Annotated in this window: 52 protein-coding genes (1 of these 52 cut by a window edge); 28 read left to right on the forward strand and 24 right to left on the reverse strand. The window is 71.0% G+C overall.

Annotated features, from left to right (window positions below; genetic code table 11):
• Positions 1–216: 216 nt before the first annotated feature.
• Positions 217–714, forward strand: a complete 498-nt coding sequence (greA, locus tag AB0O07_RS16235; RefSeq protein ID WP_365632808.1) for a transcription elongation factor GreA — start codon at positions 217–219, stop codon at positions 712–714.
• Positions 715–882: 168 nt separating this feature from the next.
• Here the strand turns inward: greA and AB0O07_RS16240 are convergent, their stop codons facing one another.
• On the reverse strand, positions 883–2,469 hold the full coding sequence (locus tag AB0O07_RS16240) for a substrate-binding domain-containing protein (RefSeq protein WP_365632811.1): 1,587 nt from the start codon (positions 2,467–2,469) through the stop codon (positions 883–885).
• Between the two features lie 242 nt (positions 2,470–2,711).
• Positions 2,712–3,905, reverse strand: a complete 1,194-nt coding sequence (ilvA, locus tag AB0O07_RS16245) for a threonine ammonia-lyase (RefSeq protein WP_365633120.1) — start codon at positions 3,903–3,905, stop codon at positions 2,712–2,714.
• A 336-nt stretch (positions 3,906–4,241) separates the two neighbouring features.
• Between ilvA and AB0O07_RS16250 the strand changes: the two genes are divergently transcribed.
• From AB0O07_RS16250 to AB0O07_RS16260, 3 genes are read left to right on the forward strand one after another with little or no spacing between them, the layout of a single operon-like run.
• A complete protein-coding gene (locus AB0O07_RS16250) occupies positions 4,242–4,841 on the forward strand; it encodes a MarR family transcriptional regulator (RefSeq protein ID WP_365632814.1) in 600 nt (199 codons plus the stop codon).
• 32 nt (positions 4,842–4,873) lie between these two features.
• Positions 4,874–5,419, forward strand: coding sequence for a sigma factor-like helix-turn-helix DNA-binding protein (locus tag AB0O07_RS16255; RefSeq protein ID WP_365632817.1), 546 nt, complete (start codon positions 4,874–4,876; stop codon positions 5,417–5,419).
• Positions 5,416–5,670, forward strand: a complete 255-nt coding sequence (locus AB0O07_RS16260) for a hypothetical protein (RefSeq protein WP_365632820.1) — start codon at positions 5,416–5,418, stop codon at positions 5,668–5,670. The genes AB0O07_RS16255 and AB0O07_RS16260 overlap by 4 nt, the downstream gene beginning before the upstream one ends.
• 60 nt (positions 5,671–5,730) lie before the next feature.
• On the opposite strand, the gene AB0O07_RS16265 is transcribed toward AB0O07_RS16260, so the two are convergent.
• Positions 5,731–6,900: a cystathionine gamma-synthase gene (locus AB0O07_RS16265; protein WP_365632823.1), complete on the reverse strand. Its 1,170-nt coding sequence runs from the start codon at positions 6,898–6,900 to the stop codon at positions 5,731–5,733.
• A gap of 170 nt (positions 6,901–7,070) precedes the next feature.
• On the reverse strand, positions 7,071–8,039 hold the full coding sequence (locus tag AB0O07_RS16270; protein WP_365632826.1) for a LysR family transcriptional regulator: 969 nt from the start codon (positions 8,037–8,039) through the stop codon (positions 7,071–7,073).
• A 270-nt stretch (positions 8,040–8,309) separates the two neighbouring features.
• Here AB0O07_RS16270 and AB0O07_RS16275 point away from each other — a divergent pair, with 270 nt between their 5' ends.
• The 8 genes from AB0O07_RS16275 to AB0O07_RS16310 all read left to right on the forward strand — a co-directional run bounded on the left by AB0O07_RS16275 (position 8,310) and on the right by AB0O07_RS16310 (position 18,246).
• Positions 8,310–9,059 (forward strand): SDR family NAD(P)-dependent oxidoreductase, encoded by a 750-nt coding sequence (locus tag AB0O07_RS16275; protein ID WP_365632829.1) that lies wholly within the window; start codon positions 8,310–8,312, stop codon positions 9,057–9,059.
• A 66-nt stretch (positions 9,060–9,125) separates the two neighbouring features.
• Entirely contained in the window at positions 9,126–10,445 is a 1,320-nt protein-coding gene (locus AB0O07_RS16280; RefSeq protein WP_365632832.1) for an NAD(P)-binding domain-containing protein, read from the forward strand.
• 177 nt (positions 10,446–10,622) lie between these two features.
• Positions 10,623–11,993, forward strand: a complete 1,371-nt coding sequence (locus AB0O07_RS16285; protein WP_365632836.1) for an MFS transporter — start codon at positions 10,623–10,625, stop codon at positions 11,991–11,993.
• Between the two features lie 74 nt (positions 11,994–12,067).
• The gene (locus AB0O07_RS16290; protein ID WP_365632839.1) at positions 12,068–13,171 is read left to right on the forward strand and encodes a hypothetical protein; all 1,104 of its coding nucleotides are present in this window, start codon (positions 12,068–12,070) and stop codon (positions 13,169–13,171) included.
• A gap of 87 nt (positions 13,172–13,258) precedes the next feature.
• Positions 13,259–14,314 (forward strand): hypothetical protein, encoded by a 1,056-nt coding sequence (locus AB0O07_RS16295; protein WP_365632842.1) that lies wholly within the window; start codon positions 13,259–13,261, stop codon positions 14,312–14,314.
• 153 nt (positions 14,315–14,467) lie between these two features.
• Positions 14,468–15,136, forward strand: a complete 669-nt coding sequence (gene msrA, locus AB0O07_RS16300) for a peptide-methionine (S)-S-oxide reductase MsrA (RefSeq protein ID WP_365632845.1) — start codon at positions 14,468–14,470, stop codon at positions 15,134–15,136.
• 487 nt (positions 15,137–15,623) lie between these two features.
• The gene (locus AB0O07_RS16305; protein ID WP_365632848.1) at positions 15,624–16,064 is read left to right on the forward strand and encodes a hypothetical protein; all 441 of its coding nucleotides are present in this window, start codon (positions 15,624–15,626) and stop codon (positions 16,062–16,064) included.
• A 16-nt stretch (positions 16,065–16,080) separates the two neighbouring features.
• On the forward strand, positions 16,081–18,246 hold the full coding sequence (locus AB0O07_RS16310; protein ID WP_365632851.1) for a hypothetical protein: 2,166 nt from the start codon (positions 16,081–16,083) through the stop codon (positions 18,244–18,246).
• Between the two features lie 1,225 nt (positions 18,247–19,471).
• On the opposite strand, the gene AB0O07_RS16315 is transcribed toward AB0O07_RS16310, so the two are convergent.
• Complete coding sequence (locus AB0O07_RS16315) at positions 19,472–19,702, reverse strand: DUF397 domain-containing protein (RefSeq protein WP_365632854.1); 231 nt, start codon at positions 19,700–19,702, stop codon at positions 19,472–19,474.
• 22 nt (positions 19,703–19,724) lie between these two features.
• Complete coding sequence (locus AB0O07_RS16320; protein WP_365632858.1) at positions 19,725–20,597, reverse strand: helix-turn-helix transcriptional regulator; 873 nt, start codon at positions 20,595–20,597, stop codon at positions 19,725–19,727.
• A 162-nt stretch (positions 20,598–20,759) separates the two neighbouring features.
• Between AB0O07_RS16320 and AB0O07_RS16325 the strand changes: the two genes are divergently transcribed.
• From AB0O07_RS16325 to AB0O07_RS16365, 9 genes are all read left to right on the forward strand, one after another.
• Positions 20,760–21,107: a hypothetical protein gene (locus AB0O07_RS16325; RefSeq protein ID WP_365632861.1), complete on the forward strand. Its 348-nt coding sequence runs from the start codon at positions 20,760–20,762 to the stop codon at positions 21,105–21,107.
• Between the two features lie 481 nt (positions 21,108–21,588).
• A complete protein-coding gene (locus tag AB0O07_RS16330) occupies positions 21,589–22,296 on the forward strand; it encodes an alpha/beta hydrolase (protein WP_365632864.1) in 708 nt (235 codons plus the stop codon).
• A 211-nt stretch (positions 22,297–22,507) separates the two neighbouring features.
• Entirely contained in the window at positions 22,508–23,857 is a 1,350-nt protein-coding gene (locus AB0O07_RS16335) for an SAF domain-containing protein (protein ID WP_365632867.1), read from the forward strand.
• A gap of 252 nt (positions 23,858–24,109) precedes the next feature.
• Entirely contained in the window at positions 24,110–24,880 is a 771-nt protein-coding gene (locus tag AB0O07_RS16340) for a FadR/GntR family transcriptional regulator (protein ID WP_365632870.1), read from the forward strand.
• Between the two features lie 106 nt (positions 24,881–24,986).
• Positions 24,987–26,483, forward strand: a complete 1,497-nt coding sequence (locus tag AB0O07_RS16345) for an MFS transporter (protein WP_365632873.1) — start codon at positions 24,987–24,989, stop codon at positions 26,481–26,483.
• A gap of 236 nt (positions 26,484–26,719) precedes the next feature.
• On the forward strand, positions 26,720–27,673 hold the full coding sequence (locus tag AB0O07_RS16350) for a class II fructose-bisphosphate aldolase (protein ID WP_365632876.1): 954 nt from the start codon (positions 26,720–26,722) through the stop codon (positions 27,671–27,673).
• Positions 27,674–27,788: 115 nt separating this feature from the next.
• Positions 27,789–29,195 (forward strand): four-carbon acid sugar kinase family protein, encoded by a 1,407-nt coding sequence (locus AB0O07_RS16355; protein WP_365632879.1) that lies wholly within the window; start codon positions 27,789–27,791, stop codon positions 29,193–29,195.
• Positions 29,196–29,289: 94 nt separating this feature from the next.
• Positions 29,290–30,036, forward strand: a complete 747-nt coding sequence (locus AB0O07_RS16360) for a WHG domain-containing protein (protein WP_365632882.1) — start codon at positions 29,290–29,292, stop codon at positions 30,034–30,036.
• Positions 30,037–30,222: 186 nt separating this feature from the next.
• Complete coding sequence (locus tag AB0O07_RS16365) at positions 30,223–31,485, forward strand: ParB/Srx family N-terminal domain-containing protein (protein ID WP_365632885.1); 1,263 nt, start codon at positions 30,223–30,225, stop codon at positions 31,483–31,485.
• A gap of 223 nt (positions 31,486–31,708) precedes the next feature.
• On the opposite strand, the gene AB0O07_RS16370 is transcribed toward AB0O07_RS16365, so the two are convergent.
• From AB0O07_RS16370 to AB0O07_RS16385, 4 genes are all read right to left on the reverse strand, one after another.
• Positions 31,709–32,893: an ABC transporter permease gene (locus AB0O07_RS16370; RefSeq protein ID WP_365633124.1), complete on the reverse strand. Its 1,185-nt coding sequence runs from the start codon at positions 32,891–32,893 to the stop codon at positions 31,709–31,711.
• A gap of 74 nt (positions 32,894–32,967) precedes the next feature.
• Positions 32,968–33,744, reverse strand: coding sequence for an ABC transporter ATP-binding protein (locus AB0O07_RS16375; RefSeq protein WP_365633127.1), 777 nt, complete (start codon positions 33,742–33,744; stop codon positions 32,968–32,970).
• Positions 33,745–33,806: 62 nt separating this feature from the next.
• Entirely contained in the window at positions 33,807–35,039 is a 1,233-nt protein-coding gene (locus AB0O07_RS16380) for a peptidoglycan-binding protein (RefSeq protein WP_365632888.1), read from the reverse strand.
• The gene (locus AB0O07_RS16385; protein WP_365632891.1) at positions 35,018–35,590 is read right to left on the reverse strand and encodes a hypothetical protein; all 573 of its coding nucleotides are present in this window, start codon (positions 35,588–35,590) and stop codon (positions 35,018–35,020) included. Before AB0O07_RS16385 ends, AB0O07_RS16380 begins: the two co-directional genes overlap by 22 nt.
• An 89-nt stretch (positions 35,591–35,679) precedes the next feature.
• On the opposite strand from AB0O07_RS16385, the gene AB0O07_RS16390 reads away from it, so the two are divergent.
• From AB0O07_RS16390 to AB0O07_RS16400, 3 genes are all read left to right on the forward strand, one after another.
• Positions 35,680–36,339, forward strand: coding sequence for a response regulator transcription factor (locus AB0O07_RS16390; RefSeq protein WP_365632894.1), 660 nt, complete (start codon positions 35,680–35,682; stop codon positions 36,337–36,339).
• A 188-nt stretch (positions 36,340–36,527) separates the two neighbouring features.
• Positions 36,528–38,024: an ATP-binding protein gene (locus AB0O07_RS16395; RefSeq protein ID WP_365633130.1), complete on the forward strand. Its 1,497-nt coding sequence runs from the start codon at positions 36,528–36,530 to the stop codon at positions 38,022–38,024.
• A gap of 10 nt (positions 38,025–38,034) precedes the next feature.
• Positions 38,035–40,050, forward strand: coding sequence for a hypothetical protein (locus AB0O07_RS16400; RefSeq protein ID WP_365632897.1), 2,016 nt, complete (start codon positions 38,035–38,037; stop codon positions 40,048–40,050).
• A 100-nt stretch (positions 40,051–40,150) separates the two neighbouring features.
• Here the strand turns inward: AB0O07_RS16400 and AB0O07_RS16405 are convergent, their stop codons facing one another.
• The 8 genes from AB0O07_RS16405 to AB0O07_RS16440 form a co-directional block, all read right to left on the reverse strand.
• Positions 40,151–40,801 carry a hypothetical protein gene (locus AB0O07_RS16405; protein WP_365632900.1) on the reverse strand — a complete coding sequence of 217 codons (651 nt, stop codon included), beginning with the start codon at positions 40,799–40,801 and terminating at the stop codon, positions 40,151–40,153.
• Positions 40,794–42,056, reverse strand: coding sequence for an ABC transporter permease (locus tag AB0O07_RS16410; protein ID WP_365632903.1), 1,263 nt, complete (start codon positions 42,054–42,056; stop codon positions 40,794–40,796). Before AB0O07_RS16410 ends, AB0O07_RS16405 begins: the two co-directional genes overlap by 8 nt.
• Positions 42,056–42,808, reverse strand: a complete 753-nt coding sequence (locus AB0O07_RS16415; protein WP_365632906.1) for an ATP-binding cassette domain-containing protein — start codon at positions 42,806–42,808, stop codon at positions 42,056–42,058. The genes AB0O07_RS16410 and AB0O07_RS16415 overlap by 1 nt, the downstream gene beginning before the upstream one ends.
• Before the next feature lie 67 nt (positions 42,809–42,875).
• Positions 42,876–43,079 carry a hypothetical protein gene (locus tag AB0O07_RS16420; RefSeq protein WP_365632909.1) on the reverse strand — a complete coding sequence of 68 codons (204 nt, stop codon included), beginning with the start codon at positions 43,077–43,079 and terminating at the stop codon, positions 42,876–42,878.
• 136 nt (positions 43,080–43,215) lie between these two features.
• Positions 43,216–43,338 (reverse strand): hypothetical protein, encoded by a 123-nt coding sequence (locus AB0O07_RS16425; RefSeq protein ID WP_365632912.1) that lies wholly within the window; start codon positions 43,336–43,338, stop codon positions 43,216–43,218.
• Positions 43,328–43,945 (reverse strand): hypothetical protein, encoded by a 618-nt coding sequence (locus AB0O07_RS16430; protein ID WP_365632915.1) that lies wholly within the window; start codon positions 43,943–43,945, stop codon positions 43,328–43,330. Before AB0O07_RS16430 ends, AB0O07_RS16425 begins: the two co-directional genes overlap by 11 nt.
• Entirely contained in the window at positions 43,942–44,298 is a 357-nt protein-coding gene (locus AB0O07_RS16435; RefSeq protein ID WP_365632918.1) for a hypothetical protein, read from the reverse strand. The genes AB0O07_RS16430 and AB0O07_RS16435 overlap by 4 nt, the downstream gene beginning before the upstream one ends.
• Positions 44,295–44,564: a hypothetical protein gene (locus AB0O07_RS16440; RefSeq protein WP_365632921.1), complete on the reverse strand. Its 270-nt coding sequence runs from the start codon at positions 44,562–44,564 to the stop codon at positions 44,295–44,297. The genes AB0O07_RS16435 and AB0O07_RS16440 overlap by 4 nt, the downstream gene beginning before the upstream one ends.
• Positions 44,565–44,658: 94 nt before the next feature.
• Here AB0O07_RS16440 and AB0O07_RS16445 point away from each other — a divergent pair, with 94 nt between their 5' ends.
• From AB0O07_RS16445 to AB0O07_RS16455, 3 genes are all read left to right on the forward strand, one after another.
• Positions 44,659–45,498, forward strand: a complete 840-nt coding sequence (locus AB0O07_RS16445) for a helix-turn-helix transcriptional regulator (protein ID WP_365632924.1) — start codon at positions 44,659–44,661, stop codon at positions 45,496–45,498.
• Positions 45,495–45,707, forward strand: coding sequence for a DUF397 domain-containing protein (locus AB0O07_RS16450; protein WP_365632927.1), 213 nt, complete (start codon positions 45,495–45,497; stop codon positions 45,705–45,707). Before AB0O07_RS16445 ends, AB0O07_RS16450 begins: the two co-directional genes overlap by 4 nt.
• A 72-nt stretch (positions 45,708–45,779) precedes the next feature.
• Positions 45,780–45,992, forward strand: a complete 213-nt coding sequence (locus AB0O07_RS16455) for a DUF397 domain-containing protein (RefSeq protein WP_365632930.1) — start codon at positions 45,780–45,782, stop codon at positions 45,990–45,992.
• Positions 45,993–47,636: 1,644 nt separating this feature from the next.
• Here AB0O07_RS16455 and AB0O07_RS16460 read toward each other — a convergent pair.
• The 6 genes from AB0O07_RS16460 to AB0O07_RS16485 form a co-directional block, all read right to left on the reverse strand.
• Positions 47,637–49,397, reverse strand: coding sequence for a VWA domain-containing protein (locus AB0O07_RS16460; RefSeq protein ID WP_365632933.1), 1,761 nt, complete (start codon positions 49,395–49,397; stop codon positions 47,637–47,639).
• Positions 49,398–49,446: 49 nt separating this feature from the next.
• A complete protein-coding gene (locus tag AB0O07_RS16465; protein ID WP_365632936.1) occupies positions 49,447–50,862 on the reverse strand; it encodes an AAA family ATPase in 1,416 nt (471 codons plus the stop codon).
• A gap of 102 nt (positions 50,863–50,964) precedes the next feature.
• Positions 50,965–51,987 carry a GNAT family N-acetyltransferase gene (locus AB0O07_RS16470; protein ID WP_365632939.1) on the reverse strand — a complete coding sequence of 341 codons (1,023 nt, stop codon included), beginning with the start codon at positions 51,985–51,987 and terminating at the stop codon, positions 50,965–50,967.
• A gap of 236 nt (positions 51,988–52,223) precedes the next feature.
• Complete coding sequence (locus AB0O07_RS16475) at positions 52,224–52,907, reverse strand: ABC transporter ATP-binding protein (protein ID WP_365632942.1); 684 nt, start codon at positions 52,905–52,907, stop codon at positions 52,224–52,226.
• 77 nt (positions 52,908–52,984) lie between these two features.
• Positions 52,985–54,487: an ABC transporter permease gene (locus tag AB0O07_RS16480; RefSeq protein WP_365632946.1), complete on the reverse strand. Its 1,503-nt coding sequence runs from the start codon at positions 54,485–54,487 to the stop codon at positions 52,985–52,987.
• 224 nt (positions 54,488–54,711) lie between these two features.
• The gene (locus AB0O07_RS16485) at positions 54,712–55,980 is read right to left on the reverse strand and encodes an Ig-like domain-containing protein (RefSeq protein WP_365633133.1); all 1,269 of its coding nucleotides are present in this window, start codon (positions 55,978–55,980) and stop codon (positions 54,712–54,714) included.
• A 303-nt stretch (positions 55,981–56,283) separates the two neighbouring features.
• Here AB0O07_RS16485 and AB0O07_RS16490 point away from each other — a divergent pair, with 303 nt between their 5' ends.
• Positions 56,284–56,506: the 5' end (the start) of a hypothetical protein gene (locus tag AB0O07_RS16490; protein WP_365632949.1), read on the forward strand. It continues 248 nt past the right edge of the window; 223 of the gene's 471 nt are visible here — the first part of the coding sequence; its start codon is at positions 56,284–56,286; its stop codon lies off the right edge, out of view.

A 56,506-nucleotide genomic window follows, 5' to 3' on the forward strand; every position in this document is an offset into this window, starting at 1 on the left:
GCCCCGCGGGAGTCACGGTGTGTGACGGCTCGCGCGGGAGCGCACCGCTCGGCTCCGTGGCCTCACGCCGCTGACCTGCGCCGACGCAGGTCCGCCGCTAATTGTCCTCCCCCTTGCGCCACGAAATTGTTAGGCTCGTGGTTTCGCCCACCCGAGACGGCACATGCTTCTGGGTAGGGCGTTGATTTGTATCCCCAGCACCTACGAGGAGCACCAGTGACCCAGACCAGCGACAACGTCACCTGGCTCACCCAGGAGGCGTACAACCAGCTCAAGGCCGAGCTGGAGTACCTGTCTGGTCCCGCGCGCACGGAGATCTCCACCAAGATCGCCGCTGCCCGCGAGGAGGGCGACCTGCGGGAGAACGGCGGGTACCACGCGGCCAAGGAGGAGCAGGGCAAGCAGGAGCTGCGGGTACGCCAGCTCACCCAGCTTCTGGAGAACGCGAAGGTCGGCGAGGCCCCCACGGCCAGCGGTGTGGTCGCCCCCGGCATGGTCGTGACGATCGCCTTCGACGGCGACCCGGACGACACCCTCGACTTCCTGCTCGCCTCGCGCGAGTACGCCAGCTCCGAGATCGAGACCTACTCGCCGCAGTCCCCGCTGGGCAGCGGGGTGAACGGCAAGAAGATCGGCGAGGACGCGGAGTACGAGCTTCCGAACGGCAACAAGGCCCGGGTGAAGATCCTTGAGGCCACGCCGTACCAGGGCTGAGCCCGCCGCGGGTACGTCTACGCGGGTACGTGTACGCGGGGACGAGCGCAGGTACGTACGGACGAGCGAGTACGTGGAGGGCCGGTCCGCACCCGACGGGTGCGGACCGGCCCTCGGCCGTCGGTGCGGCCCGGCGGTCCGGCGGCCGGCCCGGCGGTCCGGCTCGGCTCAGCTCGGCCGGCAGAGCAGCGGCTTGGCGAGCTCCGCGCACGGCCGGTCGCCGTGGGAACGGATGAAGTCCTTGCCGACCTCGTTGGCCAGATAGCGCAGGAACCCGGCGGCGAGGGAGTCCGCGGGCGGCTCGCCGTAGGTGTACGCGAACTCGGTCTGCCAGTACGGGTACGCGCCCTCGTCCGCGCCCGCCAGGGTCGCCGGGTACCCGTCGATCCGTACCTGCTGGACGTCGTCGCGGGCGGTGACGGCGCCCACCTCGCTGTGGCCCAGCGCGCCGGTGGTGGCGGCCACGGTGTCGAGCAGGGTCGTCGTGCTGTCGACCTCGCACCGCCCCGGCTTTCCGGCGTCCAGGCCCGCGCAGTCGTTCGCCGTGACGCCCAGGAGCTGCTTTCCCGCCAGGACCTGGTGTACGAGCGTGGTGCGGGTGCCGGAGCCCGGGTTGCGGCTGATCAGATGGATCGGGACATCGTTCCCCTTCACCTGCTTCCAGTTGGTGATCTCCCCCGCGTAGATGGCCCGCACCTCCTTCAGCGACAGGTCCTGGACGCCCGCGTCCTCGGCCACCACGAGGGTGAAGAGGGAGAGCGCGATGGGCCGGGGCAGCAGTTGCGGGCGACCGTCGCTCTTGGGCCCGTCGCTGAAGGCGAGCCGGTCGCCGAGGCCCTGGCTGCCGGTGAGTTCGGCCTTCGCGCCCGCTTCGGCGAGGGTGTTCAGCCCTGACACACTGCCCTTGAACGAGTCGGCGGTGACGGGGATGTGCGCCCCGGGGCAGGTCCGCTCGTACTGCTTCGCCGCCTCCTTCAGCACCGGCGCGAACGCGGTGGAGCCGGAGAGCGTGAGCGTGCCCTGCGCACAGTCGAGCGGGGCCGCGTGGGCGTCGTCGCGGGTGAAGGTGAGCAGCGACTGTACGGCGCCGACCAGGACCAGGACGGCGAGGAGCACCTGGACCGGGCGGGAGGCGAAGGGGTAGTACTCGGTCCGCTTGATCGTCCCGCCGCGCACCCCGCCGACGATGCTCGCGTCGACCTCCGGGTCGGGGAACGCCTCGTCGATGTGGGTCTCGTCGCGCTCCAGGATGGCGAGGACCTTGTAGTGGTCGCGGCGGTTGAGCTTCACCTTGGGGAGTTCGATGAGCCCGTCGGTGACCCCGAGCCCCGGCACCACCACCGGGTTCCCCGCGTCCCGGCTCTCGCCCCGCTGGGTGAAGAATCCGCGCAGCTCGCGGCGGCTGAGCTCGGTGACGACCATGCCGACGACGCGGCGCCCCCGGCACCGTATCCGGATCCCCACGGGGCCGCCGGCCGGGGCCAGGTAGTCGTCCTCCACGATCGGCGCCCAGCCGCTGTTCTCGATGCGGAGCAGGATGAACGACGGGTCGCGCAGCGGGGCGCGGTCGGCGCTCTGCATCTGCTGGAGGACCCCGGCGTACGGGGAGGCCTCGGCGTCCCGGGCGGTGGTGTCCATCTGGACGCGGTAGCCGAGCCGCTTCCGTCCGGCGAGCAGGAACTCCCAGAAAGCCGCGGCGATGGGGACGGCCAGGCCGAGCACGGCGACGGCGGACTCCCAGGAAAAGCCGTTCACGGCCAACTCCCCGTACGTGTCGGGCGGATGGGAACGCCATGGTGACGAGAGACACGGCCGAAGTGCCAGGAAAAACGCGATTCTCCTGGCCTTGTTCACCTATGTGTCACTTGGCACACCGGGAATTTCCCCGGGGGATGAGGAGTGGATCCCTCCGCCTTCCCTCCGCCTTCCCGCCGCTTTCCCGCAGCCTTCCGTCGGTGGCCCGCCGCGTTCCGCCGGCCGCCCCGGCGCCCTCCGGGTCACTCCAGGATCGTGTACCCGGCCGCCCGCAGCGCCGCCGCGACCTCCTCGCAGTGTTCGGGCCCCTTGGTCTCCAGGTGGACCTCCACATCCGCCTCGGAGAGCCCGAGTCTCGGGTCCGTCCGCAGATGGCTGACGTCCAGGACGTTCGCGTCGGCCACCGAGAGCACCCCGAGCATGGTGGCGAGCGCCCCCGGCCGGTCCGTGACGCGCAGCCGCAGGCTCAGATAGCGGCCGGCCGCCGCCATGCCGTGCCGCAGGATGCGCTCCATCAGCACCGGGTCCACATTCCCGCCGGACAGCACGGCGACGACCGGCCCCCGGAACGCCCCCGGGTCCGCGAGCAGCGCGGCCACCGGGGCGGCGCCGGCCGGTTCGACCACCAGCTTCGCCCGTTCCAGGCAGAGCAGCAGGGCGCTGGAGAGTTCGTCCTCGGAGACCGTACGGACCTCGTCCACCAGCTCCTGGACGATACGGAAGGGGATGTCGCCCGGCCGGCCCACCTTGATGCCGTCGGCCATGGTCGGGAGCGGGTCGACCGAGACCGGGTGGCCGGCGCGGAGCGAGGGCGGGTACGCGGCGGCCCCCGCGGCCTGGACGCCGACCACCCGGACATCGGGGCGGAGCGCCTTCACCGCGACCGCGATGCCCGCCGCGAGCCCGCCGCCGCCGACCCCGACGACGATGGTCCGCACCTCGGGGCACTGCTCCAGGATCTCCAGGCCCACCGTGCCCTGCCCCGCGATGATGTCGGGGTGGTCGAAGGGGTGGATGAAGACGGCCCCGGTGGTGCGCGCGTACTCCTCGGCGGCGGCCAGCGTCTCGTCCACGACCTGGCCGTGGAGGCGTACGTCAGCGCCGTAGTCACGGGTGGCCGCCACCTTGGGCAGCGGCGCCCCGACCGGCATGAAGACCGTCGAGCGGACACCGAGCAGCGTGGAGGCGAGCGCGACGCCCTGCGCGTGGTTCCCGGCGCTGGCCGCGACGACGCCCGCCGCGCGCTCCTCCGGGGAGAGCCCGGCGATCCGTACGTACGCGCCGCGGAGTTTGAAGGAGCCGGTGCGCTGGAGGTTCTCGCATTTGAGGAGGACCGGGGAGCCGACGAGCGCGGTGAGGTGCCGGCTGCCTTCCAGGGCGGTGGCCCGGGCGACACCGGCGAGCATCTTCTGGGCCCCTCGGATGTCGTCGAGCATCAGGGGGTGCGGGGAGCGCCCGGAGTGCCCGGGGTGACGGAAGGAGGGGGAGGGGCGGGACGTACCGAAGTGCATACGGCAAGTCTCGCAGCAGGCGGGGGGTGCGCGGGCGGCCTGTGGACAACGGTGCCGGGTGACGGGGTGACGGGGACGTTGCGCGGTTCTTGCCCGTGACCACCTGGCAGGTTGCACGCAGGGTGTCCGGCCGCTGTCCGCCCGCGCACGCCTCGCGCACTTCTCCTCCACCTGGTTTCCACAGGGCAGGTACGGTGCGGGCCCCGGCCGCGTACTCTTGTCCCCCACACCACCCGGCCCCGTATGAAAGAGCCTCCAGCCATGCCCCCCATTCAGGACATGACTTCCGCTGCGTCGGCCGCCGGGGAGGAGCCCGCCGAGCCGTCCGGCGGCGGCTCCGGCTCCGCTCTCCTCGATGCCCTCCAGCATCAGGTGGCCCTCTTCGCGCGGCGGGCCGAGCAGACCCGGATGGGCGGCGTCGGCCAGGTCCGCAACTCGATGGACCGCGCCGCGTATCTGCTGCTCAACCGGCTCGACCAGGAGGGCCCGATGGGCGTCAAAGCGCTGGCGGCGGGGATGGGAATCGACTCGTCGACCGTGACGCGGCAGGTCGCGCCCCTGGTCGACACCGGCCTCGTCAAGCGCACCTCGCACCCGGAGGACGGCCGTGCGGTGGTGCTCCAGCTCTCGGCGCGCGGGCTGGCCAGGCTGGACGAGGTGCGGGTCTCGCGGCGGGCGCTGATGGCGCAGGTCACGGCGGACTGGACGGAGGAGGAGCGGGACTCCTTCACCACCCTGCTCACCCGCCTCAACGGAGCGTTCTCGGCGCGGGCGGCCCGGCTGCCGGCGGGAGACGTGGAGCCGGGCGGCGAGGCGGGGGAAGGGCCCGCGGCGGAGGAAGGGCGTGGCACGCCCTCTTGACCCGGATGGGCCGGTCGGCCTGATATGAGGTGGTGCGAGAGCGGCGGTCGGCCTCGGATCTCCGCCGTGCCCGGGAGTTCGATGCCTTCGCCGCGGGCGCGGCAGGCCGGCTGCTGCGCACCGCCGCGCTGCTGACCGCCGAGCCGCCCGGCGCCACCCCGCGCGCCCAGCGGCTGCTGGTCGCCTCGTTGGCCCGTACATACGCGGAGTGGGGCCGGCTCCGCGACGCGGACCCGTACGACCACACCCGCCGTGACCTGGCCCTGCGCTTCGCCCACGGGGCGTGGCGGGCCCGCTGGACGGAGCGGGACGGTGCGGGCGGTACGGCCGCTCGGAGCCAGGAGAACCGACCCCCGTATCCGAGGAGCCCCCTCGGCTCCCTCACCCCTCAGGAGCGGCTGGTCCTCGTGCTCCGCCTCCATGAGGGGCTCGCGGAGGAGCAGACGGCGTCCCTGCTCGGCCTCCCCGAGGACCGGATCCGCGCCCTCTGCGCCCGTGCGATGGCCGCCCTGCGCGAGGGGGCGCGCCCGCCCCGCGTACCCCGCTCCGGTACCGGCTCGCGGGAGGCGGGACGGTGAGCGGGTCGAGCCGCAAGGAGGCGGAGATACGGCGGCTGCTCGACGCGCCGCCGTACCCCGCCGTCCCCGCCGGCCTCGTCGCGCGGGCGGCCCGGCGCGGCGCCCGGCTGGAACGCCGCCGCCGGGCGGCGCGCCGGGTGGTGTGGGCGGTGGTGGCGGCGGGGGTGATCGTCTTCGCCGTATGGGCGTGGCAGGCGCACCCGTGGTCCCCGCCGCCCGCGAAGACGACCCCGCCGCTGGAGGGCTGGTGACGAGGCCGCCGAGGCCCGCCCCCCGTCCCCGCCCCGCCCCCTCCCCCGTATGAACGCCCCTTACCCCAGGGCCTGCTGGAGATCGGCGAGCAGGTCGTCGGCGGACTCGATGCCGACGGAGAGCCGTACCAGATCGGCGGGGACCTCCAGCGGGGAGCCGGCCGCCGAGGCGTGGGTCATCCGGCCCGGGTGCTCGATCAGCGACTCGACGCCGCCCAGCGACTCGCCCAGGGTGAAGATGCGGGTGCGGTCGCAGACGGCGACCGCCGCCTCCTCGCCGTCCGCGACACGGAACGAGACCATCCCGCCGTACGCCTTCATCTGCTTGGCGGCGGTCTCGTGCCCCGGGTGGCCGGGCAGCCCCGGGTAGAGGACCTGGGAGACGCGCGGGTGGCGGGAGAGCAGTTCCGCGACGCGGGTGGCGTTCTCGCTGTGCCGGTCCATGCGGACGGCGAGCGTCTTGATGCCGCGCAGCACCAGCCAGGCGTCGAAGGGCCCGGCGACCGCGCCCATGGCGTTCTGGTGGTACGCCAGTTCCTCGCCCAGCGCCTCGTCGGCGACGACCAGGGCGCCGCCGACGACGTCCGAGTGGCCGCCCATGTACTTGGTGGTGGAGTGGACGACGACGTCGGCGCCGAGCGCGAGGGGCTGCTGGAGGTAGGGGCTCGCGAAGGTGTTGTCGACGACGAGCTTCACCCCGGCCGTGCGCGCGATGCCCGCGAGGGCGGCGATGTCGGTGATGCCGAGCAGCGGGTTGGAGGGGGTCTCGACCCAGATGACCTTGGTGCGGAGGGTGAGCGCGGCCTGGACGGCGGCGGGGTCGGAGGTGTCGGCGACCGAGAAGTCCACGCCCCAGCGGGAGACGACCTTGGCGAAGAGCCGGAAGGTGCCGCCGTAGGCGTCGTCGGGGATGACGACATGGTCGCCGGGGGCCAGCACCGTACGGAGGAGGGTGTCCTCGGCGGCGAGCCCGGAGGCGAACGCGAGTCCGCGCCGCCCGCCTTCGAGGGCGGCGAGGTTCTCCTCCAGGGCGGTACGGGTGGGGTTGGCGCTGCGGCTGTACTCGTAACCGCCGCGCAGCCCGCCCACGCCGTCCTGCTTGTAGGTGGATACCTGGTAGATGGGCGGGACGACGGCGCCGGTGAGCGGGTCGGGGGTGTTGCCCGCGTGGATGGCGCGGGTCTCGAAGTGGTGGTGGGGCTGGTGGCCGTGAGGGTGCTGGTCGGTCATGGGGCGAGCGTAACGCCGTCCGGCGGCGGGCGGCCGGGATGGCTGGCGCCGGCCGGGTGGTGGCCGGGGCGGTGGCCGGTCGGTGGCCGGGGCGGTGGCCGGTCGGTGGCCGGGGCGGTGGCCGGTCGGTGGCCGGGGTGGTGGCCGGTCGGTGGCCGGTCGGGTCGGTGTCAGCCTTCCCGTCGCTTGGCGGGGTTTCCGGTGCGGCGGGTCCCCTGTGCCGTCTGCGCCTGGAGGCCCTTGATGTGCCGGCGGGCGAGCGACATGAAGCGGCGGGTCGCCGGGGAGAGCCCGCCGCTCGCCCGGGTGATGAACGCGAACTGCTCCTTGTACGGCGGGTCGAGGGGCGCCACGGAGATCCGGTTCGACTTCTCGTAGGGGCGCGCGACGAAGTAGGAGACCAGCGTGTCGCCCACCCCGTTGAGCGCGAGTTCGAGCGCCGCCGTCTGGAACTCCACCTCGATCTCGGGCCTGATCTCGACGCCGAGCGCGGCGGCCCGCTCGGAGAGACCCCGCCGGAGCGGGTCCTCGGTCCGCCAGTGGGCCTCGGAGAGGATCAGCCGCGCCTGGGCGAGGTCGAGGATGGTGACCGGCTTGGCCGTGTGCAGCGGGTCGGCGCTGGCGTAGACGACCTCGTCGACCAGTACGGCTTCGCCGACCTGGAGTTTGTGCTCGTCGATCGGCAACTGCACCAGACCGGCTTCGAGGTCGCCGCGCCGCACGCTCTCCGCGACCTCCGACGAGTTCAGCCCCACGATCCGGACCCGGACCTGCGGGTGGAGGGTACGGAATTCGGAGAGCAGCGGCACGAGCAGATACAGGTGGGCGCTGCTGAACGTACCGAACAGCACCTCGCCCCGGGAGAGGGCGCCCGCTTCCCGGGCGGTGGCGGTGAGGTCGTCGGCGCTGCGGACGGTCTGTTCCGCGAGCGGGATCATGAGCCGGCCGAAGTCGGTCAGTTGCAGTTTCCGGGTCGTACGGCTGAACAACTGGGCGCCGAGGGTCCGTTCGAGCCGCCGGATCTGGTCGGAGAGGCTCGGCTGGGCCACGAACTCGACGGCCGCGGCGGCGGAGAAGGAGCCCGTCTCGACCGCGCGCAGGAAGTAGCGCAACTGGCGGAGGGTGGGGCCTTCAGCCATGGCCGCCGCCGTGCCCGTGGGTCTCGTGGGTCTCGTGGGTCTCGTGGGTCTCGTGAGCAGCATGGGCCCTGTGAGCCGCCGGAATCGAGCCGGTCATCGGGGTGTGATCCAACGTAAACACAGCCTCTCGATTCATAGGCTGAACCTTGAACTGTTGGCGACGGTATCACCGTAGACGAGCCCATTGAGACGCCACAGACTGAAAACCGGCAGCTCCGAGGTGACCTGCCTCACTCCACAGAGGTTCACGCAAAGGATTTGTCTATGCCCATGGGTTCAGAAGCGAGGACCGCGATCGTGACCGGCGCGGCGAGCGGCATGGGCCGCTCCACCGCGGAGGCGCTCGTCGAGGAGGGCTGGGACGTGCTGGCCCTCGACCGCGTGGAGACCCGGTTCGAGGTCGCGGGGGTGAGCGTCCGTACGGTCGCGGTCGATGTGACGCGCCGGGACGAGGTACGCGACGCCATCGCCGCCCACCTCGCGGGGGCGCCGTCGGGCACAACGTCGGGCCCGGCCTCGGGCCCGGCGAAGTCGCTGGGGCTGGTCGCGAACATCGCCGGGATCTACCCGCCGAGCACGCTCGGGGACTTCACGGAGGACCTCTACCGCCGGGTGTTCGACGTGAACGTGCTCGGTGTCCTCAACGTCACCGCCGAGGCCGTGCCGCACATGGCGGAGGGCGGGGCCGTCGTCAACTTCGCCTCGGTGGACGCCTTCACGGTCTCGCCGGGCCAACTCCTCTACGGGGCGTCCAAGGCGGCCGTGGTCATGCTGACCAAAGAGCTGGCCCTGGAGCTGGCACCGCGGCGGATCCGGGTGAACGCGATCGCCCCCGGCTGGGTCAGCACGCCCGGCAACGCGGCGACCGGACGGATGGATGCCGCGGCGGCCTCGATCCCGCTGGGCCGGGTGGCCCGGCCCGAGGAGATCGCCCGTTGGGTGTCGATCCTCGCGGGCCCGGACGCGGCCTTCATGACGGGCGAGACGGTCGTCCTCTCCGGCGGCGACGTCATCCGCTGACCGCCGGACCTCGCCCCCGCCACAACTCGCCTGCCACAACTTGCCGGAAGGAACAGAAGAGACCCCATGAGCAGCTACTGCGTCATCGGCGCCGGGGCGGCCGGCCTGTCCGCCCTCGATGTCCTCACCGCAGCCGGCCACGAGGTGGACTGCTACGAGAAGAGCGACCGCGTGGGCGGGCACTGGAACACCGACTACGACGCCCTGCACCTGATCACCGCGCGCGACCAGACCGTCTTCGAGGGCTACCCCATGCCCGAGGACTACCCCCACTTCCCCCGGCGGGACCAGGTCCGCGACTACATCGCCGGGTATGCCGGCGCCCGTGGCCACGACCGGCGGATCACGTTCAACACCGAGGTCCTGTCGGTCACCCCGGCCACCCCGGCCGCTCCCTCCGGGACGGACGGGGACGACGGGAGCGCGGGACCGGTGGGATCCTCCGGCTGGACCGTCACCACCACCGCCGGAACCCGTACGTACGACGGCGTCCTGGTCGCCAACGGACACCTGTGGGACCCGAAGATCCCCGCCGTCCCCGGCACGTTCACGGGCAAGCAGATCCATTCGAGCGGCTATCAGAACGTCGGTGACATCGAGGGCACCCGGGTGCTGGTGGTCGGCGCGGGCAACTCCGGGTGCGATCTCGCCGTCGACGTCGCCCAGCACCGGCTGGAGGCGGACATCGTCGTACGGCACGCCCCGTACTTCCAGCCGAAGACGTACTTCGGCCGCCCGCGCCAGCAGTTGGACTTCCTGGCCGAGTTCTCCGCCTCGGAGCAGGACCTCATCGCGCGGCTGCTCGCCCGCGTCTCCATCGGCCGGAACTCCGACTACCCGGGCCTGCCGGTGCCCCGGCACCAGGCGCTGGCCGACGGCCCCGCCGTCGTCAACGACCTGCTGCTGTACTGGATCCACCACGGGCGGGTCCGTGCCGTCGGGCACGGCGTCGAACGCTTCGACGGGCGCACCGTGCACTTCGCGGACGGCTCCAGCAGGGAGTACGACACCATCCTGTGGGCCACCGGCTTCCACCCGACGCTGCCGTTCCTCGAAGACCGGCTCGTCCCGAAGCGCGCGGGCCGTCCGCTGCGTCACGGCGGCGGCATCGTCCCCCAGGGGCTGGAGAAGCTGTACTTCATCGGGCTGGCCGCGCCGCGCGGCCCGCAGATCCCGGTCTACGGCGTCCAGGCGAAGCTCGTCGCCCGGATGGCCGCCCTGCATGAGCGCGCCGGTGCCGGTGGCGCGGGGATCGCCGCCTATCTGGGACGGCTCCAGGAGGCTGACGACCGTATCGACATCCCCCGCGACATCTGGAACGCCCAGATCGCCGACACCGAGCGGCTGCTGGACGCGTACGAGGCCGGCCCGGTCCCGACCCCCTGACCCCAGGCGTCTCGCCCTCCTCATAGCCCCCCTCCCTCGACCCCCACCCCTCAACCTCTCCCCCTCACTCCCTCCCCCCCTCCCCCCACGGAATCACCCGAGCACCCGCCGCTCCAGAAGAACAGACGACCCACCAGTGCCAGCACCATAAGAACCAAGAAACATGAGGAACCCCCGATGACCGCTCACCTCCTCGACGACAGTCCCCTCACCGGACACCACAAACGCCTGATCACGGCGTGTTCCGGCGGCCCCTTCCTGGACGGCTTCCTCCTGACCATCATCGGCGTCGCCCTGACCGGGGCCGGCGAGGATCTCGCGCTCAGCGCGAGCATGGTCGGCGTCGTCGGTGCCGTCTCCCTCATCGGGCTCTTCGTCGGAAGCCTGGTCTTCGGCCCGGTCACCGACCGGATCGGCCGGCGGGTGATGTACACGGCGGACCTGGTGGCCCTGATCGTGGGCTCCGTGCTCTGTCTCTGGGTCGACGCCGGGTGGCAGCTCATCGTCCTGCGGTTCGTCATCGGCGCGGCGGTGGGGGCGGACTATCCGATCGCGACGGCGCTGCTGACCGAGTGGATGCCCAGGAAGTACCGGGGCGCCATGATCGGCCTGCTCTCGGCGGTCTGGCTGATCGGCGCCGTCGTCGCGTACCTCGTCGGGTACGTCCTCACCAGCGTGTACGGCAACGGTTCGTGGCGGTGGATGCTCGCCAGCGGTGCGGTGTTCGGCGTGATCATCCTCTTGTTGCGGCTCGGTACGCATGAATCGCCCCGGTGGCTGATCGCCAAGGGCCGGGTGGAGGAGGCGCGTACGGCGGTCTCCCAGGTCCTGGGCCGCGAGGTCACCACGGCGGAGATCAGCGCCCTGGCCGTGGCCGAGGAGCCGAAGCGGAAGGCCGGGTTCACGACCCTCCTGCGCGGGGTGTACCTGCGGCGGGTGCTGTTCTGCGGCCTGTTCTGGATGTGCTTCGCGATCCCGCAGTTCGCCCTGTTCACGTACGGTCCGATCATCCTCTCCCACCTCGGTTTCGGCGACGACACCGCCGGGGCGACGCTCGGCCAGATCATCCTCAATCTGGGCTTCCTCATCGGGTCCTTCCCCGGTATGCGGTGGGTCGAGTCGCGTGGCCGCAGGCCGCTGATCCTCGGCAGCTTCTTCCTGGGGGCGCTCGCCCTGATCCCGCTGGGCGTGTGGCCGCACGCGCCCGCCCTCTTCATCATGGTGTTCTTCATGCTCTTCGCCATGATCAACGGCGCGGGGAACATCCTGGTGTTCATCTACCCGAACGAGCTGTTCCCGACCCAACTGCGGGCGAGCGCCGTGGGCCTCGCCACCGCTGTCAGCCGGATCGGCGCGGTCATCGGCGTCTACCTCGTCCCGGTGGCGCTCGACGGGATCGGCACCGGGCCGACGATGCTCATCGGCGCCGGGATCACCGCGCTGGGCTTCGTGATCAGCTTCTTCTGGGCGGAGGAGACCCGCGACCGCCCGCTGGCCGGCGTGTCCGCCAGCCGGCCCGCCGCGCCGGCCACGCTCACCGGCTCCTAGGACGTCCGCCTCCGGAGGGAGCCGGGGTTTTCCACAGGGGTGGAACAAGAACCCGGGTCCGGGACAATGGACACATGGAGATTCTCTGGTTCCTGCTCGCGATGGGTCTGCTGGCCGCGGTCATCGCTCCGTACGTACGGCGCCGCCGGGGCGGTATCCGTCTCGCCGCGCCCGGCTCGCCCGACGCCGCCGACCCGGCCGCGTACGGCTTCGTACGCCAGGAGGAGCTGGACATCCGGATGCCGGGCCCGGACCAGGATCTCCTGGATGTGCTCGATGTGGTGCAGCGCACGCAGGACTGGCGGGCGGCGTCGCAGTTGCTCGCGGGGACGGACAAGGAGGGCGAGGTGCGCTGGCAGCGGGTGCAGGCGTTCGCGGGCGCGGCCTCGCTGGAGTTGCGGGAGAAGCCCGGTGTCGGAGGGGCGTGGCTCCGGGCCTGGCGCTCGGAGGCCCCGAAGGACGCGGGCGGGGCCGCGGTGCACGCGGAGTTCCTGGTGCAGCAGGCGTGGCGGTCGTCGGCGGCCGGTTCGGACGACTTCAGGATCATCCTGGAGGAGGCGTGGACGGTCTGCGGGACGGCGGCGCTGCTGGCGCCGGGCGACCCGGTGCCGTACATCGTGGAGCTGGCGGTGGCGCGCGGACTCGGGTATCCGCGTGAGCAGTTCGACCAGGTGTGGGCGAAGGTGATCGACCGCGCTCCCGCGCATATGGGGGCGCACTTGGCGGCGCTGCACTACACGTGCGAGAAGTGGCACGGCTCGCGCAAGGACGCCGACGAGTTCGCCACGGCCGCCGCGGCGCGCGCCCCGCAGGGTTCGCTGCTGGCGGCGCTGCCGCTGTTCGCGGTGTACGAGCATCTGCCCGAGGTCAACATGGTGCAGAGCTTCTACCAGAGCGCCGTGGTGACCAAGGCGGTGGAGGGCGCCCTCTTCGCCGCCCACGCGGCCCACCCGGCCGACCCGATGCTGCCGCACGTCCAGCACCTGCTGGTCCTCTTCCTCGTACGGTGCGAACGCTGGGCGGAGGCGATGAACCAGCTCGTACGCGTGGACGGCCACGTGGGCGCGCTCCCCTGGACCCTTGAACAGGACCCGGCGGCCCAGTACACGGTCTACCGCGCACTGGCGGTAGCCGGCTACGAGGCGAACGGCGGCAGCCCGGCAACCCTGCCCCGCTGACCGGGTCGCCCGTCGGCGGTGCCTCCCGCCTCGTCCTCCCGCCTCTTCGCCCTCCACCTGCACCGGCAGGAATACACAGGAATCAGGATGGCCATGACCAACCTCCTCCCCATGATCGCCGTCGCGGTCCTCACCTTTTTATGGTCCAGACACCGGACCATCCGTGCCCGCGTCAGACAGTCGGCCCGCTCCATAGAGCTGGGGCTGCTGCCCATGAAGCGACTTGACGCCGACTACTCCGCGCCTCCTCCACCCGAGTTGACGGACGCCCTCGCGGCGGCGCGGTCCGGCGAGTGGGAGGCGGCGGCCAGTCTGCTAGCCGGGACCGGCACGGAGTGGGAGCGACGTTCCTGGTATGCGAACGCACTGGGGAGTGCCGCGGCCAAGAGCGACGGCTGGCTGGTCGCCTGGGAGACGGCACGCCCTGATGACCCCGACGCGGCTGTCGTCCGTGCCCAGAGCACGGTGGCTCTCGCCTGGGAGCGGCGGGGCAGCGGATGGGCCCGCCGAACGAGCCCGCAGCAGTTCGAGGACTTCCACCGGACGCTGGCCCGCTCCCGGCAGGAGATCGCACGGGCGGCGGAACTCAATCCGCAGGATCCAACGCCGTACCTGATCGAGATCTGGGCGGCTCTCGGCCTGGGCTATCCGCACGAGGAGATGCACCGCATCTGGGCGGAGGTGAAGGACCGCGCCCCGGACCACTACCAGGCTCACTACAGCGCCCTCCAGTACTGGTGCGCGAAGTGGCGGGGCTCCCACGAGCTGGCCCGTTCGTTCGCGATACGCGCGGCGGCGGACGCGCCGCTCGGCAGCCTGCTGTCGGCCCTTCCCCTGCTCGCGTGGTTCGAGGCCGACATCGACGACTCGATGGACGCGTCGGCGTACCGGAGCCCCGCGCTGACGGCCCTGGTCGACGCCGCGCTGGCCGACACGGCAGCCGCCGCCAAGGACCATCCGCACCTCGCCGAGGTGCGGCACCTGCTGGCCCACTTCCTGGCCAAACAGGGCAGGCACGAGGCGGCGCTGGAACAGTTCCGGCTGGTGGACGGCTATGTGGCCGCAGTGCCGTGGGTTTACTTCGAAGACGTCAGGCGCGCCTACACGGAGGCACGCGAGAAGACGGTCCGCGCAACGGCGTGAGCGGCGGGTCAGGGGCCGGCACGGACGGACCGTCCCCCTCCGCCCGGAATGCACCGCAAGATCCACACGTTGTCCGTGGAGGTGGTATCGCGACTCCGTTGTGGTATCGCCACTCCGTTAGGGACAGTCCCCCCATCCGAGGAGAGCAGCCTCATGTTCCTGTCATCCCGCCGCACCCCCGAGCTGCCCACAGCCGAGCAGGCCCTGCGGGGAAGGCCGGAGCCCGTGTTCGCGGTGCCCGCGCGTCATACGGTGCTCGGCAATCCGCTGGTGGGGCCGTATCCCGAGGGGCTGGAGGTCGCGGACTTCGGCCTGGGGTGCTTCTGGGGGGCCGAGCGGAAGTTCTGGCAGACGGAGGGTGTCTGGACGACTCTCGTCGGCTACCAGGGCGGCTTCACCCCGAACCCGACGTACGACGAGGTCTGCTCGGGCCTGACGGGACACACGGAGGCGGTACGCGTCGTCTTCGACCCGAAGGTGGTGTCGTACGCGGAACTGCTGAAGCTCTTCTGGGAGTCGCACAACCCGACCCAGGGTTTCCGCCAGGGCAATGACGTGGGCACGCAGTACCGCTCGGCGGTCTACACCCACTCCCCCGCCCAGGCGGAGGCGGCGGAGGCCTCCCGCGCCTCGTACCAGCAGGTCCTGACGGGCAGCGGCTACAAGACGATCACCACGGAGATCCTCCCGTCGGAGGGCCGCCCCTTCTACCCGGCGGAGGAGTACCACCAGCAGTACCTGGACAAGAACCCGGCGGGCTACTGCGGCCTCGGCGGCACCGGCGTCTCCTGCCCGATCGGGGTGGCACCTGCTGGGGCGTGAGGCCCCACCGGCCCTCTCGGGGAGCTACGGTTCCACTTGGGCTCGGACGCGATTCCCACCCCGTCGTCGCGACCGAGTACCACCGGATGTCCGAGGAGCAAGCGTGAGCACGGGATACACGACCTCCTGGACGATCCCCGAGGAGCACCGGGCCGACCCCGCGTACATCGAGGCCGGGGCCGCCATCGCCCTGGGCCAGGCCGTCCACGACCGCCGCACGGCGCTGGGCATCTCCCAGGCCGAGCGAACAGGCCTTCACAACTCTGAACTTCCGACGAGGTCACCCGTCACGACCCGTGTGACGTGCTCAACCGGTGCGCATGTGCCACGCATTACGCGCGTAACCCGGTGAAAGGACTGAGCCGCTCCCTCAAGAATGATTAAAATCATCTCCCAAGGCCGGGGCACTGTGTCATGCAGTGCCCCGGACCCAGTTGGGTGCCCGGGACCCCTTGCGTCCCGCCGGATCCGCGGCCGTGGGAGAGCGATGTCGTTCGAGGAAGAGTGGGTCCAGCAGAAGCGGGCGGTGGCGGACGGCCAGTCGTCCGACACACGGCTCAACCAACTCCCGGCGGAATCCGGCGGTTCCGCACCGCCAGGAGTGGGCGATCCGGACCTGGCCACCGCCCCCGCCGCGAAGAAGAAGGCGGCCAACACCATCGAGAACCAGCTCGAACCGGGCACCAAGAAGGCCGCGGACACCGCCGACGAGCCCACAAGTGTCGCCGTGGCGGAGTTCAAGGGCTGGGACACCGGCACCGGCCTGAAGAAGGCCCACGAGCACTGGGACACCCAGGTGAAGCGGCTGATGGGCCGGCTGAACTCGGAGAAGGTCTCCCTGCGGAACACGTCGAATCTCTTCGCGGGCCAGGACCTGGCCACCGAGGCCGGATTCGCCCCGCTGCGATCCAAGATCGACGGGATCTAGGGAGAGGGAGGGAGCGGTGCCGGGCTACTACGAGGTCATGCACATCAAGCTCGCCGAGCTGACGGCGGCGGCGGACGGCTGGAAGGACATGGCCGGCCAGTTCAAGAAGCTTGAGGACCTGTACGAGGAGGAGGTCCAGAACGTCGCCTCCGGGAGCGGTTCGGGGAACACGTGGACGGGTGAGAGCGCGTCGGCCGCCACGTCGAATTTCGCCATGACGCGGGGGCAGTTCGCCGCGGCGCGGAAGGAAGCGCTCGGCATGGAGTCGCTGCTGCGCGACGCCTATGCGACGTTCACGGACCTCAAGGGGAAGGTGAAGTCGGCCGTCGCCGACGCGGTCAAGGCCGGCATGAAGGTCTCCGACCAGGGTGTCGCGAGTTACGACTACAGCAAGGTCGACGCCGCCACCGCGAACAGCGTGCGCCACGACCCGGGTCTCGCGGACATCGAGCACTCCTACACCCGGAACATCATGGCTGCGGTGAAGGTGGTTTCCGAGTTCGACCAGGACGTCAAGGTGGCCCTGCTGAACGCGTCGGGCGCCGACAACCCCGCGCTCTTCGGGTTCAACCCCAGGCCCGTGGGCGATGTCCAGGCGGTCGAGGCGCTCGCCCTCACGGAGAAGATCGACGCGGGCAAGGCATCGGAGAAGGAACTCAAGCGGTACCGCGAGGTCCTGAAGGAGAACGGCGGGGACAAGCACTTCAGCGAGGCGTACCTGAACGCCCTGGGCGCGGAGGGCACGGTACGGCTCGCCGACCAGATGAACCTGGCGGCCCACGAACGAGGCGCCTCGGCGGGCGAGAAGAAGTTGTACGAGTCCATCAGCACAGGTCTGGCCACCACGGTGGCCTCCGGCACGAAGGACCCGGACAGCTACGTCTACAAATCCTTCATGAAGGACCTGCGAGACGTGGGCGCCAGCGAGGTCGGCGACCGTCCCCACCTCACATCGGGGTACCAGGCGCTGGTGACGCTGTTGCCGAACGGCGAGGGATACGGAAAGCAGTTCCTCAACGATGTGGGCGACGACCTGATCAAGGCCGAGCAGGCGACCCCTCGGGCATGGTCCCGCTTCTACGACCCCAGCCGCCCCAACCTGGTGAGCGACCCGCTGGACAGCCTGCTCCAGGTCATGAGCAACGAACCGGACGCGGCCACCTACTTCCTCGACCCCGAGGCCGAAGGCAACAAGAACGGCCACTTGAAGTACCTGCTCGCAGACCGGGAATGGCCGGAGACCCTGGTGATGACCCCCGGCGGCGGGATCACGGACATCGGCGGTTCCGACCGGGCGGAGGGCCTGGGCGCCGCCATCGAAGCCGCCGCCACCGGCAAGGAACCCGGCACCGAACCCGGCGAACCCGGCCCGCACACCGAGGGCCAGGCCCGCGTGATGCACAACGCCATCAGGATCCTCGACGACGACATGGGCGGCGACGAGTTCCCCGAGAACCTGGAGAACCTCCGCCGGCCCATGGCCCGGGCCCTCACCGACTACGTCGCCGACACCCACATCATCCTCAACGGCCAGGAGTCCGCCTACGGCGGCGTCCGCGGCGCCGACAACATCAACGGCTCCGGAGACAAGGCGCACATAGCCGTCGGCCAGGCCAGCCTCGTACGCGTGATGCGCGGTATAGCGGACGACGCGCCTTCCTTCTCACTGCTGTACGAGACGGAACGGGCGTACGGCGCGGATCAACTCGCCCAGGCTCCCGCTTACCACGGTGACACAATGCATGGAAACAGCGCGGACTGGGATCATCGTGCACGAGAGATAGGCGTGGCTACCGGCGCTCTCAATGGAATCGGTGCTGACGTGTACAAAGACAAGGAAGAGGACAGAGTGGAGTGGGCGGAGGACACCGCCGAGTATTCCTCTATTGTCGCAAACGGACTCATCGGAGAGATCCCCATTCTAAGCACTGCGGGAGGCGCATTGATCGACTCCTTTAAGTATGACTGGACCAAGGATGTTGTCAGCGCCGCCGAAGATCAGGGAAAACAGGATTCCAGCAAAAACTTCGGCGCGGGCGCGGATGGAACCAATTCACTGATGGACAAATGGAGAGACCAGAATGAAAATTCAGCCCCCAGCGCGTTCAGATCGGCGAAGGACAGCGCAGGCGAGGGCTATATCGCAGGGCGGGAAGCGGCCCGAGCGCACCTTCGGTCCTAACGCCGGAAGATTTCTGAAAATTTTTGCCGCCGTCACCGCAGTTGCTTTTTCGACCGCCGCCTGCACCTCGGAAAAAACCGACCCGCCGGCCACCAGGGCATGTGACTACACCGAGGGCTCCACCGAGGCAAAGCTTGTACACCAACTACTCGGCACAGAACAATACATCACCACTCTGAGAACAGACTCCGACCTGACGGAGAAAATGACGGAAAGACTCCAACAGTGGCACCCTGGAGAGACGGAGTACACATTCAGCCCGTGCTCCCTTTCGCCAAAGACCGACCGCAGCACCGCCCTGCGCGTTGAATTTTATTGGACCTCTCGCAGCAGCCCAAGTAAATGGGAATATCCCTCGAATGACACGAGTTACTACAATTTTCACGGCATACCCGGAGAATCCAACGAAGTTCTTTCCAGGATCCTTGTACCGTGCAGCCTTCCGGGCAAAACAAGCGCCCCATCGCAGCGCGTGCTTCTCGGAGCAAGGGCCTCCAACACTGCATACACGGGCCCCCGAGAAAATCAAAAAGCGAGCAACGGACAGATCGAATTCCTCTACCTCATGACACGAAAAGCAACCGATATTCTCGGCTGCGAGAACAACCCGCTCAAGGACGCCCCATCGGTCAAGGCGTACAGCACTCCCGAAGAGGCGTCAGCGGCCGAGGGGTAGCGGCGCCGGTCCCGTGAGTTCCGCGTACCTTGCCGTGCGTCGCACGGAGCAGGGGCGGAAGGGCCAGCGAAACCGCCGAGGCGGCACTGGGCATCTCCCCAGCGGCGCTCGCGGAGCGGGCGGGGCTGCCACTGGAGGACATCGAGCGCGTCGAGGGCGGCGGCACGCCCCCACGCTCCGCCTGATGCGCGCCCTGACCATGGCGCTGAACGCGAAGCTCGGCCTGTCCATCGACCCGGGAGGAGACGCGACTCTCCTTCACCCCGAACGCGGCCTGAGCCCAGGGATAAGCCAGGGCCGACGCCGCCTTACTGTCCGGGCTGACGTTGAGCAGAATTGGTCCCACCAGCGTGTGCTGCGGCCGATCCGTCCATGCGCTCTACCCGGACAGCCTCTTGCCGCGTCATGTGGTGCCCCCGAATCCACAACAGAACCGCCCCGCCGTACGACCGATACGGCAGGGCGGAAACCTCGGAGCGCCCGTGCCCCCGGATGCGCAGGCGTGCGCGCCGCTTGAGCGGACAGCCGAATCGGGAGCCGCGGTACGGCTCAGCCGAGCGGGGCCTCGGCGTCGCCCGCCGCGAGGGAGCGGAGCCAGGATGCGGCTCGGGTGCGGGTGAACCGGAGCACGGCCCTGTCCGGGCACTTGCTGTCGCGGAACGCTATGCGGCCGTCGGGGAGGGTGGCGGTCTCGACGCAGTCGCCGCCGGTGTCGCCGCCGCCTCCCGAGTAGCTGCTCTTGCGCCAGCGCGCCTGATCCGGCGGATCCACGTGCGCCATGTGACGGCTCCTTTCGTAGGGGTTATGCGTACAGTTTGGCCGCGTCAGCGATCGCGTCCCTGGAGTCGGCCTGCGTCAGAGCCAGTTCGGTGAGGATGCCGAATCGCAGCGTCCACGCTCGTACATGTTCGCGGTCCTCGATGTAGAACATGCCCGCCGGGCCCTCCGTGTAGCCAATGTCCGGCATCGGCGCGGGCAACGTCATGATCGTGAAGGGGCCTTCCAGCCCGGGGCTCCCGCCGACATCACGAGGGAGGATCTGAATCGAGACGTTCGGGAGATCGGCCGCGTCGAGCAACTTCCGCAACTGCCCCCGCATGACCTCTGAATCCCCGATGACATGGTCCAGGACTGCCTGGTCGTAGATGAAGTGCACGTTCGGTGCCGGCTTCCTCTGAAGTACGTGCTGCCGAATCATGCGGGCGGCAACCCTGCTTTCCAGCTCCTCCGGGGAAGACGCCCCGGGGGCCACCGCAAGCATGACGGCGCGCGCGTATTCGGCGGTCTGGAGGAGTCCGTTCACCAGTTGGGGCTGGAAGCTACGCACCTCGACGAGGCTGTCCTCGATACTCAGCAAGGGCTTGATGTCCCGGGGCAACGCCTCCACGAAACTGACCCACCAACTACGTTCTGCCGAGTTCGCAGCCAACTCCGTCAAACTGCTGCGGAGTTGCGCATCCGTCACCCCGTACGCGTCGAGCAGATGCTCGACTTCGCGAGGCTTGATGTTGTGCTCCCGATTCTCGATCCGGGAAAGCTTCGAGCGCGACCAGCGCCCTGGCAGTCGCACAAGCCGCTCAATGGCGGCCTCCTGAGTTAGTCCGGCGTCCTCGCGCAGCGACTTCAACGACGCCGCTAGCTGCCAGCGCCGCACCACCGACGTACCGATCTCCATGTTCCGCCCCATGAGTCCCTCCTGTGCTCGTCCGCCACCTCAGGCCCATCGCAGTTACCCGTCCGCGTGAAAAATGGACTGTCCACTTGAAAGTGGTCGCGACCAGACCCAGGATAGCGACACGCAGCGCGTCATAACAATCACGCTCAGTAGGAGGGCATCATGTCAGCCGAAGCAGCAACCCCCACCCCTTCCAGCCCCACCACCCCCATCGACCCACCTCTCACCCGCGCCGAATTCATCGCCCTGACCGAGGAGTTGGTCGCCGATACTGCGCCCCGGCTCTTCGCCGTCGTCCAGTCGTACGAGCCCGAGGGCGCCGGGGTCGAGGAGGCGGACGCCTGGGTCGCCGCGTGGGGGATGGCGTTCGAGGAGCACGCCGAGATCGTCAGCGTCGGCGGCGGCACCCGTATGAGGGTGCGCTCGCTGGAGTGGGCCGTCGGGAGGTTCGAGCGGGGCGCCGGCGCCGGGACCAGCGCGCGGGTGGTGTGGGTACCCGGGGCCGCCTGAGGGAGACGGGCCCGCTCGGCAAGCGTACGGGCGCGGAGTGCGGTGGCGACGCATCAACCGGCCCCGGGTCGGGCCCCTTTCGGGGGTTCGGGTCGGGGCCTTCGGCTGTTCCGGGTCGTCAGCTCCTTGTTCTGTACTGGTCGATACGAAAGTGTTACAGTCCCCTCAGATCGATCGGTACCGATCGGTGCGGAAGTCGGCCGAGGGGGTGCTCCGCTGCCTTCCTGCGCCGTAACTCCGCTGAAAACAGAAGGAGTTCCACACATGGGCACTCAGAAGTCCGGCGGCTCCGAGCCGGCCGCGACTGACGCCGCTCGGGAGTCGGCGCCCTCGGTTATCAGGACGCCCGCCGTGGAGGGGTTCGTCAGTCGGTTCGCCAGTGTCAATGGGGTGCGGCTGCACTATGTCGTCGGGGGGGCGGGGGGAGCCCCTGGTTCTGCTGCCGGGGTGGCCTCGGACCTGGTATCAGTTCCATAAGGTCATGCCGGAGTTGGCCCGGCGTTATCGGGTGATCGTGCCCGACCTGCGCGGCATGGGTGAGTCCGAGAAGCCCCTCGGCGGGTACGACAAGAAGACCATGGCCCGGGATATCTACGAGCTGCTGCGCGGTCTCGGGCATCGCCAGGCGTACATCGCGGGTGAGGACATCGGGTCGATGGTGGCGCACAGCTTCGCCGCCAATCACCCGGAGGCCACGAAGAAAGTCGCCCTGTGGGAGGCCGGGCACCCCACCGACGTGTTCAACGGGATCCGCATGCTGCCGCAGCCGGGACAGCCCGCGCCCTGGTGGTTCGCGTTCAACCAGCTCGGCGAACTTCCCGAGCGGCTCCTTGAGGGGCGGTTCCGGTTCGTCATCGACTGGCTGATCGAGTATCAAGGGGGCGACCCCGGCGCCTTCGGGGAGGAGGCCCGGGGCGTCTACGCCGCCGCGTACAACACACCGGACGGCATCCGGGGCGGGAACGGCTGGTACCAGACCTTCCAGCAGGACATCGACGACCTGAAGGGGTACGCGCCGCTGGCCATGCCCGTGCTCGGGATCGGCGGGCAGTACTACGAGCTGCTCCTCGCCCAGATGGAGGGGCTGGCGGACGATGTCCGCTATGTCGAGCTGAAGGGCGCCGGGCACTACCTCGCGGAAGAGCGTCCCGACGACATCGTGCGGGAGCTCAGCGCCTTCTTCGGGTGATCCGGTTCCCTCCCCACGGGGGCCGGCCCTGGCGGGCCGGCCCCCTTCTCGTGCGCCCCCCTCCAGAGAATGTGAGCTGAGTCACTCTTGACCGCCCTCGGGGCCGCTGTCATAGTTGCGGGCAATTGGGCAAGTGGTCAAATGGTCAGACCATAAAAGAGCTGGGAATCAGCCACTCAGCCACTCGGCCCGACGGAGTTTAAGGAGCCGCATGAACCTCCACACCCTGCTGTCCCGGCGGGCCGAGGACGCCGGACCCATCCGGGTCGGTGTCATCGGCGCCGGCAAGTTCTCCTCCATGTTCCTCACCCAGGCCGTCAACACCCCCGGCATCCATGTCGTGGGCGTCGCCGACCTCAGCACCGAGCGGGCCAGGGCCGCCCTGGACCGTACGGGATGGCCCGCCGAGCGGTACGCCGCCGCCTCGTTCGGAGAGGCGCTGCGCACCGGCGGCACGCATGTCACCGACAGCGCCGACGACCTCATCGACGTCCCCGGCCTGGAGGTGGTCCTGGAGATCACCGGGAACCCGATCGCCGGCGCGTACCACGCCGAGCGGGCCATCGACGCGGGCCGGCACGTGGTCATGGTCAATGTCGAGGCCGACTGCATGGTCGGTCCCGTCCTGGCCGAAAAGGCCCGTAAGGCCGGGGTCGTCTACACGATGGCCTACGGCGACCAGCCCGCCCTCATCAACGAGCTGGTCGACTGGTGCCGCACGGTCGGCTTCGACGTCGTCGCGGCGGGCAAGGGCACCAAGTACCTGCCGGAGTACAACCAGTCGACCCCGGACACCGTCTGGGACTACTACGGCTTCACCGAGGAACAGCTCGCCACCGGCGACTTCAACCCGAAGATGTTCAACTCCTTCCTCGACGGGACCAAGTCGGCGATCGAGATGGCGGCCGTCGCCAACGCCACCGGCCTCCTCCCGCAGGACGAGGGGCTCTTCTTCCCGCCGGTCGACGTCGACGACCTCGCCACCGCGCTCCGCCCCAGGGAACTCGGCGGCACCCTCACCCGCCGGGGCACCGTCGAGGTCATCTCCAGCCTCAACAGGGACGGCTCCCCGCTCGCCCGCGACCTGCGCTGGGGCGTGTACGTGACCTTCGAGGCGCGCACCGACTACGCGGCGCAGTGCTTCGCGGAGTACGGCGTCCGCACCGACCCGACCGGCCGGTACGGCTCGCTCTACCGGCCGTATCACATGATCGGCCTGGAGCTGGGGGTCAGTGTCGCCTCCGCCGTCGTACGCGGCGAGGCGACCGGGGCGGCCCAGGCGTTCTACGGCGATGTCGTCTCGGTGGCCAAGCGGGACCTGAAGGCCGGCGAGACGCTGGACGGCGAAGGCGGCTACATGGTCTTCGGCAAGCTCGCCCCGGCCGCCGCCTCGCTCGCCTCCCGCGCCCTGCCGATGGGGCTCGCCCATGGAGTTAAGCTCACCAGAGACGTCGCGGCCGGCGCTGTGCTCAGCTCCGACGATGTCGCCGTGGACGAGTCGCTGACCGCCGTACGGCTTCGTCGGGAGCTGGAGTCAGGGGTCCTCTCCCCTACGGGGTGACCTCTCCCTCACGGGTGGTCCCTCCCCTACGGGGTGACCTCTCCCTCACGGGGTGGAGCCATCCCCTACGGGGTGACCTCTCCCTTACGGGGTGGAGCCATCCCCTACGGGGTGCCCAACCCTTACGGGGTGGAGCCAACCCCTACGGGTGACCTGTCCCTCGCGGGGCGGATCGGTTCCTCACAGGCCGTTCCGTCCAGGGTGACCGGACCACCGCCGGCGCCCTCCCGCCCCGCCCCTGGAGGAGCTGAAGTGAGCGACGCGCGGAACGAGCCCTGGGAACCTGTCCGCAAGGTCCGCACCTACGAGCAGGTGATGGCCCAGATCGAGCAGCGGATCTCGGACGGATACCTCCGACCGGGCGACCGGCTTCCCAGCGAGCGGGAGTTCTCCCAACTGCTGGAGGTCAGCCGGCCCTCGCTCCGCGAGGCGCTGCGGGTCCTCCAGGCGCTCGGCATCGTCGACGTCAAGGCGGGGGCCGGCCGGGACGGCGGCTCCGTCTTCGTCGGGAGCCCCGGCTCGGGCTTCGCCGACCTCCTCAGGCTCCAGCTCGCCCTGGGCCACTTCAGCGACACCGACGTGCTCCAGACCCGGCTCGCCCTCGAAGTCTGGGTGGCCGCCGAGGCGGCCCGCCAGGCCACCGAGGACGACATCGCGAAACTCACCGACGTGCTCGACCGGATGGACGACCCGGAGCTGAGCGCCCGTACCTTCAACCACCTCGACGCCGAGTTCCACGTCACCATCGCGGAATCGGCCGGCAACTCGCTGAGCGCCCACTTCATGGGGTCGCTCCGTACGGCCATCGAACGCCGCATGGTCGACGCCTACGAGCAACTGGACGACTGGCGCCGCACCGCCCGCACCGTCCGCCAGGAACACCGCGACATCCTCGCGGCGATCGAGCGCCGGGACGCCGAGGCGGCCGTCGCTCTGGTCCGGGAGCACATCACCACGTTCTACGCAGACACCTACGGACTCGGCAGCGCCGCCGGGCCCCGCACCGACACCCTCCAGCCGTAGCCGCCACGCGGCGGCCACCACACGGTGGCCACGGCGCCCCGGAGGGGCAGACGGGAGCGACGGCCGGGAGGGGAGGGCCGGGCCGCGCACCCTTAGGAGCCGCACCATGAGCAGAGCCGCCGTTCCCCCGCACGCCTCTTCCCCCGGCACCCCCGGCAGCCCCGGCAGCCCCGGCAGCCCCGGCAGCCCCGGCAGCCCCGGCAATCCTGGTGGCCCCGGCGGCCCAGGCAGTCGCGGCAGAACGCCCGCACCGCGCGACGGTGCCCAGGGCGGCGCCCACGACCGCGCCCACGACGGTTCGCCGGACAAGCTGCGCGTGGCCCTCGGCAGCGCCGTCGGCACCACCGTCGAGAACTACGACTTCCTCGCCTACGGCACCGCCGCCGCGCTCTACTTCGGCGATGTCTTCTTCCCCGACTCCTCCTCCTTCGTCGCCACCCTGGCCTCCTTCGCGACCCTCGCCGTCGGCTTCGCGATGCGCCCCATCGGCGGCATCATCGGCGGCCACCTCGGGGACCGGATCGGCCGCAAGCCGGTCCTGGTCGCCGCCCTGATCGTGATGGGCCTCGCGACCACCGCCATCGGCTTCCTGCCCACGTACGACCAGGTCGGCGCCCTCGCCCCGGTGCTGCTGGTGCTGATGCGGCTGATCCAGGGCATCGGCTTCGGCGCCGAGTGGGGCGGCGCGATCCTCATGACGTACGAGCACGCCCCGCTCCGCCGCAAGGGCCTGTACTCCGCGATCCCGCAGGCCGGCGTCCCGCTCGGGCTGCTCCTCGCCAACGTCGCCTTCCTCGTCGCGGCGCAGTTCGACAGCCATCTGGCCTGGCGGATCCCGTTCATCCTCAGCGCGCTGCTGATCGGCGTGGGGATGATCATCCGGCTGAAGATCTCGGAGTCCCCGGAGTTCGAGGAGCTCCAGCGGAGCGGCGAGGTGGCGAAGAGCCCCGTCCTGGAGGTCCTGCGCACCGAGCGGACCACCGTCCTCCGCGTCATCGGGCTGCGGCTGGCGGAGACGGGCGGCTTCTACGTGATCGTCACGTACCTGCTCAGCTACCTGAAGACCGAGGACATCGTGAGCCGTTCGGTCGCGCTCACCGGCCTGATCGTCGCCGCGCTGCTGGGCACGGGGACGACGCTGCTCTACGGTCGGCTCTCCGACCGCTTCGGCCGCCGGACCGTCTATCTCGTGGGCAGCACGCTCACCCTGCTCTTCGGTTTCCCGATGTTCCTGCTGGTCAACACGGGCAGCTCGGTCGCGGTGGTGGCCGCGTTCATCCTCGGCCTCGCGCTCTGCCACGACTCGCTCGCGGGGACGCAGGGCGCCTGGTTCTCGGAGCTGTTCGACGCCCGGGTCCGTACGTCGGGCGCCTCGCTCGGCTACCAGCTCTCGGCCTCGGTCTCCGGCTTCATCCCCTTCATCGCCGCCGCGCTCGCGGGGGCGTGGGGGTGGAGCGGCGTGGCCCTCCTGTTCTCCGTCTGCGGGGCGATCGGCCTGGTCACGGCGTTGCTGACGCGGGAAACCCGGCCGGTGACCGCGCTCGTCGAACCGGCTCAGGAGCGGGAGCGGAGCCGTCCGGCCAGCGCGGCACCGTCCGTCTGAGGCGCCGTACGTCCGGGCCGTACGTACGGGCCGCACGTGCCGGTCCGTACGTGCCGGTCCGAACGTGCCGGGCCGCACGTGCCGGTCCGTACATCCGGGCCGCACATCCGGGCCGTACGTCAGCCCGCGCCGTACGTCCGCCCGTCCGGGGCGCCGTCTCCCTCCCGACGGCGCCCCCTCCCCTCGCCTCCCTCCCCTTCCCGCCCCTCCCGAGGAATCAAGGAACCAGAGCAACCATGCGCGCTCGACTCACCGAACTGGCCACCGACCGCCGCGACGCGGGCGCGGCCCTGCCCGCCTTCACCTGCTACGACCTGGCGACCGCCGCGGGCGTGACCGACGCCGCGGTACGGACCGGATCGCCGGTCGCCCTCCTCGTCTCCCCCCGGACGGCCGCGGGCCCGCACGGTCTCGGCCTGGTCCGCGCGCTGCGGGCGCTCGCCGACCACGCGCCCGTCCCGGTCTCCCTGCAACTGGACCACGCCACCGACCCGGAGCTGATCGAAGCGGCCGTCGAGGCGGGCGCCGACGCCGTCCTCGCGGACGGTTCGCGCGGCGGCGAGGAGGCGAACGCCGCCTTCGTCGCGGCGGTACGGAAACGGCTCGCCGCCCGGTTCCCGCACGTCACCGTCGAGGCCGAGCTGGGCCGGATCGAGGGGAACGAAGACGTCGCTGCCGTCGCCGCGCAGGTGGCGGCGGGGGCGCTCACCGACCCCGGCCGGGTCGGCGCCTTCCTGGACCGGTCGGGCGCCGACCTGCTCGCGGTCTCGCTCGGCAATGTGCACGGGCGGTATCCGGCGCCGCCCGCGCTGGACTGGGCGCGGCTGGCGTCGATACGGGAGCTGACCGGCGTGCCGCTGGTCCTGCACGGGGCCTCCGGGCTGCCGCCGGCCGATCTCGCCCGCGCCATCGGCCACGGGGTGTGCAAGGTCAACATCAACACGGAGCTGCGCGCCACCGTCTTCGACACCCTCACGGCCGAGGTCCCCGCCCAGCGGGACCGGGGGCTGAACATGGACGCGCTGCTCGCCGCGTGGTCGGCGGCGGTGACGGAGCGGGCGGAGGCGGCGATCCTGGCGCTCTCCCCGGCCGTACGGTCCGATGTCGTACGGTCCGACGCCGTACGGTCCGACGCCGTACGGTCGTCCCCGGCCGGCCCCGGTGCCCCGTCCCCGACCGCCCCGGCCTGACCGCCCCGCCCCGACGGGCTCACCCCGGTCCGACCGGCCCGGGGCCCTCTCAAGGCTCCTGACGCCTCAAGGCTCCTGACACTCTCAACGCTCTTGAATGATTTAAGGACCCCCGATGAAGACCCTCGTCCTCGACGACGACCCCACCGGCACCCAGTCCGCCACCGGCGTCCCCGTCCTCCTCGACCTCGGCCCGGACGAGGCGGCGCTCACCGACCGGATCGCGGAGGCGCTCCGTACCGACGACGCCCTGTACGTGCTCACCAACAGCCGCGCGCTCGGCGAGGCGGAGGCCGTCGCGCTGGTCGGCCGGATCCGGCGGGCCGCGCTCGCGGCGGCGGGACGGCTCGGGGACGGCATACGGTTCGTGCTGCGCGGCGACTCCACCCTGCGCGGCCATGTCTTCGCCGAGAGCGACGCGTTCGCGACGGAGGGATCGGTGCTGCTCTTCGTCCCGGCGTTCCCGGCCGGCGGCCGGACCACCCGGGGCGGGGTGCACCACGTACGGGTCGGGGACACGGACATCCCCGCCGCCGGGACCGAGTACGCGGACGACCCCGTCTTCGGCTTCCGCTCCAGCCGCCTGGACGAGTACACCGCCGAGCAGGGCGGCGGACGCCCCGCGCGCCTCGTCCCGCTCGCCGCGCTCCGCGACACGGGCGGGGAGGCGCTGGCCGAGGCCCTGCTCACCGCGGACGCCGGTACGGTCCTCGCACCGGACGCCGTGTGCGACGCGGACATCGACCTCGTGCACCAGGCCCTGGAGCGGGCGTGGGCGGCCGGGCGGGACATCGTCGTACGGTGTGCCGCGCCGCTCGCCGCCCGCTGCGCCGACGCCACGAGCACCGGCCTCCTGCCCACCCCGCTGAGCCGCCCCGCCGGTCCCGTCCTCGTCGTCTGCGGTTCGCACACCTCCGGGGCCACCGCCCAACTCGCCTTCCTGGAAAGGGAACGCGGGGTGCGCCCGGTCGTCCTCGGTACGGACGCCGCGCTCGCCGACCCGGTGGCGGCGGGCCGGGACCTGGTCGCGCGGGCGCGGGGGGAGCTGCGTGACCGGGGGATCGCCGTCCTCGCCAGCGAGCGGCTGCGCCGGGCCGAGGACAACACGCTGGACCACGGGGAACGGGTCATGACGGCGCTGACGGTGGCGGTACGGCTGCTGGCCGGCGAGTTCGCGGCGGTGATCGCGAAGGGGGGCATCACCTCGGCCGAGGTGGCCAGGACGGGTCTGGACGCCCGAGTGGCCCGGGTACGGGGGCAGTTGCTCACCGGGATCAGCGTGTGGGACCTGCCCGCGCGGGGCGACGGGGGCAACGGCGACGAGGGCAACGGCGACGGGGGCAACGGCGGCGAGGGCAGCGGCGACGGGGGCAGCGGCGACGAAGGCGACGGAAGCGACGGCGGAGGTGCCGGAGGCGTCAAGGAAGCGGGAGCCGACGGGGTCGTGCCGTACGTCGTGGTGCCGGGGAACGTGGGGGGCGAGGAGACGCTGGTCAAGGCGGTGGAGGGGCTGGGGGCCTGAACGCGGGCCGGGCCGTCGCCCCGGGGTGACGGCGGCGGATCCCGGTCGGCGCACACGCGTTACACGCATAACCTTCACAGCGTAAGCTGACACTATGGAAAACGTTGGCAAAGCGACCCCGGCCACCCCGAAGCGGGCCCGCGCGCGCAACCGTCGCGGCGAGGGCGGACGCCTGCGCGAGGAGATCGTCACCGCCGCGGTGGAGATCCTCGACGAGGCGGGTGACGAACGGGCCATCACCCTGCGCTCGGTGGCCCGCAAGGTCGGTATCGCCGCCCCGTCGATCTACCCGCACTTCCCCGACCAGCCGGCCATCATGCTCGCCGTCGTCCAGCGGGAGTTCGCGATCCTCCGCGACAGCCTCCTCGCCGCGCTGGCGGAGGCCGGGAGCGACCCCAGAAAGCGGCTGTACGCCGTGTGCACCACCTATCTGGACTACGCCGAGACCCACCCCGAGCGGTACCGCACGATGTTCGGCGGCCTCTGGATGCCGGACCTCGACAACAGTTCGCTGACCGAGGCGGACCTGTACGGGCTCGGCAACGAGGCGATGCACATCCTCGTGGAGGCCCTGGCCGCGTGCGCCGCCGCCGGGGAGTCCACCTCCACCGACCCGGTCGGCGACGCGGTCGCGCTCTGGGTGGGGATGCACGGGCTCGCGCACCAGCGGGCGGTGAGCCCGGCGTTCCAGTGGCCGCCGGGCATGGCGGACCGGGTCATCCTGCCGCTCGCCCATCTGAAGGCGCCGGAGGCACCGGCTCCGGAGGCACCAGGTCCGGAGGCACCGGCTCCCGAGGCACCGGCTCCGGACCAGCCGGCTCCGGACCAGGGCGACGGCTGACGCGGCAGGGAGAGGCCGGTACGGAGGGGGCTGACCGGGCCGTACGCCGGGGACGTTCACCCGGTGGACACCCCACGGTCGTACGGATGCCACCGGCCGGGGCAGGGGGGAATGAGTCGATGTGTGCGCCCCCCAGCCGACATGTCGGCACCGGCATGTCCCGACCGACCTCGATGTGGAGACCGTATGCCCGGCATACCCGGCCCCGCCACCGCCACCGTGGCACCCTCCGCCGCCGCCCGCACCGCCGCCGCCCGCACCGCCGCCGCCCGCACCGCCGCCACCGTCCCCGCCGCCCGGCGGAGGACCCTGGCGGCCGGTGTGGCCGCCACCGCGCTGGCCCTGGGGAGCGCCGTCGCCGGTGGCGCCCCGGCCACCGCCGCGCCCGTCGCGCCGACGGCGAAGACGCCGGGCCCCGGCGCCGCCCAGTGCGCCCCGGGGCGCGGCGCCGCGCACTCCGATGCCGTACGGGCGATGTGCGCGCGCACCGGTGACCTGCTCGATGTCACGCTGGACCAGCTCCGCCCCACGCAGCCGTCCGTCGGCTTCGACCAGATCTACTACAAGCTCGGCCGCTACAGCAGCACCAAGGACGAGCAGAACGGCGACGTCAACAAGCGCTTCGACGACTGGTGCGAGACGAACGGCCAGGAGAAGGCGGCGAAGGTGCCCGCCGGCGCCACCCTCCGCAAGCCGTCGAGCTTCACCTGCACGGTCGCCGTCGGCAAGGAGACGGACGAGACCCGCGCCGCGATGAAGACGGTCGTCGTCGGCCCCGGCGGCGCGCTCTACCTGACCGACGGGCACCACACCCTGACGTCGTTCCTGGAGACGCGCGACGGCGGCCCGAAGACGCACATCCGGCTCCGCGTCACCGCCAACCTGAGCAAGCTCGGGTCCGGCGCGTTCTGGAAGACGATGCGGGAGAAGAACTGGGTCTGGCTGCGCGACGAGAACAACCGGCCGATCACCGTCAACCAGCTCCCGAAGCGCCTCGGGCTCGCGAACTTCCACGACGACCGCTACCGCAGCCTCGTCTACTTCACCCGTGACATCGGGTACGCGCCGCCCGCCGACGCCGCCGAATACCTGGAGTTCTTCTGGGGCACCTGGCTGCGCGACCGGGTCGACATCAAGGCGTACGACCTCAACTCCCCGGCCTCCTACCTCGACGCGGTCCGGAAGGCGTCCGAGGCGATGACGGACACGCCGGGCTCCACGGTCATCGGCGACGGCCGCACCGCCGACCAGATGGGCCGGCTGGCGGAGTGGAACAACGGCAAGAAGGCGACCGGCGGTGAGTTCGGCAAACTGAGCGCGCCGATCACCGAGGCGAAGCCCGGCAAGCTGGCGTACGCGCTGGACTACCGCGCCCACCTGCCCGCCAAGGGCGGCAACGGCGGTCACGGCAAGGGCGGCCACGGCAAGGGCGGCCACGGCGGGAAGTGACGCGGCGGTGGTCTCCCGGTCCGTCCCCGGTCCGCCCGCGCTCCGGACGGACCGGGAGACCACCCGCGCTCCGGACGGACCAGGAGACCACCCCGCGCCCCCTGCACGGACCGGGGACCACCCCGCTCCCCCTGCACGGACCGGGGACCACCCGCGCCTCCTGCACGGACCGGGGACCACCCGCGCCCCCTGCCCCTGCCCCCTGCCCGCTGCTCCCGTCCCCCTACGCCGCCTGGAGCGCCAGCGTCGGGGAGAGCAGGGAGGCCCGTACCGCCGGATAGAGCCCCGCCACCGTGCCGATCAGCAGGGTCGCGCCGAAGCCGCCGCCCACCGCCCAGAGCGGGACCACCCACGGCAGCCCGCCGGCGTACGCGTAGACCGCCGTCGCGGCGCCGCCCAGCACCACGCCCGCCGCGCCGCCCAGGCCCGAGAGCATCAGCGACTCCGTGACGAACTGGACCCGGATCTGCCCCCGGGTCGCGCCCAGCGAGCGGCGCAGGCCGATCTCGTGGCGGCGTTCCAGCACCGAGATGATCATGGTGTTGGCGACGCCGACCCCGCCGACCAGCAGCGCGATCCCGCCGAGCCCCAGCATCAGCGAGGAGAGCGCGCCCTCGGTCGCCGCCTTGGCCTGGAGCGCCGCCGACGGGTCACTGACCGCCACGTTCTGCGGGTTCTCCGGGTCGATCGTGCGGGCGAGGAGCTTCCGCACGGCGTGGACGGACGCGTCCGTGGAGCGTTCGTACACCGTCGTGGGGTGACCGTCGAAGCCCAGCAGCTCCTGGGCGCCGTCCCAGCCGACCAGTGCCGAGCGCTCGATCTCCGGGGAGAGCGGCAGCGGGGCGAGGATGCCGACGACGGTGAAGTACCGTTCCCCGAGCCACACTTGCTGGCCCGGCCGGGTGATGCCCAGCCGCTGGGCGGCGACATCGCCGAGGACGACGGCGGGGTAGCGGCCGTTCGCGGCGTTCAGCCAGCTTCCGGCGGCCACCTCGCCGCGCACCACCTCCAGCAGCCGTTCGGTGGCGGCCCGGACGCCGATCCCGCCGGTCTCCGCCTTCGGGATCTTCTCGGTGCGCCGTACGGAGGCGTCGAGGTCGCCGGTGGCGCCGACCTCCTCGACCCCCTCGATCCGGCCGACCATGCCCGTCGCGTCCTCGGGGAGTTTGACCTCCTCCCCGCTGAACATGCTCTCGCCCGCCTTTGCCACCAGCATGTTCGTGCCCAGCGCGTCGAGCTGGCGCAGCAGTTGGGCCTGGCTGGAGGCGGAGATGCCGACCACGGCGACCATGGTGGCGATCCCGATGGCGATCCCGAGCGCGGAGAGCACGATCCGGACGGGCCGGCTGCGCAGCCCGGCGGAGCCGACATGCAGGATGTCCCGCGGCCCGAGCCGGGCGGCCCGCAGCCGCGATGTCCCGACGCCTCTGCCGGTACGCCCACGGTCGCCGCTCGCAGCCGTGCCCGCGCCCTCGTCCGCCGTCACCCCGCACCTCCCCCGGTCGCAGGGGAGCCGGGGCGGGCGCCCGCGCCGGGGCCGGGGCCCGTACCGGGGCCGGGGCGGGCGGTGGTCACGTCCGAGACCACCTTCCCGTCCCTCATCCGGACCTGTCTCGGCAGCGCGCTCGCGATCTCCGTGTCGTGCGTGATCACCGCGATCGTCGTGCCCTGCGTGTGCAGTTCGCCCAGCAGTTCCATCACCGCCTCCCCCGACGCCGAGTCCAGCGCCCCCGTCGGTTCGTCGGCCAGGAGCAGATCCGGGTCGCCGACGACCGCGCGGGCGATGGCGACGCGCTGCTTCTGGCCCCCGGAGAGTTCATGCGGCCGGTGCCGCATCCGGTCGGCGAGGCCGACCCGGGCGAGCGCGTCGGCGGCGAGCGCCCGGCGCCGTGCCCTCGGCAGCCCCGAGTAGAGCAGCCCCTCCGCGACGTTCTCCAGCGCGCCGACCCCGGGCACCAGGTGGAACGACTGGAAGACGAAGCCGATATGGCGCGAGCGGAGCGCGGAGAGCCGCCGGTCGGTCAGCTCGGCCACCGCGTGGCCCGCGATCTCCACCGTGCCCGCGCTGGGCCGGTCGAGCGTGCCCACGATGTGCAGGAGCGTCGACTTGCCGGAGCCCGACGGGCCGACGATGCCCAGCAACTCGCCTTCTCTGACGGTGAGATCGACCCCGTCCAGGGCGCGCACTCCGCCCGCGTACTCCTTGGTGACACCCCGGAGCCGGACCACCGTACGGGCCACCCGGGCCTCCTCGGCCATGCTCCCCGGGCCGGTCCTGCTCCCCGGGCCGGGCCATCCGGTGGGGGGCTCGGTCGCGATGCTCATACGGACGGCACCCCGACCTTCGTCCCCTCGCGCACCCCGTCGCCGCTGATCTCCACCCGGCCCTGGCCGAACATGCCCAGTTTCACCGGGACTTCGCGTACGGAGCCGTTCTCCGAGCCGTTCTCCGAGCCGTTCTCCGAGCCGTTCTCCGAGCCATTCTTCGACCCGTTCTTCGAGCCGTTCTTCGAGCCGTTGCCGGAGCCGTCCTTCGAGCCGTTCTTCGAGCCGTCCTCGACCACCTGGACGGCGAAGCCGCCCTCGGGCAGCGCCAGGAGCGCGGTGACCGGCACGGAGAGCACGTTCTTGCGGACCTCGCCGGTCAGGTTGACGGTGACCGGGGACTCGTCGAGCCCCGGCACCTTCTTCGGCTCGTCGAAGGAGACCGTGACGTCGATCTTCGCCGTCGAGTCCTGCGGGTCGTCCCCGGTCTTCGCGGTCGTCCCCACCGACGACACCTTCCCGGGCGCCTCGGTGCCGTCCGGGAACTGTACGGTGACCCGCGTCCCGTCCTCCGCGAGCGCCGCGTCCGCCACGGCGATCCGGAACCGTACGACCCGCTCCGAACCCGTGACGGTGAGAACCGGCCCGCCGGGCGCCAGCCGGTCCCCCGGGGTGGCGTCGGACGCCTTGACGCGGACGGCCCCGGAGAGGAAGGCGACCTGGTCGGGGCCGATGGTGCCGGTCTGCTTCAGGCCGTGCGACTTCTGCCAGCGCTTCACGGCGGCGGCGGTGTACTCGCTGTACTCGTTGTCGACGGTGAATCCGGTGTAGCCGAGCGCGGCCAGGTTCTCCTCGATCTGGCGGACGTCCTTGCCCTTGTCGCCGGGCTTCAGCGTCCGGTACATCGGCTGCGCCCCGTACATGAGCAGGACCGGCTTCCCGTCCGCCTCGTACAGCCGCCCGTTCCGCGCCACGACGGAGCCGGCGGAGGGGGTCCAGGTGAGGGTGGCGCCGGTGCCCGCGTTGAGCTTCCGCTCGCCCAGATGGCCGAGGGTGCCGTCCTGCTGGATGCTGTTGCTGAGGTCGCCCCGGGTGACGGTTTCAGTCCTGGGCGGCAGATCGCGCTCCGCGTCATCCTGCCGGCTCTTCTCGTCGGCCGTACGCGAACCCACGCCGAAGCCGGCATCGGTCAGCGTGGTGACGGCGGTGGTGCCCGCCGCGACGGCCACGATGGCCGCCACGGAGGCCAGCAGCAGCCTGCGCCGGGTCATGAAGTCACGCTCTCGCACGCGGCGATCGCCTTCTCGAACTTCTGCTTGCCGGCGGCGTCCTCCGGAACCTTCAGCCCCGCGACCGCCCCGCCGTCGAAGTCGGGGTCCGGCATGTCGACGCCGTTCTTCCGCATGCACTGCGCGAACTTGACCGCCTTGTCCTTGTCGGCCTGGGTCATCTCCTTGGCCCGGCCGGGCCCCGCCTTGTCCTGGCATGCCTTGAGCGCCTTCTCCAACTGCTCCTTCGACACGCCGCCGCCGACGGAGAGCCCCTGGGCGCCCTCGCCCGCCTTCGGCTCGGGCACGTTCAGCCCCTGCTCGCGCAGGCACTTGCGGTGCGCCAGCGCCTGGTCCTCCTCCTTGCCCTCCTCACTGACCGCCCCCGAACTCTTCTCGTCCCCCTTGCCGCTCTTGCCGCCATCGCCCGCGTCGGCGCCGGCGGAGCAGCCGGTGGTGAGGAGCGCGAGGGAGGCCACGGCGGTGGCCATCAGAAGGGGGATCCCGCTGCTGAGGTACCGCTGTCGTGTCACCTGTCGTGCCGCCTGTCGTGTCACCTGTCGTGTCGTCATGGTGCGGAGCCTGCCGCCGGTGCGCGTTTCGGCGCTCTCAACGGATCCGTTTATGCCGGCGAAACCCGCACGTCGTATAGACAGGACCGATGCGCGTACTGGTGGTGGAGGACGAGGAGTTCCTGGCCGAGATGGTCGCCGAGGGGCTGCGCCGTGACGCGCTCGCCGTCGACGTGGCGCACGACGGCGCGGAGGCCCTGCGGAAACTGGGGTTCGGGGAGTACGACGTCCTCGTCCTCGACCGCGACCTGCCCGGGATCCACGGCGACGAGGTGTGCCGCCGGGTCGTGGAGGAGCGGCTGCTGACCCGGATCCTGATGCTGACGGCGGCGGGCGCCGTACGGGACCGGGTGGACGGCCTGACGCTGGGCGCGGACGACTATCTGGCCAAGCCGTTCGCGTACGACGAACTCCTCGCCCGGGTCCTGGCCCTGGGCCGGCGCGCCCGCCCCGCGCTCCCGCCGGTGCTGGAGCGGGCCGGGATCGTCCTGGACACGGCGCGCCGCCAGGCCGACCGCGACGGCCGCCATCTGCACCTGTCGCGCAAGGAGTTCGCCGTACTGGAGTCGCTGATGCGGGCGGAGGGCGCGGTGGTCAGCAACGACGACCTGATCGAACAGGTCTGGGAGGAGCACACCAGCTACCGGACGAACGCGGTCCGGGTGACGCTCAGCAAGCTCCGCGCCAAGCTGGGGGAACCGCCGGTGGTGGAGACGGTGCCGGGCGAGGGCTACCGGATCGCGCCGTGAGCCGTACGGGCGGCGGGAACCGCAGGAGTCTTACGGGGCTCGTGGGCCGTACGAGTCGCTCCGGCCGCGTGGACCGCGCACGTCGTACGAGTCGTACCAGACGTACGAGTCGTACGCGCCGCATGAACCCTCCGGCCACCCAGCGACTCTTCAACGTCGTGAGCGGCAGCCGACAGGACCCGGAAGGCATGCGGTGGCCCGGCTCCGGATGGCGCGGCGTGCGCGGGCGGCTGACCGGCGAGCGCGGCCGGCTGACCGCCCTGTACGGCGGGCTCCTCCTGCTGGCGGGCGGGCTGCTGACCGGCCTGGTGTACGTCCTGGTGCGCCAAGGGCTCAACACGACCATCGGCGTCGCCTTGGTCAACGCGGTCCCCGCCCGCCGCCTGGACGAGGGCCTCGACGCCGGCCTGGCCGAGGACCTGGCCGAAGACCAGCCCGCCCTCTCCACCTCCCCCTCCCTCTCCCCCTCCCTCTCCCCCTCCCTCTCCACCTCCCCCTCCCTCGCCCCCTCCCCATCCCCCTCCTCCACCACCGCGGCCCCCTCCGCAGACCCGTCCCCGGTCCCCACCTACGGCCCCGCCAGCCCCCTCACCCCACCACCCTCCGGAAGCGCCTCCGGAGGGACGGAATTCGGGCACGCCTCCGGAGGCCCCACCGGGCGCTCCTCCGCGAGCTCCTCCGCCGACATCGCCACGACGCTGGGCAACGCCGTGGAGGACGCCACCCTGCACCGGCTGCTGACCGTCTCGCTCACGGTCCTCGCCGTCTACGCCGTCGTCTCGGTCGTACTGGCCTGGTGGCTGGCGGGCCGGGTGCTGCGCCCGGTCGCCGTGATCACCGAGACGGCCCGCCGGCTCTCCGGCGAGAACCTGTACGAGCGGATCGCCCTCCCCGGGCCGCCCGGCGAGCTGAAGCGGCTCGCGGACACCTTCGACGCGATGCTGGAACGGATGGAGCAACTCGTCACCGCCCAGCAGCGGTTCGCCGCCAACGCCGCGCACGAGCTGCGCACCCCGGTGGCCGTGCAGCGGGCGGCGGCGGAGATCGGCCTCGCGGGCGCGCCGCCGCCGGAACGGGTGGCGGTGATCCGGGAGAAGCTGATCGGCGTCGCCGACGACAGCGGCCGGATCATCGACGGCCTGCTCCTCCTGGCCACCTCGGAGCAGGGGCTCCGGGAGCGCCACCCGGTGGCCGTGGACGAGGTGGCCAGGAGGGTGGCGGAGCACAGGGCGGCGGAGGCGGCGGAGCGCGGGGTGCGGGTGTCGGTCGCGGCGGAGCCGCTGACGGTGGCGGGGGACGCGGTGCTGCTGGAACGGCTGGTGGACAACCTCGTCGCGAACGCCCTGCGCTACAACGTGCCAGGGGGCCACGTCTCCCTCCGTACAACCCATACGCCCCGTACGCCCGCTGCCCAGGGGGCGGCCCCTGGGCAGGGGGCGGCCCCTGTGATCGAGGTCGCCAACACGGGCCCGGCGATCCCCCCGGAGACGGCCCCGCTGCTCTTCGAGCCCTTCCGGCGGCTGACCCCCCGCACCCACGGCCCGGCCGAGGGGGCGGGCCTGGGCCTGTCGATCGTGGCCGCGATCGCCCGCGCCCACGACGCGACGGCGACGGCGGCCCCCAACGGGGAGGGCGGCGGCCTGACGGTCACGGTGACGTTCCCGGCACCGGAGAACCGACATTAATCTGATCCGGATGCGGATGCGGACAGGGAGAACGACAGGGACAGCCGGGGAGCCTGGGGCGGCCGGGGCTACCGGAGGGCCCGGGGCGCCTCAGGGTCCCGAGGCGGCCGGGGAACCCGAGGCGGCCAGCGGCGCCGGAGACCCCGGGACGCCCCAGGGCCCCGAGGCTCCCGACAGGAAAACGACGCCCCCCACCGAAATCGAACCGTCCCCCACCCCCTGGTGGCGACGGCCGCACTGGCGGGTGCCGCTGGTCGCGACCGGTATCTCCGTACCGCTGTACGTCGTCTGGGTGGCCGTCCTCGCGACCGGCGGCGGGGATCTCGCGGCGCAGCTCGCCTGGGCCGACTTCTTCACCCGCCACCCGGGTTCCGCGTACAACCTCTCCTGGTACGGCGGCACGCACACCGTCAACTACAGCGTGCTCACCCCGCCCCTCATGGCCTTCTTCGGCGTCCGTACGGTCTCGGTCGCCGCGGGGCTCTGCGGTACGTGGGCGCTGGCCCGGCTCTTCGTCCGTACCGGCGTACGACACCCCATGTGGCCCGCGCTGCTCGGCGCCGTGGCGCTCTGGTGCAACGTCGCGTCCGGGCGGACGACGTTCGCGGTAGGCGTCGCCTTCGCCCTGCTGGCGGTGAACGCCACCCTCCGCACCACCCGACGACACCCCCACCTGCCCACCCCCACACCCACACCCACACCCACACCCACCCACGCACCCACCCACCTGCTCGCCGCCCTACCCACGGCCCTACCCACCGCCCCGCTCGCCGCCCCGCTCGCCGCCCTGCTCGCCGCCCTGCTCGCCGCCCTGGCCACCCTCGCCAGCCCGGTAGCCGGGCTCTTCCTCCTCGTCGTGGGCGCGGCGTTCCTCCTGGACCGGCAGTGGGCGCGGGGCACGGCGGTGACCGTACCGCCCGTCCTGGTCGTCGCGGCGACCACGCTGCTCTTCCCCTTCCAGGGCGAGCAGCCGATGGCCGCGAGCAAGCTCTCGATGCCGCTGGTGGCCTGCGCCGCCCTCGCCCTGGCGGCGCCGCGCGGCTGGCGTGTGGTGCGGTACGGGGCGGTCGTGTACGCGGCCGGGGTGGTCCTGACCTTCCTCATCGCCTCGCCGATCGGCACCAACGTGGAGCGCCTGGTGGGGCTGGCCGGTCCCCCCGTACTGCTGGCGGCGCTGCTGACCCGATGGCACGCGCACGCCCTGCCGCCCCTGCACCGCCCCCGCCCCCTGCTCCGATCCCTCACCCGCCTCCCCCACACAGCCGCCCTCCCCCTCTTCCTCCTCCTGGTGATCACGGCCGTCAACACCAACTGGCTGATCAGCAAGACGGATGACGATCTCCGCGTCTCCACCACCGTGCCCTCCTGGGCCGCGCACACCAGCGGTGTCGTCGCGGCGCTCGAACGGGCCGGCGCGGACCGTACCCGCGTCGAGGTGGTCCCCGCCCGCAACCACCGCGAGGCCGTGCTGCTCGCCCCGTACGTCAACATGGCGCGCGGCTGGAACCGGCAGCTCGACGTCGAGCGCGGGCGCCTCTTCTACGAGAACCAGACCGGCGCCCGTACCCTCGACCCGGCCGCGTACCGCGCCTGGCTGGAGCGGTGGGCGGTCGGCCTGGTGGTCCTGCACCACGGCCGCCCCGACGGCCCCGCCACCGCCGAGGCCGAGCTGATCGCGTCGGGCCCCTCCTGGCTGACCCCGCTCTGGCAGGACCGCGACTGGACCCTCTACCGCGTAACGGACCCCGTCCCCCTGGTGACGCCCCCGGCCACGGTCGTACGGAGCGACGCCGCGTCCCTGACCGTACGCTTCCCCGAGCCGGGCTCGACGACGATACGAATCGCCTACTCCCCCTGGCTCACCGCCCCCGGCGCCTGCGTAACCCCGGCCCCGGACAAGAACGACACCTGGACCCGCCTGACAGCCCCGACAGCAGGCGAATACCACCTCACTTCGACCTACGGACCAGCCCTCCGCCACCTGCTCACCCCCCGCGACACCGCCGACTGCCCACCCACCCCCTGACCAAAGACCGACACCCCAGGCGCCCTTGACGGGCCATGCGCTCCCGGGCGATGGTCCGGGCAATCGCCCGCGCCCGGATCGACGAGGGTGCATGGGGTAGTCAAGGATTCCTGGCGCGTCCACTGAAACTGTTGCGCAGTCGCGCTACGCGCCAAGGCGACAGAGCCAGGGCCGCTCCTCCGACGATCAGGCTAATGACAGCGATTCCCCAGCAGGGCATCGCGGCACCAGGCTGATTCGTCCAATCCCACCATCGGCTGTTACCCGACGCATCCTTCTGCCAGTAAGTAAGCGGAAGCAGGGAGAGAAGAGGAAACACCCAGCCGAGTCTCCAACCGAAGAGACGTCCGGAAAGAAGAGCGATCCCGCTCCAGATAAGCAAGGAGCGAAGAAGACGGACAGTAACATCGACAGGGCTGATGAAAAACTCCGCCACCGCAAGCATTGCTGCCGCGAGCAGGATCGCCCCTATGAGGAAACTCAGCTCGACAAGCCTGAACGATGTACTCCCGACCTCCTCCAGGGGGCGCATGGCACTGTTGAGACTTCCTGCCGATATGACGGCCAGGGCAAGCGGCAGTACATGACGCAGCGGAATATTGCCCGACCCTTGAGTGTCAGCGAAAGGGAAATCGAGCCGGGCGGATCCGAATGCGATGTCACATGCGATGACAGCCATCAAAGCCGCAAGTACGGCATGGATATGATGGGCTCGCGCATAACGAAGCCACAAGTCGATGGAATTACTCACAGCGGGTGCCCTCGATCGTGTCGAGACGCTTCAGCGCCCACGATTCCTGATCGACCTCCGGCCATTCAATCATTTTCGCAATTTCTCTCTGATCTACACCTGGAGGACCTCCGTGCATGTTGGCAGGCTGCCCTGCCCCGCTGATGCGTGCCGCCAGCCACGAGTTGAGCTCGAAATATGCCATCATGCGCCGATCCTCCGCCGCATTGTTCTCTGCGGGACAGTAAGGCGGAGTGGAGGTGCGAGATATGGATATTGACATACCGTTCGCGACTTCCCACATCGAACCTTCGAGGATCGAAAAATCGGTATCATTCGAAGCGTTTCGCTGTAGCCCCTCTTCGTAAAAGACCGCCGGGGATTTGAATTTTGAGGGCAACTCGCTTACGCGCCTCGCCATGTCCTCGACTTGCGGGAGGTATTTTTCCTCCTCCGGCCAAAGACAGATTTTGGGTTCGGCAGTGGTGCACAAAGGGGCGCGCGGCGCTTGTCGCGCAACACGCAGAGGGCCGGATGAGAACATGCCGGCAAGACATGCCGCTGCGAGGACGACGCACCCGACAGCGGGAAGCCGGGCACTCAGTTTCGCAGTGCCTTCGGAGTACCCGTTGAGAACCCTGGGCGGCTGTACGGCAAGGGCGACTGCGGCAAGGGCGAGGGCCAGCCGGAGCGCGAGCCCCTGCGCATCGAGTTCGATGTCCGGCGCCCCCGACAGCACGAAAAGCCCGGCCCCTGACGGTCCCCCCATCATGGCCAGCGCCGCAAAGCATGCGAGACCGCAAATGACAGGGATAGAGGAAGAAGAAGGAAACCACCGTCCGGTGATGTGTCCGACGGCCGTGCAGAGAACTATGAGCGTACCTCCCAGGAGCAGGTATCCAGGCCATAGAAAACCAGCGCCCGCGTCATCAAAACTTACCGCAGCCGCAACAAGGGCCCCTGTTGAATAGGCAGCCAGGCCGAACACGACCGTAGCCGAGAGACGGATCAACTCAATCTTCCATCTCGACTTGCTTCCAGCCGCGATCTGATCCTCAAAGCCGAGCCGATGCGTTCTCCCCGCGGACCACGATGCATAGGCCGCGAGAAATGGGCCGATATAGAACGAGGGGACCTGTGCCGCCGCGCTGGCCTGGGGCCAAACGCCGACCCACCAGCGGGCTCGTCCGAAAAGGACCGCAAGATCAAGTGCGATGAGCAGAGGCAGCCACCAGCGCAGGGGTGACCGACGCAGTTCGATCAGGAAAATCTTCATTACGACAGCGCCCTTCGCCCTGAAAGAGCGGCCATGTATCCACGCTCCAGCGGGCTGTCACCCATGTCACTCGATCCAGCCTGCTCGGCAAGCTCCTGGGGTCCACCCCGGAAGAGGAATTGCCCGTGCTGGACCACGACAACCTCATCGCAGAGCGCCGCGACGTCCTCGACGAGGTGAGTGCTCAGAACAATGGCCGCGCCCTCCATGGACCTGACAAGTTCACGAAACTGAAAACGCTGCGCAGGGTCGAGGCCGACCGTTGGCTCATCGAGGAGCAGAAGGCGCGGCGAGCCGACTATCGCCGACGCTATGCCGGCGCGGCGGAGCATGCCTCCCGACAGCGACTTCATTGTGGCCTTGGCTCTTCCCGCGAGATCGACGGCTTCGATCGCCTTCACCGTTGCACGATGCGCATCGCCGCTAGGGACTCCGCGAATCCAGGCGCTGTAACGGACAAAATCGTAGACCGAGAAGGCGGGGTAGTATCCGAAATCCTGCGGCAGATAGCCGATCGAGGGACGAACCGACTTGGCCGAACGTTCGGAGTTCACCTCTGTGCCGCAAATAGTGAGCCTCCCGCCCTGGGGAGGTGCCACCGTGGCCAGCGTGCGAAGCAACGTCGTCTTGCCCGCACCGTTCGGCCCCAGCAGGCCATAGACCCCTACGCCCAGCTCCCAGTCGAGCCCCTCGATGACACGATGCCGACCATAGCCCTGGCAGAGCCCCGACAAAGACGCGACAGGTTCCACATTCTTCCTTTCGAATGAGAATTTGGGGCGCCTCGAAATCCGTAAGAGTGCCGTGTTTGTTCCGTCATCATCCCCCAGACCCGACGCCGGGCCTCCATCCCAGTGCTGCTTCGATCCGGTCCCACAGGGGCACGGGGCCGCCCTGCCGGACCGTCCACCTGCCGTCATGGGCGATGAACGCGGCGAAGGACTCCCGGTCGGGGTCGAAGAGGTGGCGCAGGGGCGTTCCGCCGCTCCGGGCGGCACCTTCCGCGTTGCCGTCGTCGTCCACGGTGACCTTGGCCAGGCCGGTTCTCCAGCATCCGTGAACGCCTGGACGACTGGCGGTTCGGGCGCATGCCTGCGGCGCGGCAGCCGGTGTGCCGCACCGCACCGGATGGAGATGACCGTCGGCCCGCCTCGGCTTGTCAGCGGGTGAGGTGTTCGGCGAGGAGCCATCCGGTGGCGGTGTAGGCGGCGAGGGTGGCGGTGATGACGAGCACGGTCCGTAGGAGGCGTATGGCCCGTGCGGCGCCGTCATCAGGGCGCATGCGCTGTGCGGGCCCGGCGCCGGAACGGGAACGGGAGCCGCGACGGGGACGGGAGCCGGAACAGGAGGCGCAGCCGGTGGCGGAGGCGGTCGAGCCAGCGGGGTTTGCGGTGTCTGTGGCGGTCGGGGTGGTCCGGGGGTCGCGCGTGGCGTGGTGGTGGGTAGGCGGACAGGGGCAGGGGCAGGTATCCGGGGGCGGGCTGGGGTGTTGGTTGGGGTGCGAGTACGGGTGCGGGTAGGGGTACGGGGAGTGCTCTGAGGGTGTATCGGCCGCTGAAGTCGTTGGCGGTGAGGGTGAATTCGGCTCCGGCGAGGAGGCGTTCCCGGGCGGTTCTCTGGGCTTGGGGGGTGTGGCACCAGATGCGGAGGGTGGTGGGTACGTCGGGGTCGGGGGACCATACGGGGGTGAGGGTTCCGCGTGGTGTCCATGCGGTTCCCGGGCCGGGGTCGAGGCCGTTGGCGATGCGGCGGGCCTGCTGGCGCAGGAAGACCAGGGCGGCGTCGGCGGTCACCGCTTGTCGGGCGGCGAGGACGACCCGTACCAGGGCGCCGGTGGCGGTCGGTCCTTCGCAGACCACGGTCACGTTGTAGAAGCGGGCGGTGCTCATGCCGGGCGCCACCCGTCCGGGGGTGTGGCCGGGGGGCGTTGGCGGCGGTGGAGTTCGGCGAGGGCCCGGAGCTGGGTGCGTTCGCGTTCGGTCGCGGGGCGTACGGCGTTCAGGGTGGCCTGCCAGGTGTGCCCGGAGGGGCGGACGAGGCAGACCAGTGATCCGGCGAACGAGCTGATGACGCCCGGCATTTCGGTCCGCCGGTCGTACACCGCCATCCCGACCCGCAGACCCGACAGAGCAGGCAGCGAGGACGACTCGGGAGCGGAAGAGGCGGAAGGGGTGGACGGGGCGGAACGTAGGCCCCGGCGGCGCGGCGGGTAGCGCGGCGGGACGGGCGGTTCGGGTGTCATCCGGAGTCACCGGCCCGCCGGTGCGGGTGCGCCGCGATCTGCCGCGCGCAGTGGGCCACGCTGGCCTCCCCGATCCCCCGGCGGGCATTCTCCCGCCGCCGGTCCCACCAGTCGCAGAGGTCACAACCGGGCACCGGGGCCAGGTCAATCGGGGTGCGGATCAGGGCCGGCGGGATTTCCGGACGGTCCGGATCACGCGTCAACTCACCTTCAAGCGGGCTGCGTTGGGGTTTCCGACTGTTGGCGAAACCGATGTCGCCGGACACAGGGCCACTCCTCTCTGTAGTGAAAGCACTACCAGGGGTGGTCAGGTTGGCCTAGAATCAGGAGGGCCTCAACGTTCGAGCGAAGGGGAGAACATTGGTAAACCGTAAGGAGTTGAACCCTGACGCGAGCCCGGAGGCGGCGTACGGGGCACGACTGCGCAGCGCACGCGAGGTGCGCGGCTGGAAGCAGGACGACCTTGCTGTGCGGATGGGATATTCAGGGCGGCATATTTCGGGGGTCGAAACTTGCAACAAACCGCCAACCCGCAATTTCTCGATCGCCGCTGACGTCGCATTCGGGATCACAGGCACAGAGGACGCCTTCGAGCGCGAATGGCAGCAGATCGAGCACGGCGTACTGTTGCAGGGGTTCCCGGAGTACGTGGGGCACGAGGGGCGGGCGGTGGAGATCCGGCTGTTTCAGGTGGGACTCATCCCTGGCCTGTTGCAGACGCCCGAGTATGCGCGGACGGTGGCCGACGGCGAGGTGCAGCGCGGGGCCATCACGCCCGAACAAGCCGAGGAGCGCGTCTCCTTCCTCATGAAGAGGCAAGCCGCGCTGGCGCGCCCCCGGCCGCCCATGGTGCTGGTGGTCATGGACGAGAGCTGCCTCCGCCAAACAGTCGGCGGTGCCGAGGTGATGGAAGCGCAGTTCCAACGGCTGGCCGAAGTCGCCGCTCTCCCCAACTGGGTACTCCAGGTATCCCCCTTCGAGATAGGGGCGCGGAGGTCGTTCAACCTGCCGGTCAACCTCCTCACTCTGGCGGACCGGTCCGTGGTCGCGTACGCCGAGGCGCAGACGCGGGGGCACTTGGAGCGCGAAGTCACCTCCGTCGTGCCCATACTGACGGCCTACCATCAACTACAGGCCGAAGCACTGTCGCAAGCGGCATCCGTGGCCATGATCGAGCAGCTCCGAAAGGGCATCCTGTGACGACCGAGACTTCCCCCCACTGGTTCAAGTCCTCCTACAGCAGCAACGGCGGCGACTGCGTGGAGATCGCCGCCAACCTCGCCGCCTCACACGGCGTGATCCCCGTCCGGGACTCCAAGGACCCGCACGGCCCCGTCCTGGGCTTCCCGGTCGGCCCGTTCGCGTCCTTCGTCGCGGGCATCAAGACAGGCGAGTTCGGCACCGTCTGATCACCCGGCGCAGCGGGTACCGGTTCACCGGCCCCCTGCGCCCCCGATCGAACAGAACCGAAAGGGCATCCCGTGACGACCGAGACTTCCCCCCACTGGTTCAAGTCCTCCTACAGCAGCAACGGCGGCCAGTGCCTGGAGATCGCCGACAACCTCGCCGCATCGCACGGCACCGTCCCCGTCCGGGACAGCAAGAACCCGAGCGGCCCCGTCCTGGGCTTCCCCGTCGGCCCGTTCGCTGCCTTCGTGACGGGCGTCAAGACAGGCGAGTTCGGCACCGTCTGATCACCCGGCGCAGCGGGTACCGGTTCCCCGGACCCCTGCGCCAGATAAACTCCCAGGCCAACAAGCCTCGGCCCCGCGCACGCGGGGATGGTCCCCAGTGGGCCAGCGCGGCGCGGGCGCAGAGCGTGTTGGCGATGTCGGACCGCTCCCCGGGAAGCCGAGTTCGTTGTGCGGGCCGGTGTGAGGCTGCGGGTGGGGGGTGGATGGGTGCGGGGCCGGTTGCCTTGCGGGGCACGCGGTAGTGGAGTGGGGTGGTGGCACGCCGTCTCGGCGTCCGCCCGCCGTCCGTTTGCCGGGACTCAGGCCCCGCTGTTCACTGTTCGTCGTTCGGCGAGCGGTTCCGGCCGAGGGGTATCCGTGGTGGGCCCGGTACGTTTGGGCGCCCTGAGGGCGGCCCCCTTCCAGCTCTGATTGTCGCGGCTCCGGTCCGGGTATCAAGGGCGCTCCTTCGTCGCGTCGGCTGCGCCGATTCCGCTGCGCTCCACCCTTGACACCCGGCCCTCCGCCACGTGAAGAGCTTCCGGGAGGGGGCCGCCAGGGGAAAGACTCCCCCTGCAACGACACGTCTGTCGCCCGGGCCGCCCGCAGGCTGCGGCTCGGCTCGCCCTGCGGGGCACGCGACAGTGGAGTGGGGTGGTGACGCCTCGGCTAAGCGTCTGATCGCCGTCCGTTTGCCGGGACTCAGGCCCCGCTGGTCACCCATCTCTTTCGCCCACCCCGGTCACGGCCGAGAGGTAGCCACGGTGATCCCGGGTGCGGGATATCAGCTCTGAAAAAGGAGGGCCGAAGGCTCCTTCTGGTTGTCGCTTTTCGCGCACGCGGCCCGCGTCTCCCGTCCCGGGGGGGCCCGGATCAGCCGGGAGCCCTGCGTTGCCATAACGGGGTGCGTGAGTGGTGCCGGGATGTAGCTTTCGGGACACGTCCCGCCCAGGGGGCGCCTCCTGAGTCACAGGCATGCCCAGCAGTCACACCCGTTACGGAAAAAGGGGCGGTGAGTGTCCTGGCGCCCCTGGCAGAGGCGGACCCCGAGGGGCGTGCCCCCTGACCGGGGTGCAGGGCATCGGCTCTGGGAAAAGGTGGGCCGGCAACGGAGCCCCACCAGCGACAAGCCAAAGCCAGACGGAGCCTTCGGCCCACCTTTTTCAGAGCCGAGCCCCCGCACCCGGGATCACCATGGATACCCCTCGGCTGTAACGGGGGTGGGCAACGATGGCGGGTGAACAGCGGGGCCTGAGTCCCAGCAAACGGACGGCCGGCGGACGCTTAGCCGAGGCGTCACCACCCCACTCCACTGCCGCGTGCCCCGCAGGGCGAACAGCCCGCAGCCTGCCGACGGCCCGGACAACGTACATGCTTGGGCAGGGGGAGTCCTTCCCCTGGCGGCCCCCTCCCGGAAGCTCTTCACGCGGTGGAAGGGCGCGGGTCAAGGGTGGAGCGCAGCGGAATCGGCGTAGCCGACGCGACGAAGGAGCGCCCTTGACGCGCGCCCTGGAGCCGCGACACTCAGAGCTGGAAGGGGGCCGCCTCTGGGTGCCTATACGTATCGGGCCCACCACGGCTACCCCTCGGCCTGAACCGGGGTGGACGAACGACGAACAGCGACCAGCGGGGCCTGAGCCCCGGCAAACGGACGGCGATCAGGGATCAGATCACCCGGAAGATGTCTGCGGTGCCGTGGACGTCCGTCAGGTCCTCGACCGACCTCAGGTTGTCGCAGAGCGCCTCCAGTACCGAGCCCGCCCCGGCGACGCGCGGGGCGCCGACCGCCACGCCGAAGAGGCGGAAGCCCAGCCGGTGTCTCGCCTCGTTCCAGCCCCGGGTCCACTCCTCCGTGACCCCGCACTCGTCGTCCGTGATCAGCACGATGTCGCCGTGTGTGCGGCCGGTCGCCTGGTACTCCTCCTCCAGCACCTGGCCGGCCACCGACAGCGGGGCCTGGTAGCTGGTGCCGCCGCCCAGGAAGGTCTCGGCGAAGTCGAGGACGTCCGCGATGCCCGGGGCCCGGCCGGAGGGGAAGCGGAAGACGCGGATCCGGTCGGCGGACGAGAAGAGGATGCCGACGAAGTCCCGGCCCCCGCGCCGGGCCTGGTCCAGCAGGGCCAGCGCGCACGCCTTGGACCACGCCTCCCGGGTGACCCCGCCGGGCCCCGCCTCGTACATGGAGTGCGAGGTGTCCACGCAGGCGATGACCGCGCCCCGGCCGCTGGGCCGCTCCCCCTCGGTGTCGTACAGCATCAGCTCCCCGGCGGCGTACCGCGCGGCGAACACGGCGCGCAGCGCGGGCACTCCGAGGCCGGCCAGCTCGGAGGGGATGACCCGGGAGAGGTCGTCGCCGAGGGTCACCCCGATCAGCTCCCCGGTGCCGTGCTCGACCTTCCTGGCCCGCTCCGCGTCGGCCATCTGCCGGAAGCGGCCGATGAGTTCGGCCCACTGGGCGAGCCGCCCGGTGCGCAGCCGCTCCGCGAGCCTGGCCCGCCGGTCGAACGGCAGCCGCTCCAGCTCGCCGGGGCCCACGCCCCAGGCCCGCATCAGCGCGGCCTCCTCCCGGACGCTCCGGGCGGCGCTCGCGGTCCCGCTCCTGGCCACCGCACGGAAGCCGGGGGCGGGGGGCGCGGCGAGGGTCCGGGCCGTTCCCTCGGCGGCCCGGCGGGCGGCGGCCTCGGCGGTGGCGACAGCACGCCGTACGGTGTCGGCGGCTTGCCCCGGTACGGTGCCGTCCGCGCCCGCCTGCGCGGCGGCCCGCTGGAGCGCCTCGCCCACCGCGTCCGCCGCGTCCGCCGCGTACCGCTGGGCCTGCCGCACCCGCTCGCCCTCCTCCTGCGCGGCCCCGTCGCGCTCCAGCAGCTCGCGTACGGCGCCGGCCTGGGCGAGGACGGCGAGGGCGGCGGCGTACGGGTCCCCGGCGGTCTCCCGGTGCAGTTCGGCGTGGTCCGGGGAGTCCAGCAGGGCAGCGAGGACGTGGTGGTTGACCAGGTGGGAGGGGGACATGGCGGTACGGTCGCGGAGCTCGGGGCGGAGTTTGTACGCGGCCAGGAACACATCGGCGAGGAGATCGGCGGCGGGGGCGTGCCGGGCGCTCAGCTCCGCGTCCAGTGCGCGCAGGGCGGCGGACTGCTCGTATGTGTCGTGCCAGGCGATCCGGTCGAAGCGGTCCGCGACAACGGCCCCGGTGTGGAGCGCGGGTGTCGCTTCGGCCCCGCCGATCCAGGGCGCGGCCCGCCCCGCGAGCACATCGAGGCGTACGGGCGGCGGACCGGCGGGGAGCAGGGGATGCGCGGGGGCCGGGGTGGGAGTGGTGATGGGGGTGGGAGTGGTGGTGGGAGCGGGGGTGGGAGCGGTGCCGGGACGGTTTCCGGGGGCGGGACCGGTTCCGGTGCCGGGGGCGTGGGGCGGTGTGGATGACATGGGCGGCTTGGGAGGCATGGGTGGTGTGGGCGGCGGCGTGGGTGGCATCTCAGAACTGGGTCTGGACCATGCTCGCGTCCATGCCCAGCGCCTCGGTGAGGACACGGGCGCGGACGGCGCGCTGGCGGGCGGTGACGCGGTCGATGGCGGCGGTGGAGCGGCCCGCGCCGGCCGCCTCCGCGCGCAGTTGCTCCAGCCGTTTGCCCGTCATGGCGAGCCGGTGGTGGGCCTTCTTGATGACCCAGTCGCTCAGCGCCTCGCGGGACTGGCCGGCCATGGCGTCGAGCTGGGTCTCCAACTCTTCGATGGCGTCGGCGAGATCGAGGGCTTCCTTGGCGTCGGGGTTGACCATGTGCAGCACTTCGCGCTCGACGGTGGGGCGTTCGGCGGGCGAGTCCCACAGCACGTGGGTGAGGACCGACAGGTCGGTCTCGGCGACGGCCGTCCGGCCGTCGAGGTACGCGGACGCCTGGAGCAGGGCGACAGCTTGCCGCCAGCGCCGGTCGGAGGCGACAAGTTCCTTACGGCGCAGGGCGGCCCGGAGAGTGCAGACGGCGTCCACGATCGCGTCGGGCACCTCGACGGCGGGCACCCCCTCGGTCACGGCACGCCGCAGCTCCGCCAGGCCGACCGTGGTCCGTACGGGCGCGGCGGGGCGGCTGACGGCGGAGCGGACCAGCGCGGCGAAGTTGGCGGGGTCCTCCAGGTAGCCGACCTCGATCCGGACGAGGAGGCGGTCGTAGATCGCGGCCGAGTCCTCCCCCGCCGGCAGCTCGTTGCTGGCGGTGATGGCGCCGATCAGGGGGCAGCGGATCGGCTCGCCGCCGCTCTCGGGGTGGTAGATCCGCTCGTTGAGATATCCCAGGGTCTCGTTGAGGGCGGCCGTGGAGCACTTGAAGATCTCGTCGATGAAGGCCACGTGCGCCGTGGTGGCCCGGCCGTCGTAGACCTGCCGGTACTCGCCCCGGGCCAGCGCCGCGACATCGACGGGCCCGAACATCCGGGTCGGCGCGGTGAACTTGGAGAGCAGGATCTCCCAGTACGCCGCCTCCTCGATCCGGCCGGTCAGCTCCCGGGCCAGCTCCGACTTGGCGGTGCCCGGGGGTCCGAGGAGGAGGGAGTGCTGCCCGGCGAGGAGGGTGATCACGAGCGTACGGACGACGTCGTCCCGCTCGTAGAACCGCTCCGACAACTCGCCGCAGATGGCGCGGAGCCGACGGGCCGTCTCCTCGGGGCGAGCCGTCTCCTCGGCGCGGGGAGTGCTTTCGGGGCGGGGAGTGCTTTCGGGAGCGGGGACGTCCGCTTCCCCGCCCGCCTCCGCCGCCTCCGCCGCCTCGGCTGCCCCCGTGGCTTCCGCCGCCTCCGCCGCCCCCGCAGCCCCCGTCGCCTCCACCTCTTCCGTCTCCACCGACCCCTCGGTCCGGCCCGCGTTCTCCGCGTCCTCCGCGTCCCGAACATCTCTCATGTCCCGCGCGCCCATCGTCCGTCAACTCCATCTCTCCGTAGCCCTGCCCCCCGAAGCTACGACGGAGCGACCTGTGAACGCCTGCGGCGGAACGCCTACCGCCTACAGCTTGGTCTGGAAGACTCCGGCGGGCCGTTCGCGCCGGTAGCCGAGCGCCTCGTTCACCGCGAGCATCGGACGGTTGTCGTCCGCGACGACCGTACCGATCTCCCGCACGCCTGGCAGCAGTTCGTGCAACCGTTCCAGATGGTGGCGCTTGACGGCACGCCCCAGACCGCGCCCCCGGTGCGACGGGACGACGAGGGTGTCGAGCTGGACGGCCCGGGTGTCCCCCGGCGCGGCGAGCGCGACCTGTGTGAACGCGACGATGTCGTCCCCCGTCCCCGAACCCGACCCTGGCCCTGACCCCGCCCCCGGATCCAGCACGGCGGAGGTGAGCAGCATCCCGCCCCGCGCCTCGACCACCCGGGCCGCCGCTCTGATCCTGTCGGTGTCCCAGTGGGGGGTGCGGCCGTCCAGGCGGCCCCGCTGGAGCTCGGAGAGCGGTTCGTGGGCGCGGGTGAAGGCCGCCGTCAGATGGTCGGGGACGACGCCCCACCAGTCGGTGAAGCGGAGCCCGGCCGGGAGCGCGGGGCGGTCCGGCAGCGGTATGCCCTCCAGGACGGGGCGGACCCGCTGCACGTACCGGCCGAGCGGCAGGACGTTGGTGAAGCCGAGGCTGTCCACGAACGCCTCGCCCGCGCCGCCGACTTCGAGGACGGTGGAGACGGAGGCCCGGCCGTCCGCGACGAGTTCGGCGCGGACCGCCGCCCAGAGCGCGGCGCCGATCCCCCGCCGCCGCGCGTCGGGCCGTACCACCAGGGTGTCGAGGGAGGCCGTATGGCGGTTGACCGCCTCGCCCGGCAGGACGAGCGAGGCGATCCCCTCGTACGACCCGTCGGGCGCCGCCCACGCCCAGTGGACGGTCCGCGCGCCCACCGGCGGGACCCGCAGCTTCCCCTCCGTCTCGATCCGGCTGCGCTCGGGGGTCGAGGCGGGCAGATCACGGGCGTGCGCCGCGGCGGCGATGCCGTACCAGGAGTCGGTCTCGGCGTCCGAGGGCGGAGTTCCCAGAGTGATCAGCATGGACCGAACCTACGCGTGCGAGAGGGGCGACGCCCCGGGGTTACGGGGACATCCGGGCGGGGACGGGCACCGGCATGGACAGAGGGCACTGCGGCACAACACAGACCCGAGGCATGGGCGCCCGGCATATTCGCGTCACCGCCCGCCCCCGCCACGTTTCTCTTCTCTGACACGGTTTTACTTCAGGAAGCGCCGCTTCGGAAGGCGTCGCCGGAGATGCGGCGCAAAGCGTCGCGTCAGGCGTCCGCGTTCTCGGTGACGGTGACCCTGCCCTTGCGGATCGTGGCGAGCCGTGGGGCACGGCGGGCGATCGCGCTGTCGTGCGTGACCATCACGAAGGTGAGGCCGTGCTCCTTCCACAGCCCCTCCAGCAACTCCATGATCTCGTCGCGCATCGACTCGTCCAGGTTGCCGGTGGGCTCGTCGGCGAGGAGCACCTTAGGACGCTTCACGAGGGCCCGCGCGATGGCCACACGCTGCTGCTGACCTCCGGAAAGTTCGCTTGGCACATGCCCGAGGCGTTCCGCGAGCCCGACCGACTCCAGCGCCTGCGCCGCCTGTTCGCGCCGGGCGGCGCCCTTGAGCCCGAGGGGGACGAGGGCGGTCTCGACGTTCTCCTGCGCGGTGAGGGTGGGGATGAGGTTGAAGCTCTGGAAGACGAAGCCGATGGACTCGGCCCGCACCTTGGTGAGTCGGGATTCGGACAGCCCGGCCAGATCCACCCCGTCGAATTCCACGCTTCCCTCGGTCGGCCGGTCGAGGCCGCCGAGCATCTGGAGGAGGGTGGACTTGCCGCCGCCGGTGGGGCCCTTGATGACGAGCCGGCCGCCGTCCTCGATCGTCAGGTCGACGCCGTCGAGCGCCGTGACGGTCTGCTTGCCGCGCGTGTAGCGCTTGGTGACGCCTCTGAGCTGGTACACGATTCAACTCCTGCTGTACGGAATGCTGTTGGTGACCCGGGCCCGGGTCGGACGGTACGGATGGGCGCCGTACGCGCTCACTCGACCCGGCGCAGCGCGTCCGCCGGGCGGAGCCGGGAGGCGCGCCAGCCGCCGAAGCCGCCCGCGATCAGGCCGCCCGTGACCGCGAGCGCCACGGCGAGGCCGATGGTGGCGACGGAGACGGGGGCGGAGAGGGCGATGTCGAGCGTCTTCGCCGCGACCTGCCGGCCGGGACCGCCGCCGCCCATCGGGCCGCCGTTGACGACGAGGCCGCCCCCGCCGCCCCGGCCGGCCCCGGAGGCGAGTTCGGCGGTGAGGGTGGGGCTGATGGCGGTGATCAGATAGGCGCCGCCGAGGCCGAGCGCGATCCCGAGGACGCCGCCGAGCAACCCGTTGACCAGGGCCTCGCCGACGACCTGCCGGGTGACCCGGCCGCTCTTCCAGCCGAGCGCCTTGAGCGTGCCGAACTCCCGCACCCGGCGGCTGACGGCCGAGGAGGTGAGCAGCCCGGCCACCAGGAAGGCGGCGATCAGGACGATGACGGAGAGCCACTTGCCGACGGTGGTGGCGAGCCCGGAGGCGGTGGAGAGGGAGCCGGAGACGGTGTCCGCGAGATCGGCGGAGGTGGTGACGGTGGTGTCCGGGATGTTCTTCTGGATGGCGGACTTGACGCTGTCGATCTGCTGCGAGTCGGCGGTCTGCACATAGACCGTGGTGACCTTGTCCTTGGCGTCGGCCAGGGTCTGGGCCTTCTTCAGCGGGATGTAGAGGTTGGCGGCGGCGTCGCCGCTGTCGGCGGTCGCGATCCCGATGATGGTGAACTTGGTGCCGGAGATGGTGACGGTCTTGCCGACCGCCAGGGACTTCTCCTTGGCGTAGGCGCTGTCGACGACCGCGACGGCGGCGTCGGTCTCACCGGTCTTGAAGGTACGGCCGCTGGTGATCTTCGAGGAGGTGAGCGGGCCGAGCGCGGGCTCGGTCACGTCCGTACCGTAGACGGTGTACGAGTTGACGTCGAACGCCGCGCCCCCGCCCCGGACTTCACCGCCGGAGCCCCCGGAGCCGCCGGGTCCGCCGGTACCGGCGCCGCCTCCGCCGGGGCCGGACTCGTTCGTGGAGCCGCCGTCCCGCTGGGCGAACTCGCCGCGCTTGAACTGCCCGTTCACCTTGAGGACGTTGAGGCTGAGCCCGCCCACGGCGGTGGCGACGCCGTCCTGCTTCCGGACCTTGGTGACGGTCGAGGAGGCGAGCGTCTGGAAGCCCTGGACCATGACCCGGTCGCTGCTCTGCTCGGCGTCGGAATCCTGGTCGTTGGCGTCGAACTCGAAGCGCCGCCGGTTGGTCTCGCCCTCCCCCGGCGGGGTGGCGGCCTTCGTGACCGTCATGTCGGTGCCGAGCCCGTAGAGCGACTGGAGGACCTTGTCCTGGGCCTGGGTCATGCCGGCGGAGACGGAGTTGACGACGATCACCAGGGCGATGCCCAGGGCGAGCCCCGAGGCGACGACGAGCGCCGCCTTTCTGCGACGGCGCAGCTCGCGCCTGAGGTAGGTGAAGAACATGGGCGTGAAGCTAGGGGCCCGTTGTGATGGCCGGATAAGCCCTGGGTGAGAGCGGGATGAGAACGCGAACGGCGGCGGTGACCAGGAGGTCACCGCCGCCGTACAGGACGGAACTGTCAGGCCGGGGCCATCAGGCTATTGCGGCCATCAGGCTGCCGGGGCCATCAGGCCTCGAAGCCTGCCATCAGGCCTCGGAGCCGGCCGTCAGGCCTCGAAGCCTGCCATCAGGCCTCGGAGCCGGCCGTCCACTCGGACCAGCTCAGGTTCCAGCCGTTGAGCCCGTTGTCCGGCTTGATCGTCTTGTCCTTGGAGTTCTTGACGACGACCACGTCACCGACGATCGAGTTGTCGTAGAACCAGGCGCCGGGCTGGTTCGGGTCGCCCGCGCCCTTCACGTCCGCGAGGCCGATGCAGCCGTGGCTGGTGTTGACGCTGCCGAAGACCGAGCGGGCGCCCCAGTAGTTGCCGTGGATGAAGGTGCCCGAGGTGGAGAGGCGCATGGCGTGCGGGACATCCTTGATGTCGTACTCGCCCTTGCCGTCGTCGTCCGTGAAGCCGACCGTCGCACCGTTCATCCGGGTCTCCTTGAACTTCTCGGAGATCACCATCTGACCGTTGTACGTGGTGTTGTCGGGCGACCCCGCGGAGATCGGGATGGTCTTGATCGTCTTGCCGTCCCGGGTGACGGTCATCGTCTTCGCCTCGGCGTCGACCGTGCTGACCTGGTTGCGGCCGATGGTGAAGGTGACCGTCTTCTGCTGCACGCCGGTGACGCCCGGGGCGCCCTCGACACCGTCCAGGGCGAGCTTCAGGGTGACGGTCGAGCCGCCCTTCCAGTACTCCTCGGGGCGGAAGTCGAGCCGGGTCCCGCTGAACCAGTGGCCGACGACCTGCTGGCCGCTGCTGGACTCGACGGTGATCGCGTCCTGGACGGCCTTCTTGTCGGTGATCGCCTTGTCGAAGTTGATCGAGACCGGCATGCCGACGCCGACGGTGGAGCCGTCCTCGGGGGTGAAGTTCCCGATGAAGCTGTTGCTCGGCGAGACGGTGGTGAAGGAGGTGTTCTCATGGGCCTGGCGGCCCTTCGCGTCCTTGGCGGTGGCGGAGATCTTGTACGCGGTGGAGCGGGCGAGCTGGCCGTCCGGCTGCCAGCTCTTGGAGTCGTCGGCCATGGTGCCCTTGACGGCGGTGCCGTCGGCGGCGGTCATGGTGACCTCGGTCAGCTCGCCTTTGTCGACGGAGACCTTCGCGTCGTTGTTGATCCCGACGTTGGTCGCACCGTTCTTGGGCGCGATGGTTATCTGCGCCTCCGAGGTCTCCTTGGCCGCGGCTGCGTCGGCCTGCACCTGTGAATCGGAAGTCTTCGAGCTGCCGGCGCCCTTGTCCTCACCGTCGCCGTTACACGCCGAGAGCACCAGTACGCCGCCGAGCACCGCGGACGCGACCATGAGGCCCTTGCGCCGCTTGCTGTCCGTCATCACACGCTTCTCCATCATCGCCGCTGAACCCTGCCGATAACCTTTAAGAACGCCTGTCCCGGCCGGCCGGGTTCCACTTCACCCGGCATTGTGGTGGACACCACTCGCGGCGGTCCACCCTGGCCTACCAGAGTCGCATGCCCGGGCGCGGGCCCCGCCCCACCCCCGAAAACAGGCCCCCTGACGGACTCCGTGTCCTGGCGGCCGAGAAGTTGGCTAGCATCTCCTCGACCCAGTCGTCGACCCTGTCGTCCCCGTCAATTCGACGTTGCCGCACCGGCGTTGCCATGCGGTGCCGCCCCAAGGGAGATCCATCACGTGTCCGTCGCACGGCGACCGCTGCTGACGGCTACAGCGGCCGGAACGCTGCTCTGCGCCCTCTGGTTCGTCCCGTCCGCGAACGCCACCGTCGAGCGGGGCGGCGCGGGCCCGGCGGAGCGGTCCGTGACCCCCGCGCCCTCCTCCGCCCAGCCCCTCAGCCTCGAAGCCTCCTCCGCGGGCACCGGGGACGGCACCGGTCCCGGGGACGGCACCGGCACCG

The sequence above is a fragment of the Streptomyces sp. NPDC093085 genome (genome assembly GCF_040683935.1).
GTDB lineage: Bacteria > Actinomycetota > Actinomycetes > Streptomycetales > Streptomycetaceae > Streptomyces.

Excerpts from the sequence above, each read along its gene's own strand:
- AB0O07_RS16335 (WP_365632867.1), top strand. The coding sequence starts at position 22,508 with ATGAACCTCCACACCCTGCTGTCCCGGCGGGCCGAGGACGCCGGACCC.
- AB0O07_RS16350 (WP_365632876.1), top strand. The coding sequence starts at position 26,720 with ATGCGCGCTCGACTCACCGAACTGGCCACCGACCGCCGCGACGCGGGC.
- AB0O07_RS16285 (WP_365632836.1), top strand. The coding sequence starts at position 10,623 with ATGACCGCTCACCTCCTCGACGACAGTCCCCTCACCGGACACCACAAA.
- AB0O07_RS16275 (WP_365632829.1), top strand. The coding sequence starts at position 8,310 with ATGGGTTCAGAAGCGAGGACCGCGATCGTGACCGGCGCGGCGAGCGGC.
- AB0O07_RS16315 (WP_365632854.1), bottom strand. The coding sequence starts at position 19,702 with ATGGCGCACGTGGATCCGCCGGATCAGGCGCGCTGGCGCAAGAGCAGC.
- AB0O07_RS16460 (WP_365632933.1), bottom strand. The coding sequence starts at position 49,397 with ATGTCATCCACACCGCCCCACGCCCCCGGCACCGGAACCGGTCCCGCC.
- AB0O07_RS16345 (WP_365632873.1), top strand. The coding sequence starts at position 24,987 with ATGAGCAGAGCCGCCGTTCCCCCGCACGCCTCTTCCCCCGGCACCCCC.
- AB0O07_RS16430 (WP_365632915.1), bottom strand. The coding sequence starts at position 43,945 with ATGAGCACCGCCCGCTTCTACAACGTGACCGTGGTCTGCGAAGGACCG.
- AB0O07_RS16385 (WP_365632891.1), bottom strand. The coding sequence starts at position 35,590 with ATGACGACACGACAGGTGACACGACAGGCGGCACGACAGGTGACACGA.
- AB0O07_RS16355 (WP_365632879.1), top strand. The coding sequence starts at position 27,789 with ATGAAGACCCTCGTCCTCGACGACGACCCCACCGGCACCCAGTCCGCC.
- AB0O07_RS16395 (WP_365633130.1), top strand. The coding sequence starts at position 36,528 with ATGCGGTGGCCCGGCTCCGGATGGCGCGGCGTGCGCGGGCGGCTGACC.
- AB0O07_RS16280 (WP_365632832.1), top strand. The coding sequence starts at position 9,126 with ATGAGCAGCTACTGCGTCATCGGCGCCGGGGCGGCCGGCCTGTCCGCC.
- AB0O07_RS16485 (WP_365633133.1), bottom strand. The coding sequence starts at position 55,980 with ATGGAGAAGCGTGTGATGACGGACAGCAAGCGGCGCAAGGGCCTCATG.
- AB0O07_RS16410 (WP_365632903.1), bottom strand. The coding sequence starts at position 42,056 with ATGAAGATTTTCCTGATCGAACTGCGTCGGTCACCCCTGCGCTGGTGG.
- AB0O07_RS16360 (WP_365632882.1), top strand. The coding sequence starts at position 29,290 with ATGGAAAACGTTGGCAAAGCGACCCCGGCCACCCCGAAGCGGGCCCGC.
- AB0O07_RS16325 (WP_365632861.1), top strand. The coding sequence starts at position 20,760 with ATGTCAGCCGAAGCAGCAACCCCCACCCCTTCCAGCCCCACCACCCCC.
- AB0O07_RS16480 (WP_365632946.1), bottom strand. The coding sequence starts at position 54,487 with ATGTTCTTCACCTACCTCAGGCGCGAGCTGCGCCGTCGCAGAAAGGCG.
- AB0O07_RS16320 (WP_365632858.1), bottom strand. The coding sequence starts at position 20,597 with ATGGAGATCGGTACGTCGGTGGTGCGGCGCTGGCAGCTAGCGGCGTCG.
- AB0O07_RS16250 (WP_365632814.1), top strand. The coding sequence starts at position 4,242 with ATGCCCCCCATTCAGGACATGACTTCCGCTGCGTCGGCCGCCGGGGAG.
- AB0O07_RS16390 (WP_365632894.1), top strand. The coding sequence starts at position 35,680 with ATGCGCGTACTGGTGGTGGAGGACGAGGAGTTCCTGGCCGAGATGGTC.
- AB0O07_RS16295 (WP_365632842.1), top strand. The coding sequence starts at position 13,259 with ATGGCCATGACCAACCTCCTCCCCATGATCGCCGTCGCGGTCCTCACC.
- AB0O07_RS16375 (WP_365633127.1), bottom strand. The coding sequence starts at position 33,744 with ATGGCCGAGGAGGCCCGGGTGGCCCGTACGGTGGTCCGGCTCCGGGGT.
- msrA (WP_365632845.1), top strand. The coding sequence starts at position 14,468 with ATGTTCCTGTCATCCCGCCGCACCCCCGAGCTGCCCACAGCCGAGCAG.
- AB0O07_RS16265 (WP_365632823.1), bottom strand. The coding sequence starts at position 6,900 with ATGACCGACCAGCACCCTCACGGCCACCAGCCCCACCACCACTTCGAG.
- AB0O07_RS16270 (WP_365632826.1), bottom strand. The coding sequence starts at position 8,039 with ATGGCTGAAGGCCCCACCCTCCGCCAGTTGCGCTACTTCCTGCGCGCG.
- AB0O07_RS16400 (WP_365632897.1), top strand. The coding sequence starts at position 38,035 with ATGCGGATGCGGACAGGGAGAACGACAGGGACAGCCGGGGAGCCTGGG.
- AB0O07_RS16425 (WP_365632912.1), bottom strand. The coding sequence starts at position 43,338 with ATGCGCCCTGATGACGGCGCCGCACGGGCCATACGCCTCCTACGGACC.
- AB0O07_RS16435 (WP_365632918.1), bottom strand. The coding sequence starts at position 44,298 with ATGACACCCGAACCGCCCGTCCCGCCGCGCTACCCGCCGCGCCGCCGG.
- ilvA (WP_365633120.1), bottom strand. The coding sequence starts at position 3,905 with ATGCTCGACGACATCCGAGGGGCCCAGAAGATGCTCGCCGGTGTCGCC.
- AB0O07_RS16465 (WP_365632936.1), bottom strand. The coding sequence starts at position 50,862 with ATGAGAGATGTTCGGGACGCGGAGGACGCGGAGAACGCGGGCCGGACC.
- AB0O07_RS16365 (WP_365632885.1), top strand. The coding sequence starts at position 30,223 with ATGCCCGGCATACCCGGCCCCGCCACCGCCACCGTGGCACCCTCCGCC.
- AB0O07_RS16305 (WP_365632848.1), top strand. The coding sequence starts at position 15,624 with ATGTCGTTCGAGGAAGAGTGGGTCCAGCAGAAGCGGGCGGTGGCGGAC.
- AB0O07_RS16290 (WP_365632839.1), top strand. The coding sequence starts at position 12,068 with ATGGAGATTCTCTGGTTCCTGCTCGCGATGGGTCTGCTGGCCGCGGTC.
- AB0O07_RS16470 (WP_365632939.1), bottom strand. The coding sequence starts at position 51,987 with ATGCTGATCACTCTGGGAACTCCGCCCTCGGACGCCGAGACCGACTCC.
- AB0O07_RS16330 (WP_365632864.1), top strand. The coding sequence starts at position 21,589 with ATGCCGGAGTTGGCCCGGCGTTATCGGGTGATCGTGCCCGACCTGCGC.